Source organism: Leuconostoc sp. JNUCC 76 (assembly GCF_053667755.1).
The window spans coordinates 1570893-1628563 of record NZ_CM132206.1; the positions used below are offsets into that span (position 1 = coordinate 1570893).

General features: G+C 37.5%; 57 protein-coding genes (2 of these 57 cut by a window edge). 3 read left to right on the forward strand and 54 right to left on the reverse strand.

The window, feature by feature from the left end; translation table 11 throughout:
- From addA to JNUCC76_RS08010, 22 genes are all read right to left on the reverse strand, one after another.
- A protein-coding gene (addA, locus tag JNUCC76_RS07905) for a helicase-exonuclease AddAB subunit AddA (RefSeq protein WP_454153887.1) crosses the window boundary here: on the reverse strand, window positions 1-133 show its start. It extends 3560 nt beyond the left edge of the window; the window shows 133 of its 3693 coding nt (coding positions 1-133); its start codon is at window positions 131-133; its stop codon lies beyond the left edge, outside the window.
- Complete coding sequence (locus JNUCC76_RS07910; protein WP_454153888.1) at window positions 133-3612, reverse strand: PD-(D/E)XK nuclease family protein; 3480 nt, start codon at window positions 3610-3612, stop codon at window positions 133-135. The genes addA and JNUCC76_RS07910 overlap by 1 nt, the downstream gene beginning before the upstream one ends.
- A complete protein-coding gene (locus JNUCC76_RS07915) occupies window positions 3612-4403 on the reverse strand; it encodes an alpha/beta hydrolase (RefSeq protein ID WP_454153889.1) in 792 nt (263 codons plus the stop codon). The genes JNUCC76_RS07910 and JNUCC76_RS07915 overlap by 1 nt, the downstream gene beginning before the upstream one ends.
- 89 nt (window positions 4404-4492) lie before the next feature.
- Window positions 4493-6274, reverse strand: coding sequence for an MFS transporter (locus JNUCC76_RS07920; protein ID WP_454153890.1), 1782 nt, complete (start codon window positions 6272-6274; stop codon window positions 4493-4495).
- Between the two features lie 100 nt (window positions 6275-6374).
- Window positions 6375-6794, reverse strand: a complete 420-nt coding sequence (gene rpsP / locus JNUCC76_RS07925) for a 30S ribosomal protein S16 (RefSeq protein WP_454153891.1) — start codon at window positions 6792-6794, stop codon at window positions 6375-6377.
- A gap of 138 nt (window positions 6795-6932) precedes the next feature.
- Window positions 6933-7133, reverse strand: coding sequence for a hypothetical protein (locus tag JNUCC76_RS07930; RefSeq protein WP_454153892.1), 201 nt, complete (start codon window positions 7131-7133; stop codon window positions 6933-6935).
- Between the two features lie 145 nt (window positions 7134-7278).
- Window positions 7279-10071, reverse strand: a complete 2793-nt coding sequence (ileS, locus tag JNUCC76_RS07935) for an isoleucine--tRNA ligase (protein WP_454153893.1) — start codon at window positions 10069-10071, stop codon at window positions 7279-7281.
- Window positions 10072-10378: 307 nt separating this feature from the next.
- Window positions 10379-11041, reverse strand: a complete 663-nt coding sequence (locus JNUCC76_RS07940; protein WP_454153894.1) for a DivIVA domain-containing protein — start codon at window positions 11039-11041, stop codon at window positions 10379-10381.
- Window positions 11042-11101: 60 nt separating this feature from the next.
- Entirely contained in the window at window positions 11102-11899 is a 798-nt protein-coding gene (locus tag JNUCC76_RS07945; RefSeq protein WP_454153895.1) for a YlmH family RNA-binding protein, read from the reverse strand.
- Complete coding sequence (locus JNUCC76_RS07950; protein ID WP_072613964.1) at window positions 11896-12159, reverse strand: YggT family protein; 264 nt, start codon at window positions 12157-12159, stop codon at window positions 11896-11898. Before JNUCC76_RS07950 ends, JNUCC76_RS07945 begins: the two co-directional genes overlap by 4 nt.
- 5 nt (window positions 12160-12164) lie before the next feature.
- Window positions 12165-12614, reverse strand: a complete 450-nt coding sequence (locus JNUCC76_RS07955; protein WP_454153896.1) for a cell division protein SepF — start codon at window positions 12612-12614, stop codon at window positions 12165-12167.
- Between the two features lie 9 nt (window positions 12615-12623).
- Window positions 12624-13925, reverse strand: coding sequence for a cell division protein FtsZ (ftsZ, locus tag JNUCC76_RS07960; RefSeq protein WP_454153897.1), 1302 nt, complete (start codon window positions 13923-13925; stop codon window positions 12624-12626).
- Between the two features lie 23 nt (window positions 13926-13948).
- Window positions 13949-15280, reverse strand: coding sequence for a cell division protein FtsA (gene ftsA / locus JNUCC76_RS07965; protein WP_454153898.1), 1332 nt, complete (start codon window positions 15278-15280; stop codon window positions 13949-13951).
- A gap of 91 nt (window positions 15281-15371) precedes the next feature.
- Complete coding sequence (locus tag JNUCC76_RS07970) at window positions 15372-16076, reverse strand: cell division protein FtsQ/DivIB (protein WP_454153899.1); 705 nt, start codon at window positions 16074-16076, stop codon at window positions 15372-15374.
- Window positions 16076-17167 carry an undecaprenyldiphospho-muramoylpentapeptide beta-N-acetylglucosaminyltransferase gene (gene murG / locus JNUCC76_RS07975; protein ID WP_211636671.1) on the reverse strand — a complete coding sequence of 364 codons (1092 nt, stop codon included), beginning with the start codon at window positions 17165-17167 and terminating at the stop codon, window positions 16076-16078. Before murG ends, JNUCC76_RS07970 begins: the two co-directional genes overlap by 1 nt.
- Before the next feature lie 10 nt (window positions 17168-17177).
- Entirely contained in the window at window positions 17178-18527 is a 1350-nt protein-coding gene (murD, locus tag JNUCC76_RS07980) for a UDP-N-acetylmuramoyl-L-alanine--D-glutamate ligase (protein WP_454153900.1), read from the reverse strand.
- Window positions 18528-18570: 43 nt separating this feature from the next.
- Complete coding sequence (gene mraY / locus JNUCC76_RS07985) at window positions 18571-19533, reverse strand: phospho-N-acetylmuramoyl-pentapeptide-transferase (protein ID WP_454153901.1); 963 nt, start codon at window positions 19531-19533, stop codon at window positions 18571-18573.
- A gap of 9 nt (window positions 19534-19542) precedes the next feature.
- A complete protein-coding gene (locus JNUCC76_RS07990; protein WP_454153902.1) occupies window positions 19543-21681 on the reverse strand; it encodes a penicillin-binding protein in 2139 nt (712 codons plus the stop codon).
- A gap of 2 nt (window positions 21682-21683) precedes the next feature.
- Window positions 21684-22052: a cell division protein FtsL gene (ftsL, locus tag JNUCC76_RS07995; RefSeq protein WP_454153903.1), complete on the reverse strand. Its 369-nt coding sequence runs from the start codon at window positions 22050-22052 to the stop codon at window positions 21684-21686.
- Between the two features lie 58 nt (window positions 22053-22110).
- Window positions 22111-23049, reverse strand: a complete 939-nt coding sequence (gene rsmH / locus JNUCC76_RS08000) for a 16S rRNA (cytosine(1402)-N(4))-methyltransferase RsmH (RefSeq protein ID WP_454153904.1) — start codon at window positions 23047-23049, stop codon at window positions 22111-22113.
- A gap of 37 nt (window positions 23050-23086) precedes the next feature.
- Entirely contained in the window at window positions 23087-23518 is a 432-nt protein-coding gene (mraZ, locus tag JNUCC76_RS08005) for a division/cell wall cluster transcriptional repressor MraZ (protein WP_002815203.1), read from the reverse strand.
- A 151-nt stretch (window positions 23519-23669) separates the two neighbouring features.
- The gene (locus JNUCC76_RS08010) at window positions 23670-24011 is read right to left on the reverse strand and encodes a DUF3397 family protein (RefSeq protein WP_454153905.1); all 342 of its coding nucleotides are present in this window, start codon (window positions 24009-24011) and stop codon (window positions 23670-23672) included.
- Between the two features lie 100 nt (window positions 24012-24111).
- Between JNUCC76_RS08010 and JNUCC76_RS08015 the strand changes: the two genes are divergently transcribed.
- A complete protein-coding gene (locus JNUCC76_RS08015; RefSeq protein ID WP_454153906.1) occupies window positions 24112-24318 on the forward strand; it encodes a DUF4044 domain-containing protein in 207 nt (68 codons plus the stop codon).
- A gap of 46 nt (window positions 24319-24364) precedes the next feature.
- Here JNUCC76_RS08015 and JNUCC76_RS08020 read toward each other — a convergent pair whose 3' ends face one another.
- The 24 genes from JNUCC76_RS08020 to JNUCC76_RS08135 all read right to left on the reverse strand — a co-directional run bounded on the left by JNUCC76_RS08020 (window position 24365) and on the right by JNUCC76_RS08135 (window position 49634).
- Window positions 24365-26071 carry a DAK2 domain-containing protein gene (locus JNUCC76_RS08020; RefSeq protein WP_454153907.1) on the reverse strand — a complete coding sequence of 569 codons (1707 nt, stop codon included), beginning with the start codon at window positions 26069-26071 and terminating at the stop codon, window positions 24365-24367.
- Between the two features lie 8 nt (window positions 26072-26079).
- Window positions 26080-26439: an Asp23/Gls24 family envelope stress response protein gene (locus JNUCC76_RS08025; RefSeq protein ID WP_454153908.1), complete on the reverse strand. Its 360-nt coding sequence runs from the start codon at window positions 26437-26439 to the stop codon at window positions 26080-26082.
- Between the two features lie 208 nt (window positions 26440-26647).
- On the reverse strand, window positions 26648-26848 hold the full coding sequence (rpmB, locus tag JNUCC76_RS08030; protein WP_002815208.1) for a 50S ribosomal protein L28: 201 nt from the start codon (window positions 26846-26848) through the stop codon (window positions 26648-26650).
- Window positions 26849-26938: 90 nt separating this feature from the next.
- Window positions 26939-27253 carry a thioredoxin gene (trxA, locus tag JNUCC76_RS08035; RefSeq protein WP_454153909.1) on the reverse strand — a complete coding sequence of 105 codons (315 nt, stop codon included), beginning with the start codon at window positions 27251-27253 and terminating at the stop codon, window positions 26939-26941.
- Between the two features lies 1 nt (window position 27254).
- Window positions 27255-27902 (reverse strand): thiamine diphosphokinase, encoded by a 648-nt coding sequence (locus tag JNUCC76_RS08040; RefSeq protein WP_454153910.1) that lies wholly within the window; start codon window positions 27900-27902, stop codon window positions 27255-27257.
- Window positions 27902-28558, reverse strand: a complete 657-nt coding sequence (gene rpe / locus JNUCC76_RS08045) for a ribulose-phosphate 3-epimerase (RefSeq protein WP_454153911.1) — start codon at window positions 28556-28558, stop codon at window positions 27902-27904. The genes JNUCC76_RS08040 and rpe overlap by 1 nt, the downstream gene beginning before the upstream one ends.
- Window positions 28559-28571: 13 nt before the next feature.
- Complete coding sequence (gene rsgA, locus JNUCC76_RS08050) at window positions 28572-29459, reverse strand: ribosome small subunit-dependent GTPase A (protein WP_454153912.1); 888 nt, start codon at window positions 29457-29459, stop codon at window positions 28572-28574.
- A 51-nt stretch (window positions 29460-29510) separates the two neighbouring features.
- Window positions 29511-31439: a Stk1 family PASTA domain-containing Ser/Thr kinase gene (pknB, locus tag JNUCC76_RS08055; protein ID WP_454153913.1), complete on the reverse strand. Its 1929-nt coding sequence runs from the start codon at window positions 31437-31439 to the stop codon at window positions 29511-29513.
- A gap of 2 nt (window positions 31440-31441) precedes the next feature.
- A complete protein-coding gene (locus JNUCC76_RS08060; RefSeq protein WP_454153914.1) occupies window positions 31442-32176 on the reverse strand; it encodes a protein phosphatase 2C domain-containing protein in 735 nt (244 codons plus the stop codon).
- Window positions 32176-33522, reverse strand: coding sequence for a 16S rRNA (cytosine(967)-C(5))-methyltransferase RsmB (gene rsmB, locus JNUCC76_RS08065; protein ID WP_454153915.1), 1347 nt, complete (start codon window positions 33520-33522; stop codon window positions 32176-32178). Before rsmB ends, JNUCC76_RS08060 begins: the two co-directional genes overlap by 1 nt.
- Window positions 33512-34477, reverse strand: a complete 966-nt coding sequence (gene fmt, locus JNUCC76_RS08070; protein WP_454153916.1) for a methionyl-tRNA formyltransferase — start codon at window positions 34475-34477, stop codon at window positions 33512-33514. The genes rsmB and fmt overlap by 11 nt, the downstream gene beginning before the upstream one ends.
- A 107-nt stretch (window positions 34478-34584) precedes the next feature.
- Window positions 34585-36996, reverse strand: coding sequence for a primosomal protein N' (gene priA, locus JNUCC76_RS08075; RefSeq protein ID WP_454153917.1), 2412 nt, complete (start codon window positions 36994-36996; stop codon window positions 34585-34587).
- Window positions 36993-37547 carry a GNAT family N-acetyltransferase gene (locus JNUCC76_RS08080; RefSeq protein WP_454153918.1) on the reverse strand — a complete coding sequence of 185 codons (555 nt, stop codon included), beginning with the start codon at window positions 37545-37547 and terminating at the stop codon, window positions 36993-36995. Before JNUCC76_RS08080 ends, priA begins: the two co-directional genes overlap by 4 nt.
- A gap of 42 nt (window positions 37548-37589) precedes the next feature.
- A complete protein-coding gene (locus tag JNUCC76_RS08085) occupies window positions 37590-38732 on the reverse strand; it encodes a nicotinamide-nucleotide adenylyltransferase (protein WP_454153919.1) in 1143 nt (380 codons plus the stop codon).
- Between the two features lie 45 nt (window positions 38733-38777).
- On the reverse strand, window positions 38778-39545 hold the full coding sequence (gene pnuC / locus JNUCC76_RS08090) for a nicotinamide riboside transporter PnuC (RefSeq protein WP_454153920.1): 768 nt from the start codon (window positions 39543-39545) through the stop codon (window positions 38778-38780).
- Window positions 39546-39647: 102 nt separating this feature from the next.
- Complete coding sequence (gene msrB, locus JNUCC76_RS08095) at window positions 39648-40091, reverse strand: peptide-methionine (R)-S-oxide reductase MsrB (protein WP_454153921.1); 444 nt, start codon at window positions 40089-40091, stop codon at window positions 39648-39650.
- 103 nt (window positions 40092-40194) lie between these two features.
- Window positions 40195-40779 (reverse strand): ribosome biogenesis GTP-binding protein YihA/YsxC, encoded by a 585-nt coding sequence (gene yihA / locus JNUCC76_RS08100; protein ID WP_072613985.1) that lies wholly within the window; start codon window positions 40777-40779, stop codon window positions 40195-40197.
- Entirely contained in the window at window positions 40780-42030 is a 1251-nt protein-coding gene (gene clpX, locus JNUCC76_RS08105; protein ID WP_454153922.1) for an ATP-dependent Clp protease ATP-binding subunit ClpX, read from the reverse strand.
- A gap of 139 nt (window positions 42031-42169) precedes the next feature.
- Window positions 42170-43465: a trigger factor gene (gene tig / locus JNUCC76_RS08110; protein ID WP_454153923.1), complete on the reverse strand. Its 1296-nt coding sequence runs from the start codon at window positions 43463-43465 to the stop codon at window positions 42170-42172.
- Between the two features lie 223 nt (window positions 43466-43688).
- Window positions 43689-44390 (reverse strand): cysteine hydrolase family protein, encoded by a 702-nt coding sequence (locus JNUCC76_RS08115; RefSeq protein ID WP_454153924.1) that lies wholly within the window; start codon window positions 44388-44390, stop codon window positions 43689-43691.
- A gap of 15 nt (window positions 44391-44405) precedes the next feature.
- Window positions 44406-45740, reverse strand: coding sequence for an APC family permease (locus tag JNUCC76_RS08120; protein WP_454153925.1), 1335 nt, complete (start codon window positions 45738-45740; stop codon window positions 44406-44408).
- A gap of 31 nt (window positions 45741-45771) precedes the next feature.
- On the reverse strand, window positions 45772-46506 hold the full coding sequence (locus tag JNUCC76_RS08125) for a cyclase family protein (RefSeq protein WP_454153926.1): 735 nt from the start codon (window positions 46504-46506) through the stop codon (window positions 45772-45774).
- Window positions 46507-46885: 379 nt separating this feature from the next.
- A complete protein-coding gene (gene pepV, locus JNUCC76_RS08130) occupies window positions 46886-48301 on the reverse strand; it encodes a dipeptidase PepV (protein ID WP_454153927.1) in 1416 nt (471 codons plus the stop codon).
- Between the two features lie 127 nt (window positions 48302-48428).
- Entirely contained in the window at window positions 48429-49634 is a 1206-nt protein-coding gene (locus JNUCC76_RS08135; RefSeq protein WP_454153928.1) for a DUF2075 domain-containing protein, read from the reverse strand.
- Between the two features lie 116 nt (window positions 49635-49750).
- Between JNUCC76_RS08135 and JNUCC76_RS08140 the strand changes: the two genes are divergently transcribed.
- Together JNUCC76_RS08140 and JNUCC76_RS08145 are read left to right on the forward strand one after the other, a co-directional pair.
- Window positions 49751-50572 carry an NAD(P)H-hydrate dehydratase gene (locus JNUCC76_RS08140; protein WP_050892063.1) on the forward strand — a complete coding sequence of 274 codons (822 nt, stop codon included), beginning with the start codon at window positions 49751-49753 and terminating at the stop codon, window positions 50570-50572.
- Between the two features lie 57 nt (window positions 50573-50629).
- The gene (locus JNUCC76_RS08145; RefSeq protein WP_454153929.1) at window positions 50630-51448 is read left to right on the forward strand and encodes an exodeoxyribonuclease III; all 819 of its coding nucleotides are present in this window, start codon (window positions 50630-50632) and stop codon (window positions 51446-51448) included.
- A gap of 32 nt (window positions 51449-51480) precedes the next feature.
- On the opposite strand, the gene JNUCC76_RS08150 is transcribed toward JNUCC76_RS08145, so the two are convergent.
- The 8 genes from JNUCC76_RS08150 to secA2 form a co-directional block, all read right to left on the reverse strand.
- Window positions 51481-52014: a 3'-5' exonuclease gene (locus JNUCC76_RS08150; RefSeq protein ID WP_454153930.1), complete on the reverse strand. Its 534-nt coding sequence runs from the start codon at window positions 52012-52014 to the stop codon at window positions 51481-51483.
- Between the two features lie 2 nt (window positions 52015-52016).
- On the reverse strand, window positions 52017-52505 hold the full coding sequence (locus tag JNUCC76_RS08155; protein ID WP_454153931.1) for a GNAT family N-acetyltransferase: 489 nt from the start codon (window positions 52503-52505) through the stop codon (window positions 52017-52019).
- Window positions 52502-52951, reverse strand: coding sequence for a tRNA (adenosine(37)-N6)-threonylcarbamoyltransferase complex ATPase subunit type 1 TsaE (tsaE, locus tag JNUCC76_RS08160; RefSeq protein WP_011680199.1), 450 nt, complete (start codon window positions 52949-52951; stop codon window positions 52502-52504). Before tsaE ends, JNUCC76_RS08155 begins: the two co-directional genes overlap by 4 nt.
- Before the next feature lie 44 nt (window positions 52952-52995).
- Window positions 52996-53853, reverse strand: coding sequence for a glycosyltransferase (locus tag JNUCC76_RS08165; protein WP_260355933.1), 858 nt, complete (start codon window positions 53851-53853; stop codon window positions 52996-52998).
- Between the two features lie 62 nt (window positions 53854-53915).
- On the reverse strand, window positions 53916-54125 hold the full coding sequence (locus JNUCC76_RS08170) for an accessory secretory protein Asp4 (protein ID WP_260355934.1): 210 nt from the start codon (window positions 54123-54125) through the stop codon (window positions 53916-53918).
- Window positions 54126-54142: 17 nt separating this feature from the next.
- Window positions 54143-55468 (reverse strand): accessory Sec system glycosylation chaperone GtfB, encoded by a 1326-nt coding sequence (gene gtfB, locus JNUCC76_RS08175; RefSeq protein ID WP_260355935.1) that lies wholly within the window; start codon window positions 55466-55468, stop codon window positions 54143-54145.
- Window positions 55461-56969, reverse strand: coding sequence for an accessory Sec system glycosyltransferase GtfA (gene gtfA, locus JNUCC76_RS08180; RefSeq protein WP_454153933.1), 1509 nt, complete (start codon window positions 56967-56969; stop codon window positions 55461-55463). The genes gtfB and gtfA overlap by 8 nt, the downstream gene beginning before the upstream one ends.
- 100 nt (window positions 56970-57069) lie before the next feature.
- Window positions 57070-57671, reverse strand: the 3' end of a protein-coding gene (gene secA2 / locus JNUCC76_RS08185; protein ID WP_454153935.1) for an accessory Sec system translocase SecA2. It continues 1783 nt past the right edge of the window; 602 of the gene's 2385 nt are visible here — the last part of the coding sequence; its start codon lies off the right edge, out of view; it ends in the stop codon at window positions 57070-57072.

Below are 57671 nucleotides of genomic sequence, written 5' to 3' on the forward strand. Positions count from 1 at the left end.
CACTTAAAATTTTTTGAATAAGGCGCTCAATTAAAACAGTCGTCTTTCCTGACCCAGCTGACGCAGCAACTAGAATATTATGATCCTTTTCTTCAATTGCACGTTGCTGATTTTTTGTGAATTCGGTTGCCATTAATCTTGACCACCTTTCAATAGTTTAATGATTGAATTTTTATCAGCTGGCGACTGCACTTTATAAGTATCACCCAAAGCACGATCAAAACGGATAATATCAAGATAAGGAGAATAAGTCAATCCACCTTCAACTGGCATAATTGGAAAATACCCAGACAAAATGAGATCTCCAGCAGTAACAATATTTTCACGATTACGCTGTAGTAATAAAGCAAACTCATCTGGATCAACTGCGTCTACACCAATCTTTCCTAACGCACCGTTTTTCAGTAATACTACTGGATAGTGAGCTGATTTTTCTTGTGGTTCTAAAGTTGTCAGCGCAGAAACATACGCTGGCTCAGAAATAAAAAGGCCACGATATTTAAAAGTTTCTGGTATTAGTTTGCCAGTAAATAGCGCATTAAGATCTGTTTGATCCGTTAGTTTGGTTTTTTCTGGAGATATTTTGGCAAAAAAAGCACCTCCAATAGCCACAACACCAAGCTTTTCTGCGCTTTGTTGGGCAGCGTCCCAATAAGTTAACAATTGCATTTGCAAACCATCGTAAGCTTGCCCCCAATTAAAGGCTTTGCCATTTGATTTATAATCAATGATTGTACCGAATTCGCCATTTACATCTTGCTTATCAAAACGATCAAGTTTACCACGCACTTGCATACGTGCAAAAGAAAGTGGCGGTAATGATTCCTTTGAAAAACCAAATAATTGCTCAACTGCTTCTGGCTTGCTCGTATTTTCTCGTGCCGCAGCTTGTAAATTCAGTACTAGCGTTTCACAGACACGTGTCAAATAGTTTGTAGTTGCACGCATTTTGCCAGAGTCATTTAATATTTCAAACGCTGGTAATGCTAATTGACTCTGCATATGTTGTCGCACTAAGGCACGTAATTCATCCTCAGTGATATCGCGTAAACTTTTATTTTTTACAATTAATTCATGGAGCACATTTTCAAAAATCGCATGATAAAGCGTACCAGTTTGAGCCACATTCAGTTCATTCGTTGCGCGCTCCTGCAACCTCAAACCGTACTGGAGAAAGTAAGCAAATGGATTGCTATAATAACTTTCCAACTGTGATATAGAGACGTTTAGTCGTTCACCAAACAAAGCCGAGATGAATTCTGGCTTTAATTTTGTAGTATTATTTTGATAATTTGGTGCTGATAAAACACGTTCAAGTCTATCTTGCATTGTATTGGAAATAACATTTTGAACGGCTTTAAAAGCTGCTGTTTGGCCGTAAACAGGTAAAATTTTAACCAAATCGGACAAAGTTGCTCTTGCTGTTCCAACATATTGCTTTAATAGCGATGCCGCGCTACTTGGTATACTACCGATTACCTCTACTTCACTATTAAATGTATCTACTAATCGTTTGAAAAACGGTGACATTTCTGCTAGTTGTCCACTTGGCTCCAAAATTGGGTAAGAAAGTGTTATTGACCCGATGGAGCTCATCAAACTGCCATAAAAAAGAAGGTTTTCTTCTGCCATCTGCTGTTGTGCAGTGTTTTGCAAATAACGCGGATTAGTTCCTGACTGCAAAGCAGGTTGCACAATTGATCGCTCAGCATCATTGATTAGCGCTGCATTTTTTGCTTGTGCTGGCAAATTCTGACGTGTGCCACCAATAAAATAAAGTTGTTTATACTGCGTATTTTGAACAATTCCTGCTTCTGAAATCATTAATTGGTCCAAATTATTCGGTATACCAGAGAATTTTGCGCCAGACAAACCAGCTTGCAATGTGGTCACTATATCAGTGAGTGACACACTACGCTCACCATCAATTTCAACCATCTCATCTAAAGTTTTTGTCAGCATTTGCCAAACTTCTTCACTCTGCTGTGAACGAGATAAATTCCTTTGTGCAATAAAATCATCACGCTGTTCTAAAAGAGCATCGGTTACATGATATTTTTGTAACCATAACACGAGATGCGTCACCGACTGACGCAAATTTCTAGCCATTGCAAATCCGTCATCCAACTCATCAAAAGCTTCGACAATAAAGTGTCGTAGATATTCCAAACGGTTGTTAACTTTTTCGTCTTCTGAAATTTCTGTATCATCGTCATCTCGCGTCACTTGAAAAAGTTTAAATGGTCGTGAAAAATCACGCCACCTTGATTCATATGGTCGATAAGCATATAGATAGTTATCCATATGCGAAACAATATCAAAAAATTCGTCGTGTGAAACAATTTTATTTTCAAAAGTTGGTCGTAACAATCCTGTCTTTAAAATTGCTAACATCGTCTGATACTGAAATTTATTAGGTGCTAACAAGTTCAATATTAGCTCTACCAAGGGATGATTCATCATATTCACATCCATATCTAAAAAATATGGTAATTCAAATTGCGACATGACTGCTTCTATATGTGCTTGATATGGTGTTAAATCTCGCGACAAAATAATAATATCGCGTAAATGTAATGTTGGATCATCAACTAGTGAACGCCTAATACGTCGTGCTACTTCTTTAATTTCAGTAATCGGATTTTCGGCCGCAAAAACATTCAAGTGTACCTCATCTCGTGAGCCAGTAAAATTGCGATACTCACCTAAACACGCCCAAGCACCTAAAACCTGTTGTGCGGTCCTTGATAGTGGTCTCATTTTTGTAGCGGCAGTAATCGTCACTTCTTGCTGGGCAGAACGTGCTGTTACGGATAATTGTTCAACCGTTGTCATTGGTTTAAAGAACACATCACCTTCTTGTTGTTGGCCAATTTTTTCAGGATCACCGAGGACACCCATTGTCACTGGATAAGTGGTAATTAATTGATTGACTACAATCATTTCTGCACTTGTAAACCCATTAAAGCCATCAAAATAAAATGCAACGTTGGATAGTTTAAGATCAGCCAACTGTTTTGCAAAGGCTATCAATGTTTCCTGTCCTGTAATTTGATGCTCACCCATGCGAGCATTAAAATCATTAGCCACGATTGCCAAATCATGTAACTTGGCATTAAGTGTTTGCCTCAGAAATATATTATCTGCAGAGTTCTCAAGAATTTCTAATAAATTTTCCGGCGTGACGTTACTAGCGCGTAACTCTACTAGCTGAGCCACCAATGCAGACACAAAGCCACTTTTTGTTTGCATCCGTGAGAACACTGGTAAGTTATCCGATTGTTCACGTAAAATATTTGAAACAATCATAAATAATCCCGTTGGTTCGACAATATCTGGTTGCCGATCTGGGGTGTTTTTCATTAATGCCCAAGCTAAACGGGTTAATGAGTAGACTTGCAGACGACTTTGCGCATACAACTCACTGGCGTCGTTACCATTCATTGTTGAAAAACGCTGCAGTACATTGACTTCACTATCGAATTTCACATGATTAGGGACAATATAAAAAACTGTCAGCAACTCATTTTGACGAAATTGCTGTTGAATCTTTGTCAACATTTCGGATCTTAAGTCATGTTGCCCATTACCCATTACAACATTGAGTGACATTAACTCAATCTCTCTTCCTGAACATAGTTAATTGGTAGCCACTCTAACACACGTTCAATTTGTTTGTTCCAATAATACCACTCGTGTTTACCTGGTGCGGTTTCGTATGTAATGTCATAATTCAATTGTTTCAATTTTGAGATAGCAGCATCGTTAATTGGCTTCAAAAAGTCTTGTTCTCCAATCCATGCATATAGCTTTGGACGGTTTTCACATTGATTTGCCAATGCCAGAATATCATTTTCAGATCCTGAAAAATTTTCAAATTTCCCAAAGATGCCTTGCCAGTAATCTAGCTTGCCCATGTTCAAAAAATCTTCTTCTCTTGGCTTACCAACTAGTGCGCCGGAAAGTGAAGCAGCATAACTAAATTGCTTTGTTCCTAAGGCTAGTTTAAAAGCACCATACCCCCCCATTGACAGACCTGCAACAAAGTTTTTCTCTCTTTTTGTTGATAACTGCGGAAATAAACTCGACACTTTTTTAGGTAACTCATATGCTAGTGCATCAAAATAATTTAATCCATAAGTCGTATTCGTATACCAAGCCAAGTCAGTGGATGGCATTATAATTGCTATCGGTGTTTGCCTTACCAAGCGTTCGATAGACGTACGCCTTTGCCAAATTGAATGATCACCTGACATGCCATGAAGCAGATAAAGTACAGGAATATCCTTCAATGTATCAGTTGTCCACGTTGGATTATGGTCTGATAATTCAGGTAAAATTACATTCATCATACGATCCATACCAAGTACTTCTGAGTAATAATTAACTTCTAAATAAGCCATTTCAAACCTCTTTCCATTTGCTGTTAATGTTATTTTAACAGAAAAAGCGCACGATTGTTCGTACGCTTTTTGTAAATTTTAGTTCTTATTTATTTCAATTCTTCAATTAAAATTTTTTCAATTGTAGCAATTTTCGCACCATCTAACATATTAGCCTTAAAACTTACTTGATCACCTTCTTTTAAGAAAACAACCTTCGGTGCATTATTGGCATCAATTTTAAAGACAGCCGTCTGTCCTTCAACCATAAAATTAACAATTGTATTCTTTCCGTCGTTAACTAATGCGACACGTGTTACTCGGCCACTGATACTTTTATCATATTTTTTATTAGTTGAATGATTATTCGTGCTATTTGAAGCCAAATCATTTCGATAATCATCAAGTGCTTCTTGCGCTGTATCACCATCAACAACAATGTCATTATCAACAGCATTAATATAAACATATTTTTTAAAAATACCTTTGCTATCTAATAATGATATAACCCAAGTTGGTGTGCCATCAATATTATATAATATTGGCATTTGAGCAATCCACTTCTTTTCTGGATAAATTTTGTCAGCAATACTAATTGCTCCATCTGAATCCATCAATCCAGTATGCTTGTCTCGATAATAAGTAAGCTCACCAGTCCTTGCATTAATTAATGAATAACCAAGAGCAGAATCTTGATTATTGTTACCGGATGTGAAATCAGTAAAATACAACAAATTTCCTTTTGAATCAATTAACGGTGTAATTTGACCAGCAGCATAAACACCATTATCTGTTGGAACCTTTACGTCGCGCTTTGCACCAAGTGAGGTTTGGTTCCACCAACCTTTTTGATAACGTCCATAAAATTCATTCATTTTGTTAGCCGCAGAACTCGTAATAGGCGCATCAATAAATTGCGGTGCTTTATTGGCTGCATAAATTTTTACTTCACCAGTTTGTGCATTCAACACTGCAGTTTTAAATTCGTTGAACTTCATACGTCCAGAAACACCATATTCTCGATATAGTGTCTGAATATAGTATGGTGTACCATTCTCACCAATTTCTAAATTCATGCTTCCCATGCTTGCATAAGTTGGTGCTGCTGCATAAATTTTACGTGCCGCATCATTATTTAAATATGCTGACGGACTATATTTTAATTTCTCTTTAACAAATTTTGGTTGTGCATTAACATCTGTTGCACTAATAATAAAATATCCAGGAACAGATTTATTTTTTAGCCATTTAAAAAATCCATTAAACTCTACTGTGGCCACATAAACATACTTACCATTAACTACTTGAGCAGTAATACCGTCCAATTCATACATGTTTGAATTAGGAATGACACTAAATTTTTGTTGCATCTTCCTTTTGGCAGTATCAGGTGCCAACGCAATTGGCATATCCTTAGCGGACGTCAACAACTCTGAAGACTCTTTGGTTTTAGCCGGTATTGAACTATAAACATTGTTAATACTGGTTAGTTTTGTGACAAAAGACACGGCCCCTACTGCTATCCACAATACGAGTGGTGCTACTGCAACAAAAATATAGCGACGAAAGAAATAAGTTTTTGTACGATCACTCACATTCTTGGCGTAATTTTGGCTTCCCCAATCACGAATTTTATCAAAAGAAGCTAGTCCAGCATAGCCGATTAAGTTAATAATTGCTGCAACAAATGCAAATAAAATATTGACATTGATCAGTGTTGTCATATTCTTTGGCGGCAACTGAATATACAGCACAACATAAGCCAAAATAAATTCAATCAAGGTGCTCAAGACGAACCATTTTACTCTGCGATTCAACGCCACCGCAATGATATTAACAAGCAATGTTCCAATCAAAAATACCAGTGTAACATTTACAAAACTTAGTAACATATTAATTCTCCCTTATTAATAATGTTATTATCGACACACGATATTCGATAAATAAAAACAGTCGCTTCCAACTATAGAAGCGACTGTTTCATCAGTTATATTAAACAAGTGCTAATAAATCAGCTTTCTTAGCAGATGAAGTATATGTAGTGCCTTGGGCATCCAAATATGCTTTGATTTCTGCAACAGTATTCTTATCTGTAGGCTTCTTAGCTGAAGCTTCCTTAGTTGTTGCTTTCTTAGCTGGCTTCTTGCCTGACTTTGAATCGTTGTACTTTGCCAAAATGCCAGCATTGCTCAACAAGTTACGAACTGTGTCAGATGGTTGTGCACCATTACCCAACCATGACAAAATCTTTTCTTCATCCAACTTGATTTCTGCTGGTTGTGAGATTGGGTTATATGTACCAACTGTTTCGATAAAACGGCCATCACGTGGTGAACGTGAATCAGCAATAACGACACGGTAGAATGGACGCTTCTTTGCACCCATGCGCTTCAAACGAATTTTAACTGCCATTGTGGTAGTCCTCCAAATTTCTTTTGTGCTTTTTACACTTTTAATTTACTATATAATTATGCCATATACCAATATATATGTCAAGTAGAATACCTTGACATATATATTAAAAATCAGAAGAGCATTGTTCCAGAGTTATTATTCATCGTTGCTATGACGCGCTGAATTAATTTCTTCACTCAAAATAATTAAATTATCTAGTGCTCGACGTGCCAACATTGAATCATGCTTACGATTTGCTGGGTTCGTAATGCCACCAAGTGTGTGTGGTGTGTTTAAATCATTAATAATTTTTACTAATTCATCTTGCCAAATTTTAAGTTGATTATTTTCGCCCATAAGCCCTACTCCTATAAACACTTTACCCATTATTTTATCAAAATTACAACTAAATAACAAACCAATTACTAAAGACTCACCTTCACTAAACACTCAATTGCCAAACAAAAAACATTACACATAATAAAAGTGTAATGTTTTTAATTTACTCCAAGCCTTCTGTTACAGCTTCTGGATAAAACTCACGTATGATTTCAGCTTCATGTTTTGATAATTCTGGGAAAGCTGGATCAGCACCTAAGTCCTCATGGAACATACGATCTCGTGGAGAAACACCGCCTGTTGCGTGAGCAACCGCCAATCGCCAACCATCATAATCTTTAGCATCCCCAGCATCTTGAACATCTTGAACATGCAATTGAGATACCATTAGAAGCAAACGAGCATCGGCATGCAATTCTGCTAACCAGTTTTGTTGCTCAGCCGTCAAATACATTGTCAAAGCTGCTTCAGCATTTTTACCAATCAAATCTGCTTCACGCGCTTCTTCTAATATTTTGTTAACTGCATCGCGTAACTTCATAAATACTGCCCAATGCTCAAACAATGCTGCCGTGTCACCCAAATCTTCTACTTCAGGCATCTCTGTTAAGTAAGCAAATTCAGCTGTTTCATGTGGCAAATACTCCCACACTTCTTCAGCAGTATGTGGTAATACCGGCAATAGCAATCGTGCAAGATCAGTTAACGTTTTATAAAATACGGTTTGCATAGAGCGTCGGGCATGACTTGTAGGGGCTTCAACATAGACGACGTCTTTAGCAATATCTAAATAAAAGGCTGATAAGTCAACGTTGACAAAATTAATAACACGCTTAAAAATATCGTTTAATTGATACTTATCATAGTCTTTACGAATATCTGCAACAAACTCATTTTCTAAAGCGTAAAAATATTGATCATGTGCAGACAAGTCGCTGTATGCAATTGCATCTTTTGTTGGATCAAAATCAGCTGTATTAGCCATCAAGAAACGCAATGTGTTACGCAACTTACGATAATTTTCTGAAACTTGCTTCAGAATTTCATTTGACACAGGCATGTCCTGCGATGTATCAACAGAAATTGTCCACAAACGTAAAATTTCAACACCTAGTTTATCAGCCACTTCGATTGGAGAAATTGTATTTCCAAGTGACTTTGACATTTTATTGCCCTTACCGTCAAGAGTGAAACCTTGTGACAAAATTGCTTTGTAAGGTGCAATTCCGTTGACAGCAACTGAGGTGATTAATGAAGAATTAAACCACCCACGATATTGATCAGATCCTTCCAGATACATATCAGCTGGATAGTCTAATTGTGGCCGTGTATTCAATACGCCATTCCATGAAGACCCAGAATCAAACCACACATCCATGATGTCTTCTTCCTTGGTAAATTCACCGTTTGGAGAATGTTCATTAGTATAGCCTTCGGGCAACAAATCCTTAGCTTCATGTTCAAACCAATAATTTGAACCATGTTCTGCAAATAAATCAGCAACATGTCCAATTACTTCTTCATCAAGAATAGCAGTCCCATCCTCTGCATAGAATATCGGTAATGGTACACCCCAAACACGTTGACGTGAGATGACCCAATCGCCACGATCACGAATCATATTATGCAAACGTACCTTACCCCACTCTGGGAAGTAAGCAACTTTATCTAATTCTGATAAAATTTCACTACGGAATTTTTCAACAGATGCAAACCATTGTGGCACAGCTCGCCAAATGATAGGCTTTTTTGTACGCCAGTCAAATGGATATGAATGCGTGATTTTCTCTTTTGCCAAGAACAAGCGTGCATCGGTTAACTTATTAATCACTGTACCAACAACATCATCGTAAAACTTGCCTTCAAAGTCAGGACCAGCATTCGCAGTCATGAATCCCTTGGCATCAACAGTGACGTCAGCAGGCAAACCATATTTTTTACCCACATTATAATCATCTTCACCAAAGCCAGGAGCTGTATGGACCAATCCAGTTCCAGAATCTAGGGTAACGTGATCAGCATTCATAACTAGTTCTTCTTGCTCACTATCCCATGGATGATATGCAGTAATCTTATCAAGTTCTTGTCCTTTGTAAGTAACCACAGTTTCCCATGATTCCCAACCAAACTTAGGCGCTACTGTTTCAAGTAAGTCAGTAGCTACAACGAATTTACGGTCTTCCCCAGCTGGTTTCACCACCGAATATTCAAAATCAGGACCTAAGGTTATTCCACGAGAAGCCGTCACTGTAAAGGGTGTCGTTGTCCAAACTACAAAGTACGTATCCTCATCCAAGAGACCATGACCATCTTTAACTTTGTTTGCATAAAACAAAGATGTTGAATCAATATCATGATATTCAATTTCAGCTTCAGCTAATGCAGATTCAGATGACCATGACCAGTAAACAGGCTTAGCACCCTTAAAAATATAACCTTTAGAAACCATGGTACCAAAAACTCGAATTTGCGCTGCTTCAAACTCAGGCTGTAAAGTTATGTATGGATTATCCCAATCACCTAACACACCAAGTCGCTTAAAATCAGCACGTTGTGTATCAACCTGCTTCAGAGCAAAATCTTTAGCCAAATTACGCCACTCATGCTTTGGCATACTTTTGCGATCATGCCCCAGCTTTGTCAATTGTTGCTCAATTGGTAGACCATGTGTATCCCATCCTGGAACATATGGTGCATAGAAACCTGCCATATTTTTATAGCGAACAATAATATCCTTAGTAATCTTATTCAGAGCATGACCAATGTGAATATTCCCGTTCGCATATGGTGGCCCATCGTGCAAATTGAAATGTGGTTTCAATTGATTTTGGGACAATCTTTTTTGGTATAAACCCTGTGCATACCATTTTGCTTGACGCTCGGGTTCAGTTTTAGGTAGCGAACCACGCATTGGAAATCCTGTTTTCCCAAGATTTAATGTATCTTTATATTTCATTAATAAATTCTCCTTTTTATCATTTTTTAGCCATTTTAAGCAAATTAATTAAACCATAATAAATATAAAAAGTCCCTATGCTCGAAAGCATAGGGACGCAATAGCGTGGTACCACCCAACGTTTAGCAGCATAAAAAACTGCCCTCAACTGGGTTTTAACGATCCTCACCGGCTTAGCTTACTAAATCTTGATATTCAGCTAAACAAAATAGTAACTGATCTGGTCAACATCAGGGACGATCATCTCTAACCACCATGACTCGCTGCACGTATGAATGCCAACCTTGCTGTGTTACGCTTTTTATAATTATTTATCGTCTTCGTTTTGTTCCGATCCTGGAAACACTACCACGGGGCCTTGCTCCTCGCTTGACTCTGTATCGTCCTGTTCTTCATCAGGTTCAGGAACAGTTACTGGCTCAGCCTTAGCAATTTCGCCAATACGATGAGCAGTTACTTGCCCCATTGGTAAACGATGAACTGCTTCTGCTAACTCATCGCTTTCTAATAGTTTACGCTGAGATTCCAATAATTGCAAGAATGAATTTTTAAAATCTTCAACTTCAGTACGTAATTGATTTTGCTCGTTCGTTAAATCAGCATTTTCTTGGGCCAAACGAACTGCATCAGCGTCTGCTTTCGCGCGAGCATCATTAATAATTTTTGTCGCTGATTCCTGTGCATGAGTCAACTGCTTTTTGACCTCAACATCAGCATCTTGCTTCAAACGATCTGCAGCTTCTTGGGCAACAAAAATTGATTGATTAACTTGCTCACGCTTAGATTCAAGTTCATTAACTTTTGCTTGAGCCTCTTCATTTTGACGCTTTAGTTCATCACGCTCAGCAATAAGTGCCTCATAGTCTCCGTTGATTTGGTCTAAAAACGCATCAACGTCCGTAGCAACATAGGCTTTGCTTCCTTTTTTAGTAAATTCATGATTCAAAATTTCATCAGGTGTTAATGCCATAATTTTTCTCCTTTAATATGTTTTGTGCGTTCACAACTACAGTTATTTCATACTTGCTCACTATCTCCGGATAATATTGACAATAGATTTAATCTTGCCTTTTTTACTTAGTCCGTCAAGCAATTTAATCTGAAGTCGACCATGCTTTCTGACTGAAATAACATCGTCAATCGCTAATTCTACATCTGGTTTAGCTATTTCGCTCCAATTCACGTGCACTTGATTCTCTTCAATTAGCTTTTTAGCAGCAGAACGTGATAGGTCAAATCCAGCTGAAATTACTGTATCAAGTCGTAAAGAAGATAACAACAAGAAATTTTCTTCCCAATCATTTATATGGGATAGTACGTTATTAAGATCACATTCTATTAGAGACACTTGTACATGACCAATTTTGGTAACCATCTGTTGAATGTAACGTTGCATTTTTGAATCAATGATGATTTGCCATCGACTGTGTATCTGATCATATAAAATATCACCGATAACATTTCTACTAATTCCACTATACATCATTGATCCTAAAATAGTTGAGTGATGCAGATCATTAAATTTAGTAGGATACTTTATTTCTATCAGTGATATCTCAAATTTCAAATCATCTTGAGGATATTCCTTGGGTATAAGAATAGCACGTTGGCTCTCCGCACCTTGAACACCACCATTAAAGTAAACAGCTAAATCATCAGCATGGTTTACTAAAACATTTAAAATGTACTGTTCCCGTGGATTGAGAAATTGCGTTAAAATACTACGATATTCATTTCTAGATTTTTGAATCCAATCATCAACTTGCCTTACAAATGGTTGTTCATTTAAACGAAAATGTTGACTAATTGTTGATAGATTGTTTGTCATAGAAACAAATTAACCAAGTGTAATAAACCACTACGAGCAAAGTTCAAAGCAATTATGGCGACAATTGGTGAAAAATCAATCATTGCTATAGGCGGAATAAAGCGAAACATACCTAAGTAAGGTTCTACAATTTTTCCAAGGAACCGCCCTAAGCCAGATTCACGTGCGCCAGGAAGCCAAGACATTAAGATATAAACGACAATGGCATATTCATAATATTGAATGAGGTTAAAAATCCATCTAATAATTTCTATTATCATGTGTACTAGTACCGACTGTTTGGTTCAAGGTTATCCGTCAATGTGCCAGAAATCTCAAATGTATTCGGCGTTACCAAAAAAATTGATTGTCCGATGCGCTCAATTTCCCCATTAACAGCGTATATCGTACCGCCTAGGAAATCTAAAATGCGCTTGGCTTGAGCTTCATCAATTTGAGTAAAATTAACGATTGCAGCCTCACCGCCAAGTATCTGTGATGCAATTGAACGAGAGTCCGAATATACTTTAGGCTCAAATAGAGCAATTTTACTGTTAGCGCTGTTCATTCCTGCAGGAGTTTGTGACTGGGTAGTTTGTCTAACAAATCGTGGTTGTGAAGAAGTTTGTTGTGTTGCCTGCTGCTCTTGCTGCTGACTTTGTTCATACCTATCTTCTTCGTAATAGTCATCTTCTTCATTGCTGAAAAGACGCTTAATTGTTTCACCTAATGCCATAAGTTCTCCTTAACGCTTCTTGAAAAATGGTGGTTGATCATTATCATCATCATTTGACAAATCAACAGATGCACTTGAAGTTGGCGTATTAAACACATCAAAAGATTGCTTTTGAACATCGTCAAAACGTTTTTCCTCAGAGAATACATCTTTTGTATCATTCGTAATGTTCCAGTCTGCAAATGGATCATTTTGTGCCATTGTAGGCTTAGGCGCAGCACTTGAAGGTGCTGGCTTTTCAAATACAGAATTGTTTATTGGCGCTTCATTTGTTGTGCTACTTGTATTAACGTTAGAACCAAAAACATTTGCAGCTGAGGCAGCAGTATTTTCAGTCATTTTAGGTTTTTCAGTCACATTTTGTAATCCAGTAGCAATCACTGTAACTCGAATTGAATCTTCCAAGTTTTCATCAATTGAAGTACCGAAAATAACATTAACATCGTGACCAGCTTCTTGGCTAATCACTTCTGAGGCTGTTTGCGCCTCAAACAATGACATGTCCAAACCACCTGTGATGTTTAACAAAACATCTTCAGCTCCTGCCATGTCAACTTCCAACAATGGAGAAGAAATCGCTTGCTTAGTTGCATCAGCTGCACGCGTTTCACCACTGGCTTGTCCAACACCCATCAAAGCAGGTCCGGCATCTTGCATAACTGTTTTAACGTCAGCAAAATCCAAGTTAATAAAGCCTGGGTTTGTAATTAATTCTGAAATACCACGAACACCTTGTGCCACGACTTCATCAACTACCTTAAAAGCTTCTGACAATGGCGTGCGCAAATCAATACGATCTTTCAAGCGTTCGTTTGTAATAACAATCAAAGAATCGACAGATTCTGAGAGTGCTTGAAGACCTTCCGCAGCGTAACGACCACGCTTTGGACCTTCCCACTTAAATGGACGAGTAACCACAGCAACGGTTAGAGCTCCTTGCTCCTTGGCAATACGTGCTACAACTGGAGCAGCACCATTACCAGTTCCGCCACCCATTCCAGCTGTAATAACTACCATATCAGCCCCTGTCATGGCAGAAGCAATCGCCTCTGATGATTCTTCAGCGGCCTTAGTTCCTCTTTCAGGATTAGAACCGGCACCTAATCCGCCGGTCAATTTAGGACCAATTTGAATTTTTGTGTCTGCTTTTGATTTGTCTAGTGCTTGTACATCAGTGTTGGCAACGATAAATTCGACACCGCTAACACCTTCTTCTATCATATGATTAACAGCATTGGAACCACCGCCTCCAACACCGATAACCTTAATGATTGCGCCTGCTTGTTGCGCGTCATCAATTGAAAAATCCATGAGTCGTCTCCTTAAATGTTCGATTATTCTTCATTAAATAAATTGCTGAGTTTTTGGCGCATTTTACCAAACCAGCCTTGTTGCGGATCATTTACAATTTCACCATCATATTGAAAACTTTCTACAGGTTGTTGCACAACTTCATCCCCATACTCTTCTGGTAACATGGAAGTTTGTTGTTCAACTGCATGACGTTGCATAATGGTTTGCTTAATCACCTGTTGTGTCATACTTTCACGAGAAGCAAACATCGCATAGGATAGCGAACGTGAATAGGCCGGATGCCGCAAACCAATTTGATCTGGTACAAACAAGCGGACATTATCACCCAAAACTCGCTTTGCAAAGTCTACCATTTTCGGTAAGGCAGCGTTGCCACCAGTTAGAACAAAACCACCTGGCAGATTCAACGCACCAATTTGCTTTAATTGCTCAAATAGTCTCGTATACATCTGTTCCAAACGTGCAGCGATAATCTCTGAAAGATACTGTTCGTCAAATTGCTTAGTAAATTCTTCGCCGATAACCTCTACTGGAAATTCGTTAGATGACACAGTCTGCAAAGGATCTGCATATCCATAGTCTCGCTTAATTTTCTCAGCGTTAATATATGATGTTCCTAAAACAGTTGATATATCTTTAGTTACATTGTCTCCACCTTCTATATCGACAAAGGTGAATTTGAGCTTTCGATCATGGATAACTGAAGTACTAGTTTGCCCGCCACCAAGATCTATAAGAACCGTTCCAAAATCTTGCTGCCCATCATTTAAAATGATGGATCCCATGGCTAATGGTGCCAATACAAATTCTCGTAAAGTTAATCCAGCTTTTTGAATAGCCATCCGTGTGTTATCTAAAACTTTTTCCGGCCCAACATAAGCAATTCCATGCATCTCTAACCGAACACCAATCATTTCATGTGGATCTTTGATCCCATCAAAACCATCAACTACAAATTCCTCAGCAACCAATTCTATTACATCATGATCAGCTGGCAATCCACGTGACAATGCCTGTGTTGCAACATTTTGTACATCTTGATATGTAATTCTTTTATTCTGATTAGCAATCGACACTAAACCGTCGACATTAATAATTTTAATTTGATTAGCTGGAACACCAGCTACGACTTCACTGATTTGAATATTTGCTTTTTCTTGTGCTTGGTCAATCGCTTCACGAATTGCACTTGCAGTCGCGTCAATATCAACAATGACACCACGTCTCAAGCCCCGAGATGGGGCATTTCCTGCACCAATTACATTGAACTGATTACCAGTCATTTGTGTAATGACAACCTTGATTGAAGTAGTTCCGATGTCTAATCCAACCGTCACGCCTGAATTATTCATGCGTCGTGCCCCTTTATAAATTATTTTTTTAAAATATACCTAGTACTAATGGTACCATACAAATGAGGTGTTTTACCACTCATTTGCCGTTCTATTTAGAACCATATCCGTAGGAATATGCACCATATTGTAAATCAATTATTCCCTTGGTTTGCATTTGAGCTGCAATGCCAGGATAATAAACCATTTTTTCCCCAAATGTCTTCAGCGTAGCCAAAACTGTATTTCCATCCGTCATAATGATCTTCAAACGATTATTGTTGTCCTTGGTTGGTGAATATATGATTTGACTTATGTTTTGCCTTAATGATAATTCAAAACGTGAGAAAGTTTTAGCCGTCTTGGTAAGTTGCGCATTATTTTTGAAGTTACTGTATATTGGTGCATTTCCGTTAGGCTTATCAACTTTTTTTGATTTCCCTTGACGGTTAAGTGAATACCATTGACCATTCTTTTTCACAAAACCTGCACTAATATTTTCAACAACTTTGATTGAAACAACATTACTGTTCAAATTAATATCAGCAGAATAAACTTTGTTGTCTTTTTTTATTAATTGGTGTGCGATGAAAGCCGTCTGTCCAAAAACGCGCCAGCGTGGTGTTTTATCGTTAATGCCGACATATTTTTGGACTTGTTGTTTGGTTAACATATTCGAATCAATGTTAACTGAACCAATCGTACGCCATGGTTGTAAACTCAAAATTAAACCGACAATTAAAACAACAAAAGCCGCCAAACTAATCCAAAGTTGTAACGGTCGTCGCTTCATAAATTGTGATTTAATTTTCTCCATTATTCACCAATTGCATCCAATATTAACGCGTATAAACGATCTCCAGCATCTCTGATGCCAACATTTTTAGCTTGTTCTGTCATTGTTTTACTAACAGAATCATTTAATAACAACGAATCCGCTGCTAGCAATAATGCTTTCCCTGACAATGCTGGTTCAGTAATCATCAATGCTGCGCCTGCATCAACTAGGCTTTGTGCATTTTTTGTTTGATGATCACCAGTAACATAGGGGCTTGGCACTAGAATCGATGGAATTCCCAGTGCCGTGATTTCGGCAATAGACGTTGCACCAGCTCGAGATACAATAGCCGATGTTTTTGCTAATACCTCTGGCATGTTTTCAATGTAAGGTAAAATTCGAACATTATCTGCTGGCTGTGTAGTCAGCCTATCCAAAACATTTTCATATCGCTTTGGCCCAGTCACAATAACGACTTGATAATTTCTTTTATTAAACTCTTGCATAGCATCAATTACAGCTAAATTGATTGGCGGAGCCCCTTGAGAGCCTCCAAATATCAACAATGATGGCTTTTCATCACTCAATCCAATTTGTTGCCATGAAAAATTAGACTTAATAGATGCCACCTGTTGAGCACGAGGGTTTCCTACAACAAATACTTTATCTTTAGGAAATTGTGACAGCGCAACATCAAAAGCAACACCTATCTTAGTTGCGCCACGTGACAAAAACTTATTTGTAACGCCTGCCACTGAATTTTGCTCATGTATAACAGTTGGAATGTGCAGCCTTTGGGCAGCATAGACAACAGCGCCACTGACATATCCGCCTGTTCCAACTACAACATCAGGATTAAAATCCTTAATAATTTTTTTAGCCTCTTTAACCGCTTTTAAGAATAATGATACTGTCTTGATATTTTCTAATGAAAAAGATCTTTTAAAGCCTTGAACAGTTAATTTTTCAAAAGGCATGCCTGTGGCCGGCACAATGTTTGATTCCACACCACGTTCTGAACCAACATACAGAAATTCTGTATCCGGCTCATGTTTACGAATAACTTCAGCTAGTGCCAATGCTGGGTAAATGTGACCACCAGTACCACCACCCGATAGTATTATTTTCATTTTAGTCCTCTCATGAATTCAATGTTTCTTTCAGTGATGCAACAAATTTATCACCGCGCTCTTCAAAACTACTATATTGATCCCAACTTGCCTGTGCCGGAGAAAGCAACACTACATCTCCTGGTGAGGCTAATTGAACTGCTACTGGCGCAGCATGCTCAACATCAGTCACAGCAATCACTGGTTTTCCAGCCTCACGAGCAAGTGTTACAATTTTTTGTTGCGTTTCTCCAACAGCAATAACTGCCTTCACATTTTTTAAATTTGGTAACAAGCGTTCCAAATTATCACCACGCTCTAAACCGCCTCCAATCCATATCGTTGGACAATCAAAACTATCCAAAGCGGTTTGAGTGGCTTCAATATCTGTTGCTTTAGAATCGTTATAGTATTTAACATCATCAGCTGTGAACAGATATTGCAGACGATATGCTACACCACTAAAAGTTTTTAAAACCTCTCGAATAGCTGGTTTAGACACACCGGCTAAATTAGCTACTGTTACAGCAGCTAAAATATTTTCCTGGTTATGTGGTCCTACTAACTTAATATCTTTAGTAGGCATCACAATTTCATCTCTCATTATTAAATTATCATCCGAAAATGCAACTGGAAAATGCTGTTTGGTTCTAGAAAATTCCAAAACCTGAGCCTCAGTTTCATTTTTAAACTTTTCTGTGTCTTGCCCTTCAGCATTTAAAATCAAGTATTGGTTAGCATTTTGATTACGCGTAATGCGGAATTTAGCAGCAACATAGTTTGCGCGCGTTTTATGGTAATCTAAATGATTTGAAAAAATATTAGTAACCAACGCGATGTCTGGTTGAATATCTGGTAGTCCTAATAATTGGAAGCTAGATAATTCCAATAATAAAGTGTCTTCTTGAGTCAAATCAAAAACCACTTCACTAACTGGAACACCGATATTTCCCGCAGTTATTACATTTTGGCCGTCAGCCTTCAACATATCACGAATTAATGATGTAGTTGTTGTTTTTCCGTTCGAGCCAGTTACTGCTATCAAGCGACCCTTGAAAGTGCTCAAGGCAACCTCAACTTCTGTCAATATAGGAATATTAAGTTTTTCAGCTTTTTGCACTAAAGGATGGTCATAATTAATACCAGGATTTTTAATCAGGTAATCATATGTGCTATCAAGTGTTTCAGAATTGTCCGTGCCAATCAATGCTACATCAGCAGCTAACAAGGCTCGATAAGTGGCATCTTGCGCATCAAATTCATCGCCATTGACCACTGTAACCCTACTACCTAATTTTGTTAATAGTTGTGCTGCCGCTTTTCCTGAGCGTGCCCAACCAAATACCATTACTTTTTTGTTTTTAAAATCTGTTGCTTGCATAACTAACCTGATTTCTATTATATGTACGCGGCCAATGTCCGCTTTAACTCATATACAAAATGCCAATAATTCCTATGATTGCAGTTACAATCCAGAACAAAGCATCAATTTGCCATTCATTCCAGCCAAACTTCTCAAATGAGTGATGTATTGGCGCCATGGGGAAAATTCTTTTTTTCCAGAAATGATAGCCAATTGTTTGAATAACTACTGATAGGGTCTCGATAACAAAAATCAACCCAAACCATAAAAGTGAAAAAGGAATACCTAGTACAATTGATTCGATTGCCAGCCCAGCGCCCAAAGCTAAAGAGCCAGTATCGCCCATAAAAATTTTTGCTTTTGGTTTGTTAAATATCAAAAAGCCAACTAACGCACCGATAATTGAGGCGTTGAAAATCACAATTATATGGTTATGAACTCCTAAAGCAATCCACGTATAGACAAAATAAACAATCAGGCTTGTACCTGCAAGTAGCCCGTCTAATCCATCTGTTAGGTTGGTCGCATTGGACCATCCAACTAACCAGAACCATAGAAAAATGAAGTAGAAGATTCCTAAGTTAAAATAACCAATAAACGGTATATTTAATACGAGTGGTATGTGCATGATCCACATAATAATTATGATGACAACCGCACATAAGGTTTGCGCCAGAAGTTTTGGTATGAAGCGGAAACCATCATCCGCATGATGAATCATTTTCAACGCATCATCAATGCCACCAATGATTGCATAAGCAACTACAGCCAAGATGGGTATAAGTACCATTATAAATCCAATTTCACCCGCATAGGCAACACTACCAATCAGCGCACTTAGCGATGCAGCTGCGATAAACAATGCCCCACCCATACTTGGTGTCCCTGCTTTAGATTGATGGTCAGGCCCTAGTTTACGAATTACGGCCTGTTCTTTAGATTGTTTTAAAAATTTGATCACCGCAGGCATGAATATTACAGTAACAATAAACGCACGGGTGAATGCCCAAAAATACTCTGTCATTTTCTCCCATTACTCCTTCTCTTTTAAAGCAATTGACACAACACTACTTTTTACAATAAGTTGGTTTTCAGCTATACTTTGGCCCGAAATAAATCCAGAGCCCTTCCACGTTAGTTTGAAGCCTATTTTATTAGCAAATGTTTGCGCATCAACTAAACTCCAACCAATCATATTTGGCATATATGTGTTTCCTTTTGCAGTCAAAATTACTAATTGGTTTGTCAATGACTTTTGATTAGCTAGCAATGACTGATTGGTAATTTTACCTTTTGATCCCACAACTGCAACTCTAAATCCAGCCTTTGTCATTGTAGCTTTTGCACTTGAAATAGATTGACCAACTACATTAGGTACTGTTTGTTTAGTTGTCTTTGATTTTACCGCACTATCACTATCATTTAAAGCTTGTAGCATTAAAGGCTTAAATAGTTTACTCATTGTTGGTTGAATATCACCGTCAGGTAATTCTGAGGGTTGCTTGACAGCCATGTAGAATATATATTTAGGATTTTTTTCTGGCGCGAGAACCATCACTGAATGGATAGCATCTTTATAAGTCTGCGAATATTGACCGTTCTCACTGATTTGAGCTGTACCTGTTTTAGCAGCAATCTGATAGCCATAATCACTAAGATCAAATTCTTTAGCAGTTCCATCCGACTTATTAACGACATCTATCATATATTTTCTGACTTGCTTTGCCGTACTAGCTTTGATAGGATGTCCGACTGTTTTTGTTTTACCTTGCTTAACTATTTCTCCAGTAGATGAATTAACAATTTTATCAATAAAATACGGTCTAATTTCTTTACCATTATTGGCAATTGCTGAGTAAGCTTGTATCATTTGTAAGGGTGTAACACGAATTGCTTGACCAAACGCTGTATTTGCTTGATCAATCGCATATGAAAAAGAAAATGATCCTGCTTCTTCGCCATTTAACCCTGATTGGGTGGACTGTAAAAACTTAAATTTTTCTAAATAATTTTTCCATGTTTTTGAACCAATTTTTTGTTCTGTTTTTGCGAATGCGACGTTTGATGAACGCCAAAAGCCTTCTCTATATGTCATTTGGCCTTGATCATTACCAAAAGAATCTGTTACTTCCTTCCCGTCAATTAAATAAGTTCCTGACTGGAAGGTTGCGTTAGGCTGCCACTTACCAGTATCAATAGCAGCAGCTAATGTTATGCCTTTCATGGTAGATCCTGGCTCAAAGGCACCTTGATCTAACAAATTGGACCAAACTGTTGGAGTATCTGATTTATCATTAGGATTAAAATTAGGCCGTTGCGTTGCTGCGACAATACGACCTGTTTTAGCTTCCATTAATACAGCAACCGCTGATGTTGGTTTAGTGGCTTTCACAAATGTGTCCATTCGTGTTTCCAACGTTGTTTGTAACGAAGAATCTAACGTTAGATAAACGTCATCTCCATTTTTAACACTTTTACTACTATCAGTTTTTTGTCCCTGGTAACTCTTGATACCGTTTTTACCTGATAGCAATTTATTTTCTGATGCTTCAATGCCCATTATGCCAGATATAGTTGACTGACCACTACTACTTTCAACCATGTTCACATTTCCAATTAAATGAGAAGCCATCTGATCATTAGGATATGTTCGAGCCTGATGGGAAGTAAATGAGATACCTGAAAGCTTCATTTTCTCAATTTTATTATGTTGCGCAATTGTCAAGTTTTTACCCGCAGTACCAAATTCAACTTGAAATTGTTTACTGGACAAGCGTTTATAGATTTCTTTTTCTTTTAGATTGATTACTTTGCTTAGCTCGCGAGCGACTTTAGCTTTGTCCGTTACATATAATGGCTTACCGTCAGTGCCTTTTTGATTTTTATTCAATATTGCGTACATATTATAGACTGTGGTGTTTTCTGCCAACACCTGCCCGTCCGAATCAAATATTTTGCCACGAGAGGCAATAATATTTTGTTTTCCCATAAAGGCTTCACGTGTGGCTTTTGTAAGGTTATGACCATCTACCGATTTATTACCCGCGATAATAAAAAGACGTACACCAAGTCCTAAAATCACGATGGTCGTTGCGACAAGCAGCAGAACGCCAAAGGTTTTGGCATTTTTCGTGATTTTTTTTTGTGGTATCCGTCTCACTTTATTTTTCATAATTATTGATTAATATTGCGTACACTGTTATCAGACAGTGTCATGCCATATTTTTTTGCAACCTTATCTAGATTTTTTTTACTCATGGCTGTTTGCACCTGTGTACGTAAATCGTCATTATTTTGCTTAGTTTCATCAATTTTAGTTTGAACTGTGTTTACACTAGCTGTTGTCTTGGTCGTTTGCATGCTTGTATAAACAACACCAATCATCAATGCTAAAACAACAGTAGCAACAATAGCCACCATTATTCGCTCTTTTTTTGTCCAAGCGGCTGCTTTATATTTAGTACGACTATGAGTACGCGGCTGAGATACTGTTAAAGGTGCTTGCTGTGCTAAAGGTGTATATTGATATGCATTTTGTGCCATGTAATATTCTCCAATTTATTTATCATTGCTGATCTTATGTAAGACCACAGCATCTAGTCTATTTTCTTCTTATGCCACGTAATTTCGCCGACTCTGCACGGTGATTGACAGCCATCTCTTCTGTGCTAGGTAAAATTGGTTTACGCGTTAATAACTCATAATCAGCTTCAAACTGCCCCGGTAACACCGGCAAACCAGCAGGTAATTCTGGTGCAGAAGATTTTTCACGAAACATTTGTTTTACTAAGCGATCTTCTAATGACTGAAAAGTAATCACACTAATTTTGCCGTCAGTTGCTAACAACTCGAGTGCTTGAGTTAATGAATCTTCTAAGGCACCTAATTCGTCATTGACAGCAATACGAAATGCTTGGAATGAGCGTTTTGCAGGATGTCCACCTTTTCGGCGAGCAGGTGCTGGAATTGCTTCTTTAATGATGTCTACCAATTCAAAAGTCGTATTAATTGGTGCGTTTTCACGATGCTGCTCAATCTTTCGCGCAATTTGCTTAGGAAAGCGATCTTCCCCATAACGGCTCAAAACACGCATCAATTCATTAAACGGCCATTCATTAACAATTGTTTTAGCTGTTAATGCTTGGCGCTGATCCATGCGCATATCAAGTTCAGCATCATATTTATAACTGAACCCTCGTTGACCATCATCAAATTGCACAGAACTAACACCCAAATCGTAAACAATACCATCAACTGCTGTCACACCATAATTCGCTAATGCGGAGGTTAATGTCCGAAAATTTTTATGGATTATAACTAATTTACCAGCAGCGATTTCATCTGCGTATTGTTCAGCGTTATATTGGATTGCTGTATCATCTTGATCAAAACTATAAAGTGTACCGGTTGTGAGTTGCTTTAAGATCTCTCCAGTGTGCCCACCGCCACCCAATGTAGCATCGACATAAGTTCCTTCTGGTTTAATATCTAATAGAGCAATAGCCTCATGTAAGAGTACTGTTACATGTTCAAATGGCATAGCAGCCCTCTTTCTTAAAACTGTATTATTAATTCGTTCAAAGGTCGAAGTCTACCAAACCTTCAGCAATGTTATCAAAATCATCCGCAGTTTCAGCCGTATATGCTGACCAATTCTCTGCACTCCATATTTCAAATGAATCACCAACACCGGTAACTACAACACTTTTTTCTAGTGACGCGTATTCTCTTAAATTATTAGGAACAACAATTCGTCCCTGCTTATCAAACTCAGCTTCTAATGCACCAGCCATAACAAAACGTCTAAAAGCACGTGCATCTTTCTTGCCTAATGGTAATTGATTTAACTGCTCCTGCAATTTTTCCCAAACTGCCATCGGCATGGCGCGAAGTGATTTCTCCATCCATTTTGTAATAATGAATTGATCACCGAGTTGATTACGAAATTTTGCCGGAATAATTAAGCGACTCTTTGTATCAAGCGTATGTGAATATTCACCCATGAACATAGAGCCACCTCCATTAAAATTTCTATACTATTAATTTACCACATTTCCCCACTTCACTCCACCCAAATTGTCGTTTTGTCACAAACTAGTAAATTTTCAGCACACAAAAAGCGTAGTTATCAAGAATAACTACGCTTCAAAAATGTGGGGTTTAGTGGAGGAATAACCCAATAATTGTTATCAAAATGACCATTATTGCGGCCAATAACCCACTCCATTGCCAGTATCTTCGCCAAAATGTTTGCCATCGCCAGTTATTTTGCAGTAAAAACCAAGCTAAAAACATACCTACAACCAACCATATGAGTAAAAACCAAGCAACAAAGCTAATACCAAATAGATACCCCATTGTTTGATGCAATACAATCCAGTTAGGAATTGTAATAATGTCTAACGTTTTGATGGATGCTTGTTTTAAAGCTGTCCATTCCTTAAATATAATGACAACTGTCCAAAAAATAAAACCACCGAGTGGCCAAATCCACCATTGCATTTTAATTACCTCGTATTTAACTTTAACGAATTCGCGTAGAAATTTCAATTATTTTAGAAGATATGTTAGACTAGAAAGTAATATATTAGAGGTGATATCAATGACTGACGAACAAAACCATCGACCGGTTAACACAAAATTACAAACCGAAATAGAATCAAAGTTAAACCAGCACAAGGTGCCAAAAATTGATAAAAAGCCACGGACACGTCTCGAAAAAATGACGTTAGTTATGTCATGGTTTATGGTTATCTTAATGGCTGGATCTGTAATATACGCAGCCATTAGCGCATTAGGCTGGCTATAAGAAAAAAGACGTAAATTCAGTGTAGAACTGAATTTACGTCTTTTTGTTATTCAACTGATATGAAGAATGGGTACAATGGTTGTCCACCATCGTGAACTTCGACTTCTAGACCGTCATCTAATCCTTCCACAAATGCTTTTAACTTTTGTGCAACTTTAGCTTTTGTTCCCTCACCAAAAATGATTGTCACAATTTCAGAATCGTCATCAATCATTTTTTGAATAGCTTCTTGCGCAGCTGATTCAACATTATGAGCTACGACTTCAATGTCACCATCGATAATGCCCATCCAATCACCATGATGAATTTCATGGCCATTGAATTTGGTTTCGCGAACTGCCTGTGTGATTTGCGCCGACTTTACATCAACCATCATTTCAGACATTTCTGCAGCATTTTGTTCTAAATCAGCATCAGGATTATAGCCCATCATAGCTGTTAAACCTTGCTGAATTGTACGTGTTTTAACAACTTCTACTGGTATTTTTGCTAATGTAACTGCCTGCTCTGCTGCCATGAAAATATTACTATTGTTCGGTAAAATAATAGCCCTTTTTGCGCCACTATCCTCAATAACTTTAACAATATCAGCAGTTGACGGATTCATTGTCTGTCCACCAGAAATCACAGTATGAACACCCAAACTTTTGAAGAGTTCCGCAATGCCATCACCAGCGGCAATGGCAATTACTGCTGTGTCAGATACTGGGACTTGCATTGCAGCTATTTTTTCCACACGTGCTTCTTCTGCACGTTGTGCATCAATAACCGTTTGCTGTTGATCACGCATATTGTCAACTTTAACTTTAACTAGTGAACCAAAATGTGTTCCCCAACTAATCACCTTACCAGGATTCTCAGTATGCACGTGTACTTTAACAATTTCATCATCGTTGATAACTAATAAAGAATCGCCTAATTCTGCTAAATAATCGTAAAATTTTTGGTAATCAAAATCATGATCATATGTTGTGCCTTTACCAATCTGAACCATAATTTCAGTACAGTAACCATACTTGATATCTGCTGGATCTAAACTGCTACTAGCTTGCGCCCCCGCATGAAGTTCCTTGACCATTTGATCAAGCTCAGCATTATCAGGCGCTTTAATATCTTCTTCATTAAAATCACCACTGATCACTTGATAAAAAGCTTGCAATACGAAAACAAGTCCTTGTCCGCCAGAATCAACAACACCCACTTCTTTTAAGACTGGTAACAATTCAGGCGTTGAATCCAGAGCCACTTGTGCTGCTTCCTGAACAGCAGCCATTAATTCAACAATGTCGTCAGTTTGGTCAGCCACCTTATTTGCTTTAGCTGCCGCCTCACGAATAACCGTCAAGATTGTTCCTTCAGTAGGTTTCATCACTGACTTATATGCCACTTGTGCACCACTCATTAATGCATCAGCTAGATCCCGTGCTGTTAGTGTTTCTTTTCCAGCCATACTATTGGAAAAACCACGAAAAATTTGTGATAATATCACGCCTGAGTTACCACGTGCTCCCATCAGCAATCCCTTGGAAGTAGCTTTGGCCAAGGCACCAATTTCTGTTTCTAGTGAGTCACGCTCATACTGGGCACCACTCGCCATTGAAAGGCTCATGTTCGTTCCTGTATCGCCATCAGGAACCGGAAATACGTTTAATTTATTAATTTTATCTGCATTAGCAGCAAGTACAGCCGCTGCAGCATTAATCATCTTACCAAATTCAACATTGGTAATCTTTGTTAGTGAATTAACTGACATAATCTCTCCTAGTCACTGACGCGAACACCCTGAACAACCACGTTAACCTCAGAAACATGAATACCCAAAAATGCGTCAAGATTATACTTTACTTTACCTTGAACAGATTTTGAAATCTCGGACAATTTAGTACCGTACTGTGCAACTAAGTAGACATCAACTGCAACACCACTATCTTTTTGATGAACTACAACGCCCTTAGCATAGTTTTCTCGATTCAGAATCTGATTAACGCCATCGCGAAAAGTTGCTTTAGATGCCATCCCAACAACACCAGGATTTTCAATTGCAGACCCACCAACAATTGTAGCAATAACATCATTTTCAAGGCTAATATCGCCATTATTTGTTTTAATTATAATTGCCATAAAATTTAAGAACATTTATCGTTATATTGAGATGTCTTTTATCAACATCCTAAAGTTTAACAATAAATGCATTTCCTCCTCACAAAGAGTTTACTAAGTATATTTTACCATACATAAATTGAGTTGCATTGAGAGGTGTTCTATCTATTAATAAAAAAGACCACCCCATGGTGGTCTTACGACGTCAGCAAGCTAACGAAATACTAGCTTAAACGCGTTCGATAGAACCGTTCTTCAATCCAGCCTTCAAAGTACGTGCTGTCAAGTAAACTTTCTTTGGTGCAGCACCATTAATTTTAACCGTAACTTTTTGCAAGTTTGGCTTCCAGCTACGACGACTTGAGTTCAACGCGTGTGAACGTTGGTTACCAAAGCGTGTACGCGCACCAGTAATAGCATCTTTTGCCATGTTTAACCCTCCTTCTTCGAGCTGTTTATTTTTTAAAAGCTCTTTCTACAACAATATTAAATTTTACCAGAAATTCAACCCTTTGACAAGTTAATTTGTATATTTAGCTAAAATCTTTGCTAATTGTTCTTTATTATGGAATCCTGTTAAGCGGTCCACAACTTCTCCATCTTTTTTAATCAAAAGTGTTGGAATAGCACGAATACCAAATGCAGCAGGAGTTTCAGGGTTAGCATCCACATCCATTTTAACAAACTTTACATCGTCTACTTCATTAGATAGCACATCCAAAACAGGTGATTGCATGCGACATGGGCCACACCAAGTTGCCCAAAAATCTGTTATGCTAACGCCCGTGTTTGTTTCTTGATTAAAAGTTGCATCTTCTACTGTTTTAACTGCCATGTTATTTTTCTCCATCTACAGACTGCGTAATCATTATGATTCCTGTATCAAAGGACACGTGAACTGAATTTGACATAAATTCATTCGATGACCACATTTTATACTTATTTTTTGTTAGTGTCAATGGGTACTTGGCATCTATTATTTTAAAGTTCTCAACATCATTAAGCGGCATAAACCCTAAATACTTTGAGTTAGGATACTTTGCAATCTCACTTAAGCCAGGTGTAACATAGCTCACTATGTTTGTATTATCAATAAAAATCGTTTTTTCAACAATACTTTCAAACTTTTCATCAGCCATTAACCACAAATTACTCAACATATGATCAATTCGTGCACCAGTAGCACCAAATATTTTAATAATATCTGGGTCTTTTTCTCGAGCATACATTAAGGCCAATTCTGTGTCTGTTTCATCTTTTTCAGCCTTGACATGAACAATTTTTTGCGCAGCTAAATGATTTTGAATTGTACACATTTCAAAATCATTTAGAGAATCAAAATCACCAACTGCCATGATCATTGGTATATTTTCTTGGTATAGATACCAAGCACCTCTGTCAGCGCCAATCCACATCCCTTGTTCCTGAAATAAATTTTTGGGCCATAATTCTGTTGGCCCACCGGCTAAGATATTAATCTGCATTATTTAATCAAATCTTTCAAAATACCGATTTTTGCAGCAGGATCTACTTTATCGTACACATACGATCCAGCCACAAAAACGTTTGCACCAGCATCGTATGCTGATTTAATTGTCTCATTATTCACGCCACCATCAATTTCAATATCGAAGTCAAAGCCACGTTCTTCACGGAATGTTTGTAGTTGTTCAATTTTTTGCAGTGTTGATGGTAGGAATTTTTGTCCACCAAATCCTGGGTTTACAGTCATAACTAGTACTTGATCAACCATATCTAGTACTGCTTCAATTGCGGATACTGGGGTCCCTGGATTGATAACAACTTCTGCTTTGACGCCTTTGTTCTTAATCATTTGTAAAACACGGTGAATGTGTGGTGTTGCTTCAACATGAACACCAATAATGTCTGCACCAGCATTCGCAAATTCTTCAACAAAACGTTCTGGATTTTGAATCATTAAATGAACGTCTAACACTAAATCAGTTTCCGGACGCAATTGCTTGACCCAATTTGGGCCATAAGATATAGCGGGTACAAAAGTACCATCCATAACATCGATGTGCAAATACTCTGCACCAGCAGCTTCAACAAGCTTGACGTCACGTTCCAAATTTGTGTAATCTGCGCTCAAAATTGATGGTGCAATGATTCCTGACATGATATACCTCTTTTTAATTGTCTGTTTTATATTTTGGTTTTTGCGCTTTAATCAACTCATAAAACGCCTTATAACTATTATACCTTGACTGTGTGATTGTGCCAACCGCTACCGCCTCTTTGATGGCACATCCTGGTTCATTCAGATGTAAACACCCACGGAAACGACAATCCTGCCGCTTTTCAACGAACTCTGGAAAATAATCATCCAATTCTTCAACAGGAAAATCAAACACCTCATACGAAGAAAATCCTGGCGTATCAGCAATCAAAGCCTCATCTACCTCAATCAACGTTACCTGTCGTGTTGTATGTTTTCCTCGACTCAATGCTTTAGAAACTTCACCCGTTTCAAGCCCAAGTTGTGGCGATAAATGATTCAGTAATGTTGATTTCCCAGCTCCCGTTTGCCCCATAAAAACCGAAACATGGTCTTTTAACATCATTTTAAGCGCTTTAAAAGCGCCTTTTGAATCTGAAAAAATAACATCATAACCAATACTTTGATAATAATTAGCGACGTGATTTATTTTTTCGTGTTCAGATTTTTCCAGCAAATCCATTTTAGAAAAATATATCAATGGTTTTACGTTTGCAGCTTCAAGGGCCACCAATTGACGATCTAACAAATTTGGTGCAAAATCAGGTTCCTTGGCAGCTGTCACAATAACAGCAATATCAATATTTGCTATTGGCGGGCGAACTAAAAAGTTTTCCCGTTCATGGATTGCCCAAATAAAACCCTCGTCATTTTCACTCTCAAAATCAACAAAATCGCCAACTAGCGGTTTTTGCTTAGATTTCCGAAATTCACCGCGAGCTCGCGTTCGTTGAATGTCACCACTAGGTAACTGTATATCGTAATAACCGCTGAGCGATCTAATAATTCGTCCTGTTTTCATACCATTAATCATACCAAAAAAAGCCGATAATATCGACTTTTAGACATGCTGTTATTGACTCGAAGAGCTTTCAGATGTGGAACTATTCGATGATGTAGTACTACTAGAATCTTCACTATTTGTTGAACTGCTTGAGGAACTACTGCTAGAATTAGAAGACGATGAACTACTGCTACTTGAACTTGATTGTTCTGGTCCCTGTGAAATCGTAATTAATAAGGTGTTATCTTTTGTAATCTTTGATCCACCACGAATTGATTGACTAATAACATGGTCCTTCTTAACAGAATTAGAGTAAGTCGTATTAAAATTAACAGTGACATCATTTTGTGATGCCCAATTTTGAACATCGCTTTGTGTGCTACTTTTAGTGAAGTCAGGAACAGTAATCTTAACTGGTCCTGTTGAGACAGTGAAAGTTACCTCTGTGGCTGTAGGGTCTACCTTACCATTGGCATTAATAGATTGAGCTATAATTATGCCTGCAGCTACACTATCTGACGCTTGTTGTTCTTTTTGAATTTCGTATCCTTGCGAGCGCAACTGTGCTGCTGTTACATCATAATCTGACCCAACATAATCTCCAAAACGAACTTTTGCCTTACCAGAGGAAATAACCAAGTTGATACTGTCACCTTTTTTTACGTCAGTTCCTTCTTTAGGCGTTGAACGCACAACACTGCCTTTTTTGACAGTTGTCGAAGTTGTTGAAGTCACACTACCAACATTCAATCCAGCTTCTTGTATTTTCTTTTCGGCTTTGGCTCTTGTTAAGTTGGATAAACTCGGCACAGTGATTTGACTAGCCTGAATATGAATAAACGCAAAAATAGCAATGATAGCAACAATAAAAAGAGCTGAAAAAGCCAAAACTTTGAGTAATTTATTTTCACGATACTTGATGCCATTGCCTCGAAGCACACTTCTAACATAATTAGGTGTCCGGTCAACAATTTTTGCGATATTTTTAACAGCGTAACCTTTTTTACCATACTCAATGATTAGATCTTTTACTGATGGTTCTTCAGGAACTTCCTCCGGTAAAACATTAACAGAGGAAACACCATTCTTGAGCTGGTCTTGAATTTGTTCCATCGGAATAATACGCGTTTCGTTTTCAATATCCGCAGTTGGCGCAAATCGTTGTTCATTTGAACGACGTGGCGATAGAACTGTTTTTAAATCTTCAGCCATAACTGAGACATCTAAATAACGATCCTGTGGGTTCTTAGCTGTGGCTTTTAAAATAACATTTTCTAATGCCTGAGGAATTCTTGGATCAAAATCACGTACTGAAGGCATATCAGCAGTTGCATGTTTTAGTGCTACTGCGACCGGCGTATCTCCTTCATAAGGTACTTGCTTAGTTAGCATTTCATATAACATAACACCAAGTGCATAGATATCAGACTTTGCTGATGCCATGCCCCCACGAGTTTGTTCTGGTGATAAATAATGAACTGAACCAATCACGGTATGTGTCTGCGTCAAATCTTGCTCTGACTTAGCAATTGCAATACCGAAATCGGTAATCTTCACTTGATCGTTTCTGTCAATTAAAATATTTTGTGGCTTTAAATCACGATGAATAATACCTGCATTATGTGCAGCCTGCACTGCATTTAATATTTGCATCATAATATCAACAACTTGTTGATACGCAATTGGAAAATGTTCACCAATGTATGATTTAAGATTTGTACCGTCAACATATTCCATGACAATATATTGCGAACCTTGGTACTCACCAACGTCATATACTTGGACAATATTGTCATTAATCAGTTCTGTTACTGATAAGGCCTCACGTTGAAAACGTTTTGCCAAATCTACATCATTTTTCATATCAAGACGCATCATTTTAAACGTTACATCACGATTAAGAAATTCATCGTGCGCCAAATAAACATTGGCCATACCGCCATCGCCAAGCGATTTTATAACACGGTATCGATTGTCAACTAGTGTATCTGGTAACATCTCTAATCCTTTTCATGTGTGACGAGTACCGCCGTCACGTTATCTGGTGCGCCTTTTGCATTTGCTTGCTGAATCATATCAAAAACTTTAATATCAAGTTGTTCTTCATAGCGCATTATTTGCTTAATTGTCTTGTAGTCTAACACTTTTGTAATACCATCAGATGTTAGAAATAAAATATCATCTGCCACAAAATCGTGTTGAGAAATTTCAATATCTGCATGTTCATCAACACCTAAAAATCGCGTCACACTATTAGCGTGTACCATGTTACTAGCATCCGCACTGGCCATAGCTCCTCTACGAACGATTTCATTTTTTAAAATATGGTCATTGGACAGTTGGGTTAATTGATTATTATGCAACAAAAAGGCTTTGGAATCGCCTAAATTAGCAATCACAACTTTTTCATCAAACAATACAGCCAAAACAACAGTCGTTGCCATCTGTGATAGCTCTTGAAAGCGTTGCCCGGCCTTTATAATAGCATCATTTTCAATTTTAGCTTGTTTTTTTAACCACGCAATTGTAGGAACAATTGTCTCCAAATCATTGCTTTCCCAAGCATGTCCGAAGTGCTCAACAGTCATTGCACTCGCAACTTCACCGCCTTCATTCGAAGTAACGCCGTCAGCAACGATAACCATTGTCCTTCCAACTTTATTTATAAAAGAACCTACATAATCTTCATTGTCGTGGCGTTTGGATCCAGGATCCGTACGATAGGCAATTGCCATTAATCATTTTTCCTCAATGTAGCAACGAAAAAGCCATCTGTCTGGTAATCATTTGGATACACATGTAAGGCTTTTTCGCCATGATCTAACTTTAATTTATACGTTGTTTCCGTTGGAATCAATTCGAAATTTGGATGGTCTTTCAAAAACTTTGTTACAACATCGTCATTTTCTTGACGCAAGATTGTACAAGTACTGTAAACCATGATACCATTTTTTGCAAGGTTTTGGCTAACTGAATCCAAAATTTGTGTTTGTAAACGAGCTAAACTTTCGACATCTTCCAAGGTTTTATCATATCTAATTTCAGGCTTTCGACGCAATAAACCAAACCCTGAACATGGTGCATCAACTAGAATTCGATCAAATTTTTTATCAATCTGTTCAGGAACTTTTCTTGCATCTAGGACACGTGCGTGAATTTTATCGGCTACGTGTAATCTTTCAGCATTGTTGTTAATCAACTTGATTTTATGCTCATGAACATCTAAGGCCGTAATCACTGTATCTGGAGCGCTGTATTGTGCAAGCTGCGTGGTTTTTCCACCAGGTGCCGCCGCTGCGTCTAAAATACTTTTAACCTCAGGCGTCAAATGTAAACTTTCTACTGGTAACATTGCGCTCTCATCCTGCAAGGTTAACCAACCATCATGATACGCTTTAGAACTGGCCACATGCCCACCGCTGACCACAAACGCGTGTGCAGCAACGCTAGATACTGTAACAGTGAAGTTTTCTGATTCTAGCGCAGTAACAACATCTTGATCGGTAGCTAGTATCGTATTAACACGAATTGATTGCTTAGGTGCATCATTGATTGTGGCAATGATCTGGCGTGCTCGTTCATCCCCATTTTGCTTAATCAACTCTTCAACCAACCAAACCGGCAAACTGGCTTCAATAGAAAGACGTTGTATATCATCACCAATGTCAGCAACACTACGAAGGCCTTTACGACTAATGTTGTGCAAAATGGCAGTAACAAATTTTCCTGTTCCAACATGCCCTAGTATTTTAGCTACTTCAATTGATTCATTAAAGATGGCATGCTGTGGTATCTTATCTAGGTATTCCATTTGGAAAATAGCTGTATATAGCAGCTCCCGAACCCACGGATCAATTTTTTTGTTACCTACGAAGGGTTCAAGCCAATACTCAAAAGTTAAGCGGTGTTGAATGACACCGTAAACCAAAGTTGTTAATAAACGAGTATCTGCTTCACCAAGCTTGTGTTGCTTGATCACTTGATTTAATTGTAGATTAGAATATGCACCATTTTTTATTTTGGCTAGTGTTTGAACTGCTAAAACACGTGGATTGTCACTGTAAACTCGTTTATCGCTCATTAATTGTTGCCCATTTCTGACCTACTTCAAGATCTTTTCCAGCACCATTTAAATAGGCACTAATCGCCATTTCTGATTTACCTGCCGGCTGTAGTCGGTTGATTTGAACAACCGTACCATTTGCGGAGGCCACTTTTAATTGTTTTTTGCTTTTCTCAACAATGGTACCCGGTTCTTGCGTTGTTAATTCAGACAAGGGTGTCACATCAGTGATTTTCACGCGTTGATCCAAAACCTGCACAAAAGCTGGATGAGTTGGATATAAACCACGTATATGCCAGTCTAGTTCTTGGGCTGTTTCTGTCGCAAAATTAAGATTTTGCATGTCGTGCGGTATATTTGGTGAAAAAGTAACTTCTTCTTCATTTTGTACTACTGGATCAATATCACCGGTAGCGATTTTAGGGAGTGTCTTTAATAGCAAATCACGTCCAGCAATGCTTAACTTGTCAAACATCGTGCCAACATTATCGGTGCTCGTAATTGGAACTTTTATCGTATCAATAACATCACCGGCATCCATTTTTTTGACCATGTACATAATTGAAACACCGGTTTCTTTATCGCCATTCATAATGGCATAATGAACTGGTGCACCACCTCGATATTTTGGTAATAATGAAGCATGCGTGTTAACTGCAGCAATTTTGGCCGCGTCTAATAATTTTGTAGGTAAAAATTGTCCAAATGCTGCGGTCACGATGAAATCAGGATTAATATCAATGACTTGTTGCATCTCAGGAGAACCACTTATTTTTTCTGGTTGTAAAACAGGCACGTCGTGCGCCAGTGCTGCAACTTTAACAGGACTTGGTGTTAAAGTATGCTTGCGTCCCTGTGGGCGATCGGGTTGTGTCACAACAGCTTTCACATCATAATTATTATTTTCAAGAAGCGCTTCTAATATCGGTACTGCAAAACTTGGGGTGCCCATTAATACTACTGAATATGTCATTTTATACCTCTCAAACAGCTGTGTTAGGGTGTTTTATTTTTTATTCGCACGATAACACAAAAATGTCCGAGCAATCTCGGACAGTTATCAGTATTTATTATAACACATCACATAAATGAGACAGGATCACGATCAATGCTTAGTTGCAAATCACCTTTAGCCTTTTGTGCGCGATTTTGTAGTTCCTGTAGCAACGTATCCATTTCATTACGTTTTTTAAACTTCAGAATAATTTGAAAGTAATAGCGCTTGCGCATTTTAGCAATCGGTTTTGGCGAAGGGCCTAAAATAATCACATCTTTCTTAGCATGCGAACGTAGCCAGCGCGCAACTTTCAGCATTTGAATGGCGGCTTGATTTTCATCTAAATGGCTGGCTTGTATCTGAACCGTGTAATAGTACGGTGCGTAATTTCCAGCGTGCCGGACGGCCATCTCTTGTCTGTAAAAGCCTTCATAATCATGATTTTGAGCATAGGTAATTGCATAATGCTGTGGATTGAACGTTTGCACCAACACTTCACCAGGCTTTTTAGCTCGACCAGCACGCCCACTAACTTGAGTCAACAATTGAAATGTACGTTCACTGGCATGGAAATCTGGCAATCCCAAAGAGGTATCTGCATTCAAAACACCAACTAAAGTAACATCAGGAAAGTCGAGACCTTTAGCGATCATCTGAGTACCTAATAAAATATCTGCTTCATGATTACCGAATTTTTGAAGCATCTTATCCATACTGCCCTTTTTGCGTGTCGTATCTTGATCCATACGAAGCACCCGCGCATCAGGAAATAGTTCTTGTAACTCAGCTTCAACCTTTTCTGTACCAGTCCCATAATAACGTATACGTTTAGAACCACATTGCGCGCATACAGTGGGTATTTTTTCTTCATGACCGCAGTAGTGGCACTTCAGTGTATGTGTGTCCATGTGCAGTGTCATAGCTAAATTACAATTTGGATCACATGGAACATAACCACAGTCTCGACACATCACAAAGCTTGAAAACCCTCGGCGATTGAGCATCAACACACTTTGTTCACCTTTCGCCAAACGGTCGGCTAATTTCATACGTAATTCTTCCGAAAAATTGGTCTCTGGGCCTCGTGACAGTGTCTCTTTCATATCAATCACCTTGACGCTTGGTAGTTTTGCACCTCCCGCGCGCTGTGTCAGTGTTAATAGTTCATAAACCCCGCGTTGTGCTCGCGCACGACTTTCCAAAGAAGGTGTCGCTGATCCCAAAATAACCGGTATTTGATAGTATTGACCACGCCAGAGTGCGATATTTCTGGCATCGTACCGCGGATTATCTGACTGTTTATAGGTTGTTTCATGTTCTTCATCAACAATAATTAAACCGATATTTGTCAGTGGGGCAAACACAGCAGAACGTGCACCAACAACAATTTTCACATCACCGCGCTCAATTCTACGCCACTCATCGTAGCGTTCACCATCACTTAATCCCGAATGCAAAACTGCTGTCTGGGCACCAAAACGACCTTTGACCCTTCTAACCATTTGTGGCGTGAGGGCAATCTCAGGCACCAAAAACAGAACCGTCTTTCCCTGCTCAAAAACATGTTGTGCCACCTGTAAGTACACTTCAGTTTTACCTGAGCCAGTAATGCCTTCAAGTAAAAATGGTTGGAACCTTTGTGCATCAAATGTACCAGAAATACGTTCATAGGCCTCTTGTTGCTGCGCATTTAACTCAAGTAACGCTGTTTGTTTAACTTCAGCATGAAATGGATCACGAAGTAGCTCCACCTTTGTTTTCATTAACCATTTTTTAGTTACAGCTTGGTTTAAGGCGGCGTCACTAATATCAATAACTTCCTGAAGATCCTTTTTCACCCATGTTTCAGCCAAATGACCGAGTATGAACTGCAACAATGTTTCTTGTTTCTTTGCTGAAGATCGTAATCCTCTTAACTCATCCTCCAAAAATTCAACATCATCACTGAACTGATAAGCTAATTGTGTCTTTATCTTCGCCTTGTCATGCACTGCCACTTCTACTTCAATTTTATGTTGACGACGTAGCTTAAGCAAAGTTGCCATATCTGACTCAGTAAAGTCACCTGTTTTAAAAGCTATCTCATCAAGTCCTTTAAATAAACGATCACGTACATCATCATCGACTTCGTCAATAATCCTTAAAGTACGCTCGTAATTTGCTTTGAACACATTTGGCAGCATCGTTTGTAAAATTGTAATTCGAAAAGCAAATGTTTCACTGGCTAAGTAATCAGATAGATTTAGTAGTTCTGTATTTAATACCGGTGTTAAATCTAATATTTGCTGAATTGGGCGCACTTGGTCCTCTGGTAAGTCAGTTGAAGCGGTTAAACCAACAACAAATCCCATCACATTTCGGCGACCAAAAGGCACCGTCACACGCATGCCCAACAATAGCGAATTTATCATGTTCTCCGGAACGGCATATGTATAAGGCTGATCAGTTTGCATTGTTGGCACATCAACAATGATTTGTGCGTATTGTTTCGTCATAACTCTATTTTACCAGAGGGATTTATAGGCGTCATTTCATTTCGCAAAACACCATATTTCATGCTATCCCAATACTGACCTTGCCACCATCTCACTTGTCGAATTTGTCCCTCTAATTTTAAGCCCAGTTTCTCGCTTACGCGCATCATGGCCTTATTACCAGACCAAGTGGTTAAACCAATATGTGGTAAACTGTCATATTGCCCAAATAATATTTCCAACCACATACTTAATGCACGGGTTCCTATCCCTTGTTGCCATGCTGCTTGTTGATAAATAACAATTCCTGCCTCAAGCCAAGATTTTAGTTGTCCATCCTCAAAATATGCACTCACACTACCAATAATTTGACCATCGTATAAAATAACCCGCCGATTTATATTATTAACGAATCTTTCAGGGCCAATATTATTGATAAAATCGTCTTTTTTAGGCAGCACATCTTTAAAATATGGTCCGTTCCATTTAGTCCACTCAGCTTGCGGATCACTATAAGCTGTTTCCCAAAATAGTGCTAAATCTTCTGTTTTGAATTGTCGTAATTCTATCATTTTTACCTTTCAAAAAAAACCGGTATAAAACCAGTTTTTTCTCTAAATATGCTTAATATTAAATCCCGTTCTAGTTTGAATAGCATCTAGTGCTTGTAGGTAGCGTGCATAATATCCATAAGGATCATCACTATCACCTTTTGCATCAAGAATTACTAGTTTGTCCGTAAATCCATATTCTTCAATCACTTCTAACAAATGGCGGTGAAAAGCCCAGCGCGAATCATTATCTGAAGTTGTCATATTTCGGAAGCCGTCATCAACATAAGGCGTCACCGGTGGAATAAGAAGAATTAAGTCAATCAACTCCTCACCAATTGTATTATCAAACAATGGCTTCAGCTGCGCATTATCAACATCGTTTAGCCACATATCTGCGTATACTTTGGTCACCATTGCATCAGTATCAAAAATCGTTAGACCATTGTTAGCTGGAGAGTTAATTTCTCTTGAGTTCGCATCATATTGTCCTTGAATTAATCGGATGTAATCTTTAACGACTAACTCTTCATCGCTAACATTCGATTTTTCTTGATACTCACGAGCATACTCTTCTGAAAATGGTGAATTACTTGTTCGAGCCAAACGACGTACTAATGTGGATTTACCTGTTGAAGCTGATCCCATCACCGTGACTTTTTTTGCAAAATGGCGTCGAAAAACACGATTAATGTAATCCCAGTTTCCAATAGGATCTTTTCGAATATCTGTTGCTGATATTTTTAATACAGTGCGATCCATCAAGCTCACTTTGAACTGACCGTTCTTCGGTAATCTTGTTTCTAATTGCTTTTTGTAATCTTTCTCACCTGTATAAAATGTAATCGTTGCATCTTTATTAACAATATTACGCTTAACCGTTTCAACAATTATTCGTGTCCATTCATCCCAACCATCAGGCATCATTGGGATATTGTCTTCATTGATGTAATCAACTTTAATATCTGTTTCGTCACTAAATGCTTCTCTCAAATAGCGAAAACGTTTCTCAACGGATAATCCGATTTGATACCCTCTATCGTTTGTGTAACCAGAAGCAATAACAACGACACCATCATTTAAGGCAGCCGCTTTATAAATTTCTGCTTGGTGTCCTACGTGCATTGGCGCTAACGTACCAAAGAAAACGCCAATTTTGTCACCTTGAAGATCATCTGTGAATAAATTCCCTGCAATTGTTCTCATGACTTTATTAATTATATCCTATTAAAATTTGAACATTGCGCATGTTCATTCTTTTTTGGTTAACTTTCGCCACTGAACAATACCGTATATAGCATTGACAGATAAGGCGAGGTTCATACCCAACATAGCAAACGCACTAGGATCCGCATGTCCCGTCCAAGCACGTCCCCACAAAACAATTTCGACTATATCAAAGAGTAGCCAAGCATACCATGATTCCGCAAACTTCGCGGTTTGCAGAATTTGAGCCCCCATTGATATGGTTGTTGTCAATCCATCCATGTATGGTTGTCTTGACCCAGCCTGATGTAAAATCATACCGACAATCATTAATATAACTAAGAAGATTGGGATAACTAGAAGCCATTGTTTGAAGGTCATATATTTAGTCGCTACCACGTCTTGACTGTCTTTTTCTGATAAATTATCGCGTTTCATAAAACCAAGCCAAGCTGCAATACCAACAAATTGCATGACAACCCAGAATGCACTTAAAGCAACCTCACCAAACAACTGTGACTGAAAGGCCAATGGCATGTACATGACAGAATAAATCAAGCCCCAAAAATAATTTGTTATACGACCCTTGGCGACCAACACAACAGTGATAATGTTCATCATCCCCGTTGCTAATCCAAACCAATCGAGCGTGCTATTGTGAACAACACCCAATGTCCAAACTAGTAATTGAAGTAAAATCAGTACTAAAAATAATACCCCTTCAGCCCATTTCCAACCGAATAACAATTCTTTGAAAATGTTCACAGGGTTAAAGTAGCGCCAAAAGCGATGCCAGACTGGTTCCTCAACCATTATAGATTCTCCCTAATAATTATTTATTTCATTATATCAGTAAATAGCCTAAAAAACCGATTAGTTTAGAGAGACTTCGCCGTCCAAGAACCAACTATTAATCTAATTGTTAAACAATTTCAAATATTTGCCGTAGCCATCTTTTTCTAAATCTTTTTTGGGAATGAACCGTAAGCTGGCTGAATTGATACAATATCTTAAGCCACCACGGTCAGGTAATCCATCATTAAACACATGACCTAAATGAGATGACGCTTTTTTTGAAGTGATTTCTGTTCTTGTCATTCCCAATGAACGATCTGTATTTTCTTGTAAATGCTCGTCGTCATCGATCCCTTTTGTAAATGATGGCCAACCACAGCCGGAATCGTACTTATCCGTTGAACTAAACAATGGTTCACCACTAACAACATCAACGAAAATACCATCCTCCCACCATTGATCATACTTACCAGTGAACGGACGCTCTGTTGCCGCATGTTGGGTCACCTCGTATTCTTCCGGTGTCAAACAGGCACGCAATTCCTCATCGTTATATTTTGTCATAAAATCCTCTTTTTATTTTTTAATTTTACGCTGGATTTAAGATACGTCAACCAATAGAACTTCGCGGCGAAAATAAAAAAATGTCGGCATTTCTGCCAACATTTTAGATGTGTTTTTCAATCCAATGCCACACTTCATCTTTACCATATTTTGTTTCCGATGAGAAAAATTGAAAATCACTGTCTTCATTATCAAAGCCTAATGCTTTTTTAATGACTGACTCAGCTTTATTAAATTTACCACGCGAAATTTTATCTGACTTAGTTGCTACAACTAAAATAGGAATGTTGTAGTAATGCAGCCATTCGTACATTGAGATATCGTCTTCACTAGGCTCATGGCGTGCATCTACTAAACTAATGACACCACGTAGCTGTTTACGACTAGTGATGTATTCTTCAATCATTACACCGAAAGCTTCACGTTGGGCCTTTGACACTTTAGCATATCCATACCCAGGAACATCAACGAAATATAATTTATCTTCAACATCATAAAAGTTTAACGTTTGTGTCTTACCTGGTTGTGAAGATGTGCGAGCAAAATTTTTCCGTTGGATTAGTGTGTTTGTTAAAGAAGATTTACCAACATTTGAACGGCCAACCAAAGCTATTTCAGGTTTTCCGTCTGTTGGATACTGAGACGCTGATACAGCGCTCATCACCATTTCGACATTGTGTACATCCATTTATTCACTCACCTTTTTTAATTGCAGTTCTGGCTGTTCACCCTGTTCAACACTGGCTTTGGTAATAATAACTTTAGAAACATCATCACGACTGGGAATATCGAACATGACATCTTTCATCACATTTTCAATGATTGAGCGTAATCCTCGAGCGCCAGTGTGTCGCTTAATCGCAACGCTAGCCATTGCATCCAATGCATCCGGTTGAAATTCAAGTTCAACATCATCTAGACCCAAAAGAGCAGTGTATTGCTTAATTAAAGCGTTTTTAGGCTCTGTCAAAATTCTTGTTAAGTCAGAAATAGTCAACTCGTCTAACACAGTTACAATGGGCAGACGACCAATAAATTCTGGGATGAGCCCAAATTTGGTCATATCTTCTGGTTGCACATGATGCAAAATATTGTCGTCATTCAAGGCCTCAGCGTTTTCATTTGCATCTGAACCAAAACCAATAACTCGTTCACCCAGTCGTTCCTTAATGATTGTGTCAATTCCAGCAAACGCACCACCAACAATAAACAAAATGTTGGTCGTATTCACTTGAATCAACTCTTGCTGTGGATGCTTACGGCCTCCTTGAGGTGGCACGCTAGCAGTTGTCCCTTCAAGCATTTTCAATAGTGCCTGCTGAACTCCTTCACCAGAAACATCACGTGTGATAGATACATTCTCTGATTTTTTAGCAATTTTGTCAATTTCATCAACGTAAATAATACCACGCTCAGCAGCTGCAACATCAAAATCAGCTGCTTGTAGTAATTTCAAAATAATATTTTCAACGTCTTCACCAACATAACCTGCTTCAGTCAATGTAGTTGCATCAGCAATTGCGAATGGGACGTTCAAAATACGTGCCAAGCTTTGTGCTAAATAAGTTTTACCCGAACCAGTTGGCCCCATCAAAGCAATATTTGATTTTTGTAGCTCAACATCTAATGTGGGCGCCACATTTTCATTAATACGTTTATAGTGATTATATACAGCTACCGCCAGAGTCTTTTTGGCATCCTCTTGCCCAATAACATAATCATTTAACTCATTAACAATCTCGTGTGGTGTTGGCAGTGACAACACTTCTGCTGCACGATCTACAGTTAATTCTTCTTCAATAATGCCTTCAGCCAAAGCGACACACTCATTACAAATGTAAACATCATTTGGCCCGGCAACAATCTTTTTTACTTCACTTGCAGATTTTCCACAAAAACTGCAGTGTATTTCTTCTTCAAAATTTGGTGTATTCGCCATGATTATTATCCTAAACTTTTAGTTACTTCCTCCATTCTACCAGTTTATTACTACGCACGAAATAGTAAATTATGGCAATATGTGTGTCCATAAATTAATTTAAACCAAAATAAAAAAGCCTTTCGGCTTTTTTATTTACTTAAACTGCTTTAGCAGAGTCAGTAACTTTCTTAATAGCTTCGCGCATAGCAATGTCATGCTTCAACATTGATTCAGAGATAGCGGCACGCACTTTATCTTCTTCCATGTTGTATTGTGAAGCCAAATTAGCAACTTCTTCAGAAACTTGTTCTGCTGAAGGATCAATCTTTTCAGCTGCAACAATTGCTTCCAACACCAAACTAGTCTTTACACGAGTTTCGGCACCTTCTGCAAATTGCTTGTGCAAATCATCTTCAGTTTGACCTGAAATTTGGAAGAACATTTCACGTGAGATACCTTGTTGTTGAAGTTGTCCCATATATTGGTCGATTTGACGATGTACATCTTCATCAATCATTTCTGCTGGAATTTCATCGCCATCAACTGAAGCATTATCAACTGCCTTAGAAATAACAGCGTCTTCAAAAGCAGCCTTAGCAGCTTGTGCCTTCTCATCAGCTAACTTCTTAGATGTCTTTTCCTTCAATTCAGCCAATGTTTCAACTTCTTCATCAACATCCTTGGCAAATTCATCGTCTAATTCAGGCAATTCCTTGCGCTTCAATTCGTGAATTGTCACTTCAAACAAGGCTTCCTTGCCTGCCAAATCAGCAGCTTGGTAGTCTTCAGGGAATGTTACGTTAACATTGACATCTTCACCAGCTGTGTGACCAACTAATTGTTCTTCAAATCCAGGAATGAATTGACCTGATCCCAAACCTAGTGAGAAGTCCTTACCTTGTCCGCCATCAAACTTAACGCCATCAACTGAACCGTCAAAATCAATCACAACAGTATCGCCATTTTCGGCCTTAACTGATTCTTCTTGCAAAACTAATTCTGCTTGACCATCTTGCAAACGCTTGATTTCAGCATCTACATCAGCGTCAGTAACTTCTTCGTCTTGTGCTTCAACTTCAAGATTCAAGTATTCACCCAACTTAATAGCAGGAGCAGTCTTGACAACAGCCTTTAAAGTCCAAGCTTCACCCTTATTCATTGAAACGGGTTCGATGTTTGGACGACCAACTGGTGTAATACCAGCTTCATCAATTGCAGCTTCATAAGCAGCAGGCAAAACAATATCCATTGCTTGTTGGTACAAAGCCTCTTCGCCAAACTTTTGGAAGAAGAGTTGCTTAGTTACCTTACCCTTACGGAATCCAGGAATACTAACTTCGTTCTTGTTACGTTGGAAAGCTTGTTCCAAACCTTCTTCAACTTGCGCACGCGCGATTTCAAATTCTAATGTGCCTTGGTTTTTTTCATCCGCAGCTGGTGTCCACTTAGACATGTTATTTCCTCCGAGTTTTCAATACTATATAATTTTAGACTAAATTCAAGAATATCACAACCATTTTATCTATTTTTATCGCTTAAAATACCTGATGCACAATGCCGTCGCTTATATGGCTATCACTATTCACTAAAAATAGCTATTTGCGACAATTATTTTAAATAAATAGCTGTATTTCTCTTACTTGTAGTGAGAAATACAGCTATTTATTTAAAATATATTATTCTGCGCTATTATCGATTAATTCTAAGACTTCGTCTGTATTTAATACGTTACAATATACACCATTCATGATAGTTAATTCAACATTGTGCAACGTCATTGATCCAGCAGCACAACAATCCTCGACACAGATAACTTGGAATCCATCATCAGCCAGGCCTCTTACTGTAGAAGCAACACACTGGTCCGTCACAATTCCTGTTACAACCACTGTTTTCATGCCCATATTACGCAAAAGTTGCAAGTAATTAGTCCCTGTGGTCACACTGTCTGTTGTCTTATTAACAACGATTTCATCTTTGTGTGGTTTTAACTCATCAATCATTTGCGCCGCAAAACTATCAACGTGTAAATTAATTCCATTCCAACCATCTGATTTTTGAACTGCTGAACGGTCTGCACCATCTTCACGCAACGATGCAATACGACCATAGGTCACAGTCATATCACGAGTTCGAAAATGTTGTAACAACTTCACATTGTTTGGAATCACTATTTCATCTAATCGATCATGAAATGGTATCCATCTTTCCCAAACACCAGCCTCTTTAAATTGCTGTGCTTCACCAAAGTCCCTTAAAACAAATTCGTTCTGCATATCAACAATTAGTAGTGCTGTCGTGCTATTATTTATTTTGATTTCTGGAAAAACATCATCCTGATAGTAAAAAGATTTAAATTTTTCTCTTGTTGTAAACATATTGTAATTCCTTTACTATTTTTCCCCAAAATCGAATTGTGGCGTGGCTAATTTGAAAAACTTCGTTTTATACAAAAGTATACCTAGACCAATAATTAGCCATGCTATGCCAGTAAATTTCGATGCCATATCCAAACTGACAAAAATCCACAAGCTGACACCAAAGCCGATTAACGGTGAAATCAGATACTTAATAAATTTCTCAGCAGAAAATGTAAAATCTTTAATAAAAAACTTCCAAATAACTGCGCCATTTAAACACATAAAACCAAATAGTGCGCCAAAGCTAACCAAGTTTCCAACGGTTGTCAAATCTAACGATAATGATAATACTAAGGAAACAACGCCAACCAAAATAATAGCTGTCCAGGGTGTACGATACTTAGGCTTCAATTGTCCTAACGCTTTAGGCAATATGCCATCACGCCCCATAGCAAATAAAATTCGAGAAATAGCAGTTTGACACTCTTGTCCACTGGCCAAACCAAATGAGACAATCATCGTCCATTGAACTAATTGCGTTAACCAAGTGCCACCTACTTTATCAAGTATCGTAATGAAAGCTGTGTCAGGATTCAAAGAAGCATAATTTGGCATGACAAACCCTGCAAAAAGCGCTGTTATAACAAATAACGTGCCTACTAACAGAATGGATAGAATAACCGCTCTACCAACTGAACGTTGCGGATCCGATGTTTCTTCCGCTAATGTTGAGATAGCATCAAATCCCAAATAAGAAACAATAACTAAACTTGTTGAGGATAATACTCCAGAAATATGAAACTCTTTGGGATTATAAAGTGAAATTGTATTAAATTCAATCGAACCGTCAAGTAACAATTTAATGGCACCAACAATGAATGCAACCAATACGAATAACTGTAATCCAAAAAGAATCCAACTTACTTTAGAGACAAAATCAACACCAATCATATTAATAACAGTATTAATAATGACTAAACCAATAATCCAAACATAATTGGGTATATTTGGGAAAAGTGAAGTACCAAAAGAAGCCGAAACCAACATACAAACTGTTGGCAACAAAATGTAATCTAACGTAATTCCCCATCCTGCTATAAATCCAAGCGGTGCACTAGCCCCCTTTTGAACATAAGTGTAAACTGATCCAGCGTAAGGAAACTTTCCGGACATAGTAGCGTAACTAAAGCCTGTAAAAAGCATGGCTACCATACCAATCAAATATGCAAGTCCTACCATCCCATGAGCAGGAGCCAGAAAAGATCCGTAATAAGCCATGGGCGCCACAGGAATCATAAATATGATGCCATAAATAACTAAATCTTTGGTTGTTAATGTACGCTTTAACGAATTATTTTTTTGTTCCATATACTCAATTCTCCATGCTTTTAGTAATTAGTTATGGTAAATAAGCGATAACCCTTGTTGGAAACCCTGGAGATTTCTCAAACTTAGGTGTCATAACAGAAATAATTGCGCCGGTAGCGGGCACCTCGTCTAAATGAGTCAACATTTCAACCTGATAGTGTCCTGACTGCAAAGCCAATGCCTCAGCCGCAAATCCTCCTTTCGGTTGATTCACAGCAGTGTCCGTATCGTAAGTTTCATGACCATTAGCAACTGCATGTCGCGTTTCATAAATATATTCTATTGCTTCAACTGACCATCCTGGATAGTGATTTTGTCCCTCATCATCTGGATTTTCCATTAATTTTTGATTGGGCCATCGTTTAGACCAATCTGTCCGCAAAGCAACAAATGAACCTTCCGGTATATTGCCATTTTCATTTTCCCATTCTTTAATATCATCAACTGTTAATGAATAATCTGGGTTTTCCTGAGCAATTTTTGATTTATCTATAACAACTAGCGGTGCTATCAAATCTTTTAAGGGAATATCAGACACCCATTCCCCACTTTCGGCTCCAAAATGAATTGGTGGATCAATGTGCGTAGCATATTGGCCGACAAAATTGTACTCTTTAACAAAGAAACCATCATCATCACTGGTAAAAATTGTTTTTGCGGAAGCTGCGTTAAAAGCTGGAAAATGAGGGGAATTTTCGCCAAACTCATGTGATAAATCTACCCATTTTTTCTTTTTTAGTTCCGTGAGAAATTCTTGAATTAACATAAGCAGCCATTCTCCTTATTATATTTAGCAAAGTATATTAATTAGTATTTTAATATATTTCTCATCAAAAATACATAACAATGTTAGTTTAATTAACATTGTTATGTATTTTTTTAATATATAATATACTTTTTTAATGGCGTTAAATGAATTAGCTTATTCACACATACATTAAATAACGATATTTTTAACGGTCATTTTTCACACGAAAAGGTTGTCCGACACGTAAAACCTTTTTCAATGAAAGACCGATTAAAGCAACTGCAGCAATAATTAATAGCGTCATACTCATTTCTCCTTTGCTTGATTGCTTATTATTCTAATCTTTCAATATTAAATTTAAATCAATTAAACGAAAATAAAAAACAGCCGAAGCTGTTTAATCCAAATTAGTAATTTCTGCAATTGCTTGTGCATAAATCGAAATTGAGCGATACAAATCATCAAGTAGAGCAAATTCATTAACTTGATGCATCGTATCTGGTGAATCAGGGAATAATGCGCCATAAGCGACACCACGTTTCATTAGGCGACCGTATGTTCCACCACCAATGACTTGATCGTGTGCTGGTAGGCCTGTTTGATCATGATAAACACGAAGAAGCGTCTCTACAATTGGGTCACTTGGTGCAACATAATGAGGCACTTGAGCATGTCCGCCGATAGTGGGCGTTACATCCCAACCATTTAATTTCGAAGAAAGTCCGGCAACAATTTCGTCAGGTGTGATGCCCTTTGGATAACGGAAATTAAAATTAATAAAGGTCTCACCATTATCAACAAATTTCTGAATACCGACATTCATGGACAGTGGCCCCATCACATCATCAGTATAATTAACACCAAACTTTTCGCCGACAGTGTCATCATGAGCTGGTGTTCCTAAATAAGTCAAAAATGATTTGGCTGTGCCACCAAAATCAAAATCTTGAAGGAAATTTGCTAAATAAGTTCCAGCATTCTCTCCTGTTTCAGGCATAGCCCCATGAACTTGCTTACCATTTAGAACAAATTTGATGATTTCACCATCTGTTTCAGTTGATCCAGAAATTTTCGGATTTTCTACCAAAAACTCTTGGAACTCTGTCACAATTTTTTCTGCATGAGATGATTTAACAGTTGCACGAGCAATACCAGGTACCATATTAGTTCGTAATCCGGACTCAAAATCAACTAGCTTAACAGTACCACCGTTCGTGGCCTCGCCCTTGATGATTACTTGAACATTACCCTTTTCACCATTAATAATTGGATATTCGGCATCAGGTGAGAAACCGAATACTGGTTCTGGCTCAACTTCAAAGTAACGAGTCATCCCCGTCCAATCATTTTCTTCATCAGTTCCAAAAATCAGACGAACCCGACGCTTCAATGGCACATTCAAATCAGACAAAATTTTGAAAGCATAGTAGGCTGACATTCCTGGCCCCTTATCGTCTGAAGCACCACGGGCGATAATCTTATCATCCGTTACAACAGGTTCAAATGGTTCGGTATCCCAACCCTCGCCTGCAGGCATCACATCAACATGAGACAAAATAGCGACATATTCATCAGCATCTTTGGGACCAATTTCAATATATCCCACAATGTTATCAATATTTTTGGTGGTAAAACCATCTCGCTCAGCGATAGCTAACATTTTAACTAATGCAGCTGTTGGTCCGGGACCTAATGGTGCATCAGGTGTCGCTTGTGAATCATCACGCACAGATTCAACAGCTAGTAAAGCTTTCAAATCTTCAATGTAGGCTGCTTTGCGTTTCTCGGTTTCTTGTTTCCAATCGACTGTCATATTTTTTTAACCTTTCTAGTAACTCATAGAGTTATTATACCCTGTTATGGCATTTTTTTCTAATATTCATGTCAGGAACACGGATTAAATAATCAAGTTATCCATATAATCAGTCGGGATATAACCACTATTTTTTAATAATCATGGCTAACTTTCTACGCAATGCACGATCCGCAGCACAAATATATAAACCTTGTCGGCCACGCTTTAATAGCACATTTAGCGCGTTCAGCATAATAGCTTCTTTCTCTTGCTCACTAAATGAATGACCCTTTGTTTGTCGAAAAGCGGCGTTATCCTCATATTTTTCGGTATGAACCACGATTTTATTCTTTTCTTCATCAAATGTGATACTAGGCCCAATGATTACACCAGCATAGTTCAAATCAAAACCTTGAATCGTATACACTGATCCTACTTCATTAATTGTTTCTGGCCTCAATGCCCATGGTGTTATACCTGTATCTAACTGATCCCAAGGTAATTTGAAATCATCAACCGTCACATACCAGGTACCGCGATTAACGGTATACGGATAGTCAGTTGTTGCTAACAAGCGTGACATTCCTACCCGCTTATTTTGTTGTTGAATCATTCTGTAGAGATCATTAGCATTGGAAAAAATCTGAAAATCGAATCCGTCAACGAGGCCTAATGTTGAAATTTCTTTATTTTGCGTTAGATTGTCAATCCATTGAACAATATGCTCGTTATTACCTAGCATACGATACTGATTACTTAATTGATAACGCGTTGGTGCATACTGTGAAACGATTTGTTCCAACCTTTGATTAGTCCACATACTTTTGAATTTTAAGACTTGATGGCTATCAAAAACTAAAATGATGACTTGGGCACGTTTGATAATCTCAACCAGTTGGTTGGTTTGATTAAATTTATTGTAGCGATCAGGTTCAGTTAATAGTAAATGTGCTTCATCGATTAATACGATATCTGCACGGCGTTGTTCTTTATCCATTTGATGAATAAAAGTTGTGGGTTTTAGGAACTGTTTCTTTTTTAATTCTTCAGTTTTTCCTGCTAAATCACGATATATTTTCCAAATTTCAGCATGATTGACCAGTAAGTAGTTATTGGTTTTATAAAGTGCTGATGACTCATCGTTTAAAACAGCATGTTGAAGTTGTTTAAATATTTCAAACAGTACAACACTTTTTCCAGAACCAGCGCCGCCTTCAATAATAAATACTTTCTTTTTTTCTTGCTTCAAACCCTGATTTGCAAAGTCAACCACATTTTGAATCAAATGCGCTTGTTCAGTTGACAATTTTTCCTCATCAGAGAGAATAAAACTATTTTTTTCCATAAACATATTGTACACTATTTACATAATGAGTCGCATAAGAAGTCACGCTAGATGAGCACTCCTATCACCTTCTTTGTGCATTAAACAAAACTATCGTGTAGAATAATGTTAAGGATTAAACTATGAAAACATTAACTGAAGATATTTTATACCGAGTTATTAAAAAAAGAGCTAAGGACTCACACAAAGGAACCTATGGCCGTGTTTTAATCATTGGCGGCACGGCACAATTTGGTGGTGCAGTGATTATGAATGCATTGGCTGCAGTTAATTCTGGTGCCGGACTAGTAACCGTAGCCACAGATCCATCAAACTTTACCGCTTTACATAGTCACCTGCCAGAAGCAATGGTTGTTGATTTCAATGAGGATCTGACCGAATATATTAAAAAGTCAGACGTTGTTTTAATCGGATCAGGTTTAGGCGATCGTATTGATTTAGTACAACATACCTTCTATGCTATTTTGCCACGTCAAATACTCATCGTTGACGGTTCTGCCTTAACTCTAGTTGCTGAACATAAACTAAAGTGGCCAAAATCGCGACTCGTTTTAACACCACATCAGATGGAGTGGCAACGCCTAAGTGGTGTGACAATCAATGAACAAGCCTTTGAAGCGTTTAATATGCTAGCGCAACAAAGAATGAATGTTGAACCGATTTTAGTTTTAAAACAACATCATACTCAAATTTATACCAATGACTGCGCTTTTGAAATACCTGTTGGTGGACCTTATCAGGCCACAGGGGGCATGGGTGACACACTCGCCGGAATGATTGCTGGATTTACGGCACAGTTTATGTTATCATTTTCCGAAGCAATTTTAGCGGCGGTCTATGCCCACTCTGCTATCGCTGACGAACTAGCTGAAACCCGCTACATCACATTACCCACAGAAATTAGTGCCTCAATACCTGAATTTATGCATCGATACGCTCGGTAATAAATGAAAACTAACAGTATGTTAAAATAATTATATAACTCTCAGGGGGACGAAAATTTGAAATTTATCTCATGGAATATTGATTCCATCAATGCTGCAGTTGAACACAAAAGTGTCCGTGGTGAAATGACTTGGAGCACATTAAACGAAATTGCGACCATACGCCCTGACGTTTTTGCCATTCAAGAAACAAAATTAAAATCAACGGGCTTAACTAAAAAACAAGCAACAGCCATTGCAGAACTTTTCCCAGAATATCATTTGTATGTAAATTCTAGTACTGCGCGCTCCGGATACTCTGGCACGATGGTACTTTCAAAAGTGGAACCCACTCAGGTGGAATATCCTACCATTGGTGCGCCGGGTCCAATGGATTTAGAGGGACGCATTATTACCTTAGAATTTCCAACTTTTTTCCTATCAACTGTTTATACACCTAATTCAGGAAGCTCGTTGATACGTCTACCTGAACGTGGTGAGTGGGATGATAAATATCGTGAATATATCAAAAGTCTAGACGCTACCAAACCAGTAATTTTTAGTGGTGATATGAACGTCGCACACCAAGAAATTGATTTGAAAAACCCAAAAACAAATCGACATTCTGCTGGCTTTACTGACCAAGAACGTGAAAAATTTTCAGCACTTTTGAATGCTGGGTTTACAGACACTTTTCGATCATTGCATCCAGACACACCAAGTGTTTATACTTGGTGGGCACAAATCAGTAAAACAAGTAAGATCAATAATTCTGGTTGGCGAATTGATTACTATTTGGTTAGTAATCGAATCGCTGAAAATGTCACAGAGTCCTGCGTAATAGATACCGGTGCACGTCAGGACCACGCACCGATTCTTCTCGAAATTAATGTATAAAATAAAAAGCCATGCATAAATTGCAGGGCTTTTTATTTATTTTTAACATATGGCTTAAGTACTTCTGCTCCAAAATGATTAGATTCATAAATTAAGATATTGGCAGCAGCTACTGCATCATCAAGCGCGTTGTGATGATGATCCAACGTAATCCCTAAATTACCAGCAACAGTGTTTAACTTATGATTTTCGAAATTTGGAAATAACTTGCGGCTGGTTTGAACTGTATCCAACAACAAATAATGCGGTTCATCAATATCGTAATATTGCAATGTTCCTTTCAAGATACTATTATCAAATGATGCGTTGTGAGCCACCACTAATTTATTTTCTGTGAAAAAAGGTGAAATTGTTTGCCAAACTTCGGGAAACTTTGGCGCGTCAGCTACATCTTGTCGATGAAGACCATGGATAGCTGTGTTATACGAGCTAAACGTTGTTTCCGGCTTGATTAATGAATAAAATTTATCAACTACTTGATTATCACGCACAACCGCTAAGGCAATAGAAACTGCCGAATGCTTTTCACGGTTTGCTGTTTCAAAATCCATTGCTACAAAATTCATAATTATAACTCCAAGATCATTCTTTGTAACTCTGTATCACGCCCATTTGGTAACGTAAAGTGCTCTTTTTCACCAACACTTAAGAACCCGTATTTCTGATAAATATGCACGGCGATGTCATTATCAATTTGTACATCTAGCCATACCTTTGATAGCCCATTAAATTTGGCCCAATCCAGAAGTGCTCGCATTAAATCCTGACCAAGACCAGCACCGTGAAATTGTTTCAAAATAGCTACACCGATTTCTTCATTTTCGATAGATCCTATTCCAACTGGTAATGATTGTTCACCTTGTTCAGCAATAAGCAGCAAAGTAATCGCCGGTGCGCTGTTTTTTACAGGTATTTCATCCCCATCACGCATACTTGCAATCAAAAATGTATCTGTTTCCACCATTAAATCTTGAATTAATTGTTGCCATTCAGCAGCTCTAGCTAAGCTGGCTTCTTCTAAGCTGAACGCAATCGGCTGGCTCATATCGAATGTCATAGTTTTTCCTCAATTTCAATAACTGAACCAACACCTGCGATACTTATTGTTCGTTCGTTATCATCCTCACCTCGAGTAAATGTGATGTCCAATCGATTATTTGGTAACAAATCATTCATATATTGCGGCCACTCAATAAGCGTTACACCATCCGTACCGATAAAATCCTCGAATCCTTGATTAGCAGCACCTGTCATTTCCAATCGATAAGCATCAAAATGATAAATGGGAAAATCACGCGCCATATAAGTATTCATAATATTAAATGTCGGGCTCTTAACCCTTGACTTCACACCTAAAGCGCGTGAAAATCCCTGGGTAAAGGTTGTTTTTCCCGCTCCTAAATCACCATTCAGCGTGATCACTAAACCAGGATAAACAAATGATGCTATTCTACTAGCTAAACTTTGTGTTTGCTCGAAATTGTTTGTTAAAAATTCTTTCATTGTTTTATTATAGCACGAGAGAAATAGTATATTTTCAAGAGTTGTTAAGGCAAACTTTTTTTCAAAGAAAACGCTGTTTTCCACCAATCCATATCATACTGATCACGAAAACCTATTAGAGGATCAGATGGCTTCGGCAATGGCAAAAAATGCTTAATTTTAATATTTGTTGCCGCCGTAAGAAGTACCTCTTTGTAACTTTGCGGAACATGCCACTGATTTAAAAAATCAATGTTTTCTTGATAATTATATTCATGCGGTAACACCAAAATATTTGGATTGAATTTTTTATTAATTAATTCCTGATCTGGAAAGTTCACGAAATTGGTTTTATTAATATCATTTACAAGGTCAGGAATTGTCCACTTTCTGAGATATTTTTTATTATTAAACAATAATACACCAGAATTTATATATTTTGACGAATCAGAAATATTGTATAACTCATTATATCGTTTTAAAATATTTTCATCTGAACTATTTAAATAATGAAATATATCCAAAACTCCCGCAATAGTTGAATCTCCCAATTGCTTAAACACCTCGTGTATATCAGTGTAAACTAACGTGTCAGCATCTAAGTATAGCATGACATCAAATTCTTGAAATTCAATTGGAATGCCCAGACGCAAAAAAGTTACTGCAGGAAAACGTTTGGAAACATTATTTTTAACGCGCTCAATCCATAACGGAAAACGCCAAAATGAAATTTTAATTTGCGGTTTGCTATTTAAAATTGGCAATTCTCTTATAGTTGCTTGTTGCTTATTAAACGTTTTATCAGTAAAAATTAAAATATCCAGTGATTCTTCAGAAGTATAGTGTTCAATTATGGATTGTATTGATACTGCTACTAACCATTCATATTGACCACTATATGTGTAAAAAACGGCTTTTTTCATAATGCGTATATCCCCCTAATGAACACACTAACAATTTTTTAATCGCAAGACATGCCTCTAATTTATTTAATGAAAAATTGAATGACAATCGTTATTAAACCTGTTACTATCCCTAAAGCCATAACAACAGCAGTCAACATTTGTAATTTTTCGTATTTGGAATGTTTCTTTTTGCGTGCAGGAAGTTTATAGCGTGCTTTTTTTAATCGTTCATCTATTGAGTATTGCACAGGGTCTTGATACGGTTCTATTTTATCTTCATTATTATTCATAGAATATTCCTCATTGATCAACCAATAATATCCTGATATTCTGATATACTGCTTTGATTAGCATGTTTTTGTTGTCTATATAACGCTGACAACAAATATTCGCGATTATTTTTACACTGATTTATAATCTTAATTAATTGATCCCCATTGTTCTGTTTGAATATATATTCTGGTAATGTAAATTGACTATTATGTTTCGTATCTTCAAAGGATAGAATCAACAAGTTATTCAAAAATGCTTGCCGAACTGCATAAGAAATTTCATTTCCATAATTAATATCTAAATAGAAGGCACAATTCTGCAATAAACCATTAATTTGATTGTATTCGATATTCGGATAGAGGTTAACATTTTTATATTTGGATAAGTTAATCAATTTAGAAGACATCTCAGTAATTGCAGCAATGTGAAAATTTATGTCTGGCAACGTTTCAATGATTTTCACAATTTCTGCAATACGATCAGAATTAGTCAATATTAACGCATCTAACTGTTTCCTAGGTTTATCGCTAACTGGATATAGCAACCCTAAGCATGCAATATACTTTTGGAATTCTGGATACTTAATCTGTACTTTTTCGTAATCATTTTTGTTTTCAAATATTACTTTTTTTGTTCTGCCTTGATTTTGTAACAACGTAAGCATATTACCAGGTAATGTTCCATCTTCAGATAACGGTTCCTGCCAAAATAATAAATCGTTCCCGGGTTGAACCGAATTGTATGACACAAGGAATGGAACTGATAAGGAATTATAAAAGATACGATTAATATCACCGAATACGTGCTTCAAATAATAACTCACAAATTCAGTACGTGATTTAAATATGCATATTTGCCTGTTGAAATTTAAAATTATATCTTTGGTAATATGGTTTTCAACAATAATCTCATTATGATTAGCGTTATAATAAGTAGTTATTGTTGGGTGTTTTATCAAATTATAACTAGTTTTTGCAAAAATTATTCCTCCTTTACTATAATGATCAACACTGCGTATATTATTATTTAAATCTAACCATTCCACTTGCTTAACATAGCGTTTATTATTTATATTGGGCACATAAATAATATTAGCCCTTCGCTTATTTTCTTCATAAATAGCGGCATTGTTATTGTCACCTCTAATTTCCCAAAATTTAGGACATTCAACTTGATTAAAAAATATTGGATGCCCCGAGTGATTGTAAATATTTGTGTAATAAGCGAACGGTGATGTGACATTATCAGGTAAAAAACCATCATCTTCAATAACTACAGTTGGTTGTGTATATCCAGCTGATAATAATGACTCATGAAGATCACAACTTGCTTGTGAGTAATTGTCAAATAAATTAATCATCTAAAACCTCATTTATCAATTTTTGCCATTTTTGTTGCACTTTATCTTCTAAATATTGCTCTGCAATCTTATAAGAGTAGTTGCTTAAATTAACCAAATTACTACTGGTTAACAAAGCAATAATTTTTCGACTCAGATTTTCGATAAGTTCTTCAATGTTATCGTTCTTATTGAAAGGAATCAAGTACCCATTTTTTTCATTTTGAATAAAAGTTTGATTGCCGTAACGGACATCAAAACCAATCATTGGCAACCCTGATCCAACCGCTTCCATCAATGTTAATCCAAATCCTTCACTGGTAGATGCTGAAATATAGGCGGTATATTTTTGGTAGATAGTATCTAACTTGGCATGCCCCCTTAATTGAATAAAGTTTTGCGCAGCATTATCCTTAATAATTTTGACAATATTTTCCTGCTCACCACCTTTTCCGTAAATATCAAAAGTGAGATCTGGAACCACCTTTTGTGCTTTAATGACTGCTTTTACCAACCAATCAACATTTTTTTCATTTGCTAAACGTGAAGCCGTTATGAGTGCATGTTTCTTTCTCTCTTCTAACGGCCGATGCAATCCTTTTAAGTTACCCACAGGAATATCAAAAATTTTAGGCTTATACGATGTATATTTAGCAAAATGATATGCTAATAATTTTTTTTGTGATAAGGTCGCAGTAATAAAAAAGTCAATATAATTAGCTTCATCAAATTGATATTCATAAAAATTATTCCACAAAATATTTTGCGCATCTGTTTGGTTCTCATTGAAATGTTCAGCATGAACAACAACACCTATCTTAGCTGGTGTGCTGTGTTGTAATATTGTATTTCCTATGTTCGTCGCACGATCTAAAATAATAATATCGTTATCTGTTAAATGTAGACATTTCAACATATGTGCAATTAACCCTTGTTTGTCATAAATAATCTGACTTTCAAATCTAAATAGCGAGTCTTGACCATCAACTATTTCCTCAAAAGCAATTGAGCCGTCTCTATTAAAAAAGCGACGTTCATATACATAAGCCTGATTATCTCTGGGTGCATAATATTCTGAGAATAATTTAGTTTGCGTATAATAATCCTTACGAATTAATTTACCATGCGAAACAAATTCAGCTCGTTCCACCACTGATTTGTTCTTTTTTGCCAAATAAGCTGTCACCATAATATCGTGACTTTCAAAGAAATAACGAATATTGTTTTCATGACGTTCTAAACGGTTGAATTTCATACTAAATGTATCTTCCAATTGTTCTATAGAATAAGAAGTTGGTTCAATTTTTATGTCCGAAAAGAATTGGTAGAGCCAAATAACTTCTTCATCCAAGAATCCAATGTTATTTGTAAGATGTTCTATATTATCTCCTGTAATTAAATCCATGAAAATGAATTTAGCTGGTTGTCCTAATTGTCGGAAAATTTTTGCACGGTAAAGTTGTGCATATTCAACTCCACTACTTGCCCAGCCAATACCCAAATTAAGGTTATATACTGTCATATTTACCCTTTCTCTTTCAAATTACTACAACACATATAGTATGAATGCCTTGTTTTTTTATCTCTGTTGCTTAAAATTAGAAGCGCTTTTTACACTAAAATTAAGGAAAAGAAACTGTGAGTTCACTATTTTTTTCTCGCTTTATTGAACTCAACATAAGATTTTTTAAAATCAATTGATCAATCTGATTACGCATGTTTTTATAGGATAAAATGGCCTCTTTTTGGTATTCATACAGTGGATTTCGTTGTGAAAATTTTCTATCAATAACTACTAAACGTAATTGTTGTAAATTATCAACTTGCTCAATCCAACTGAAATCTATTGCTTTCAAAATACATACCCTTTGAAAATTTAATGTTTGAGTAGTCGAACCTATGGATTTTCTTTTATTTTGTAATTCCTTTTGAACCATTTGTACCAAATATTTCTTAACGTCACCATATTTTTTTATTTCAAAAATTGGATCATCACTTTTCAAATTGTAGTTGATATTGTCTAAAATATATCTTTTGAGCAGATCTGGTGTTAACTTTTCCTGTTCTTTTAAAAAATGTTCAATTGCCCTTATTGTGGCTGCCTTAATTTCATTATCCAATGAATTGCTTATCCGTAACAACCGATTTCTTTCACGATAAACTAATGTGCGTTGAATTCTCATACTTTCATCAAACTCAAGAGCATTTAATCTTGAAATACGCC

What these genes read in the sequence shown, in the direction of transcription:
- JNUCC76_RS07910 (WP_454153888.1), bottom strand. Translation starts at nt 3,612, where the DNA reads ATGTCACTCAATGTTGTAATGGGTAATGGGCAACATGACTTAAGATCC.
- JNUCC76_RS07915 (WP_454153889.1), bottom strand. Translation starts at nt 4,403, where the DNA reads ATGGCTTATTTAGAAGTTAATTATTACTCAGAAGTACTTGGTATGGAT.
- JNUCC76_RS07920 (WP_454153890.1), bottom strand. Translation starts at nt 6,274, where the DNA reads ATGTTACTAAGTTTTGTAAATGTTACACTGGTATTTTTGATTGGAACA.
- rpsP (WP_454153891.1), bottom strand. Translation starts at nt 6,794, where the DNA reads ATGGCAGTTAAAATTCGTTTGAAGCGCATGGGTGCAAAGAAGCGTCCA.
- JNUCC76_RS07930 (WP_454153892.1), bottom strand. Translation starts at nt 7,133, where the DNA reads ATGGGCGAAAATAATCAACTTAAAATTTGGCAAGATGAATTAGTAAAA.
- ileS (WP_454153893.1), bottom strand. Translation starts at nt 10,071, where the DNA reads ATGAAATATAAAGATACATTAAATCTTGGGAAAACAGGATTTCCAATG.
- JNUCC76_RS07940 (WP_454153894.1), bottom strand. Translation starts at nt 11,041, where the DNA reads ATGGCATTAACACCTGATGAAATTTTGAATCATGAATTTACTAAAAAA.
- JNUCC76_RS07945 (WP_454153895.1), bottom strand. Translation starts at nt 11,899, where the DNA reads ATGACAAACAATCTATCAACAATTAGTCAACATTTTCGTTTAAATGAA.
- JNUCC76_RS07950 (WP_072613964.1), bottom strand. Translation starts at nt 12,159, where the DNA reads ATGATAATAGAAATTATTAGATGGATTTTTAACCTCATTCAATATTAT.
- JNUCC76_RS07955 (WP_454153896.1), bottom strand. Translation starts at nt 12,614, where the DNA reads ATGGCATTAGGTGAAACAATTAAGCGTCTTTTCAGCAATGAAGAAGAT.
- ftsZ (WP_454153897.1), bottom strand. Translation starts at nt 13,925, where the DNA reads ATGGATTTTTCAATTGATGACGCGCAACAAGCAGGCGCAATCATTAAG.
- ftsA (WP_454153898.1), bottom strand. Translation starts at nt 15,280, where the DNA reads ATGAATAATTCAGGCGTGACGGTTGGATTAGACATCGGAACTACTTCA.
- JNUCC76_RS07970 (WP_454153899.1), bottom strand. Translation starts at nt 16,076, where the DNA reads ATGGAGAAAATTAAATCACAATTTATGAAGCGACGACCGTTACAACTT.
- murG (WP_211636671.1), bottom strand. Translation starts at nt 17,167, where the DNA reads ATGAAAATAATACTATCGGGTGGTGGTACTGGTGGTCACATTTACCCA.
- murD (WP_454153900.1), bottom strand. Translation starts at nt 18,527, where the DNA reads ATGCAAGCAACAGATTTTAAAAACAAAAAAGTAATGGTATTTGGTTGG.
- mraY (WP_454153901.1), bottom strand. Translation starts at nt 19,533, where the DNA reads ATGACAGAGTATTTTTGGGCATTCACCCGTGCGTTTATTGTTACTGTA.
- JNUCC76_RS07990 (WP_454153902.1), bottom strand. Translation starts at nt 21,681, where the DNA reads ATGAAAAATAAAGTGAGACGGATACCACAAAAAAAAATCACGAAAAAT.
- ftsL (WP_454153903.1), bottom strand. Translation starts at nt 22,052, where the DNA reads ATGGCACAAAATGCATATCAATATACACCTTTAGCACAGCAAGCACCT.
- rsmH (WP_454153904.1), bottom strand. Translation starts at nt 23,049, where the DNA reads ATGCCATTTGAACATGTAACAGTACTCTTACATGAGGCTATTGCTCTA.
- mraZ (WP_002815203.1), bottom strand. Translation starts at nt 23,518, where the DNA reads ATGTTCATGGGTGAATATTCACATACGCTTGATACAAAGAGTCGCTTA.
- JNUCC76_RS08010 (WP_454153905.1), bottom strand. Translation starts at nt 24,011, where the DNA reads ATGCAATGGTGGATTTGGCCACTCGGTGGTTTTATTTTTTGGACAGTT.
- JNUCC76_RS08015 (WP_454153906.1), top strand. Translation starts at nt 24,112, where the DNA reads ATGACTGACGAACAAAACCATCGACCGGTTAACACAAAATTACAAACC.
- JNUCC76_RS08020 (WP_454153907.1), bottom strand. Translation starts at nt 26,071, where the DNA reads ATGTCAGTTAATTCACTAACAAAGATTACCAATGTTGAATTTGGTAAG.
- JNUCC76_RS08025 (WP_454153908.1), bottom strand. Translation starts at nt 26,439, where the DNA reads ATGGCAATTATAATTAAAACAAATAATGGCGATATTAGCCTTGAAAAT.
- rpmB (WP_002815208.1), bottom strand. Translation starts at nt 26,848, where the DNA reads ATGGCAAAAGATGCTATTACTGGTGCGCGTACACGCTTTGGTAACCAA.
- trxA (WP_454153909.1), bottom strand. Translation starts at nt 27,253, where the DNA reads ATGGCAGTTAAAACAGTAGAAGATGCAACTTTTAATCAAGAAACAAAC.
- JNUCC76_RS08040 (WP_454153910.1), bottom strand. Translation starts at nt 27,902, where the DNA reads ATGCAGATTAATATCTTAGCCGGTGGGCCAACAGAATTATGGCCCAAA.
- rpe (WP_454153911.1), bottom strand. Translation starts at nt 28,558, where the DNA reads ATGTCAGGAATCATTGCACCATCAATTTTGAGCGCAGATTACACAAAT.
- rsgA (WP_454153912.1), bottom strand. Translation starts at nt 29,459, where the DNA reads ATGAAAACAGGACGAATTATTAGATCGCTCAGCGGTTATTACGATATA.
- pknB (WP_454153913.1), bottom strand. Translation starts at nt 31,439, where the DNA reads ATGTTACCAGATACACTAGTTGACAATCGATACCGTGTTATAAAATCG.
- JNUCC76_RS08060 (WP_454153914.1), bottom strand. Translation starts at nt 32,176, where the DNA reads ATGGCAATTGCCTATCGTACGGATCCTGGATCCAAACGCCACGACAAT.
- rsmB (WP_454153915.1), bottom strand. Translation starts at nt 33,522, where the DNA reads ATGAGCGATAAACGAGTTTACAGTGACAATCCACGTGTTTTAGCAGTT.
- fmt (WP_454153916.1), bottom strand. Translation starts at nt 34,477, where the DNA reads ATGACATATTCAGTAGTATTAATGGGCACCCCAAGTTTTGCAGTACCG.
- priA (WP_454153917.1), bottom strand. Translation starts at nt 36,996, where the DNA reads ATGACGAAACAATACGCACAAATCATTGTTGATGTGCCAACAATGCAA.
- JNUCC76_RS08080 (WP_454153918.1), bottom strand. Translation starts at nt 37,547, where the DNA reads ATGATAGAATTACGACAATTCAAAACAGAAGATTTAGCACTATTTTGG.
- JNUCC76_RS08085 (WP_454153919.1), bottom strand. Translation starts at nt 38,732, where the DNA reads ATGAGAACAATTGCAGGGAATTTATTCACAGATGATCTTCAAGGTGAC.
- pnuC (WP_454153920.1), bottom strand. Translation starts at nt 39,545, where the DNA reads ATGGTTGAGGAACCAGTCTGGCATCGCTTTTGGCGCTACTTTAACCCT.
- msrB (WP_454153921.1), bottom strand. Translation starts at nt 40,091, where the DNA reads ATGACAAAATATAACGATGAGGAATTGCGTGCCTGTTTGACACCGGAA.
- yihA (WP_072613985.1), bottom strand. Translation starts at nt 40,779, where the DNA reads ATGGATGTACACAATGTCGAAATGGTGATGAGCGCTGTATCAGCGTCT.
- clpX (WP_454153922.1), bottom strand. Translation starts at nt 42,030, where the DNA reads ATGGCGAATACACCAAATTTTGAAGAAGAAATACACTGCAGTTTTTGT.
- tig (WP_454153923.1), bottom strand. Translation starts at nt 43,465, where the DNA reads ATGTCTAAGTGGACACCAGCTGCGGATGAAAAAAACCAAGGCACATTA.
- JNUCC76_RS08115 (WP_454153924.1), bottom strand. Translation starts at nt 44,390, where the DNA reads ATGTTTACAACAAGAGAAAAATTTAAATCTTTTTACTATCAGGATGAT.
- JNUCC76_RS08120 (WP_454153925.1), bottom strand. Translation starts at nt 45,740, where the DNA reads ATGGAACAAAAAAATAATTCGTTAAAGCGTACATTAACAACCAAAGAT.
- JNUCC76_RS08125 (WP_454153926.1), bottom strand. Translation starts at nt 46,506, where the DNA reads ATGTTAATTCAAGAATTTCTCACGGAACTAAAAAAGAAAAAATGGGTA.
- pepV (WP_454153927.1), bottom strand. Translation starts at nt 48,301, where the DNA reads ATGACAGTCGATTGGAAACAAGAAACCGAGAAACGCAAAGCAGCCTAC.
- JNUCC76_RS08135 (WP_454153928.1), bottom strand. Translation starts at nt 49,634, where the DNA reads ATGTTTATGGAAAAAAATAGTTTTATTCTCTCTGATGAGGAAAAATTG.
- JNUCC76_RS08140 (WP_050892063.1), top strand. Translation starts at nt 49,751, where the DNA reads ATGAAAACATTAACTGAAGATATTTTATACCGAGTTATTAAAAAAAGA.
- JNUCC76_RS08150 (WP_454153930.1), bottom strand. Translation starts at nt 52,014, where the DNA reads ATGAATTTTGTAGCAATGGATTTTGAAACAGCAAACCGTGAAAAGCAT.
- JNUCC76_RS08155 (WP_454153931.1), bottom strand. Translation starts at nt 52,505, where the DNA reads ATGACATTCGATATGAGCCAGCCGATTGCGTTCAGCTTAGAAGAAGCC.
- tsaE (WP_011680199.1), bottom strand. Translation starts at nt 52,951, where the DNA reads ATGAAAGAATTTTTAACAAACAATTTCGAGCAAACACAAAGTTTAGCT.
- JNUCC76_RS08165 (WP_260355933.1), bottom strand. Translation starts at nt 53,853, where the DNA reads ATGAAAAAAGCCGTTTTTTACACATATAGTGGTCAATATGAATGGTTA.
- JNUCC76_RS08170 (WP_260355934.1), bottom strand. Translation starts at nt 54,125, where the DNA reads ATGAATAATAATGAAGATAAAATAGAACCGTATCAAGACCCTGTGCAA.
- gtfB (WP_260355935.1), bottom strand. Translation starts at nt 55,468, where the DNA reads ATGATTAATTTATTTGACAATTACTCACAAGCAAGTTGTGATCTTCAT.
- gtfA (WP_454153933.1), bottom strand. Translation starts at nt 56,969, where the DNA reads ATGACAGTATATAACCTTAATTTGGGTATTGGCTGGGCAAGTAGTGGA.